We start from the raw sequence: 55,734 nt of genomic DNA on the forward strand, positions 1-55,734 counted from the left end.
GCCGTCGACCTCGGCCACCAGGGTCTTGAACAGCCGCCCGTGCGGGACGCCCAGGGCGTCGGCCGCCGCCTCCCCGTACGAGGCGCCGGAGTCCGGCGCCACCTCGTACGTGTGCAGGCTGAAATCGATCTTCGCCTTGGCCGCCGCCACCGTCGCGGGCGTGCCCTTGCCGCCGCTCTTGCTCGCGCCCTTGGCCTTCGCTGAGCTCATCCCGCCAGTCTGCCCACAGCGATCTTGCCCGCGCAGCCCCTTTAGTTCGGGTTGAACGAACCGTCGAGGAACTGCCCGGCGGGCACGGTGGGGAGCATCTCCAGCAGGCGGTTCTCGCGGTGGAGCAGGTCGCGCTCCATGCCCAGCCGGACCGCGGCGTCCTCGGCCTGCAGCAGCCGCTGCTTCTCGTGGCCGTCCAGGACCACCGCGGCGGCGATGAGGTAGGACAGCCGGACGGGGTCCATCGGCAGTTCGAGCGGCTCGGCCACCTCCGCGCCCGCGGCGGACAGGCGGTGCCGGTACATCTGGAACAGCAGGCGGACGCGGTGCGCCACCGGCTCGGGGTCGGTGCCCGCCTCCTCGGGCAGGAACTCGACCTCGCCCCGCAGATAGGGCCGGGAGCGGTCCAGCTCCTTGAGGCGGAAGCGGCGCCCGCCCACCGTCACGATGTCGAAGCGGCCGTCCTCGTGCGGGGTCACGGTGTGCAGCTCGGCCACGCAGCCCACCTCGGCCAGGCGCCGCGCCGAGTCCGCGCCGACCTCGTGGCCCAGCTCGATGCCGACGATCCCGAAGCGGCGCGGCTCCGGGCGGTCGAGGAGGTCGCGCACCAGCATCCGGTAGCGGTCCTCGAACAGGTGCAGGGGCAGGACCAGACCCGGGTAGAGCACTGTGCCCAACGGGAACAGCGGGAGCCGTTCGATCACGGTTTCCCCCAGACTCGCTTCGGGGGGCGCCACGGAGGATTCGCCCTCGGCGCCAGGCTACTTCCACTTTCAACGATCTCGATGTGCCGGATTTATCACAGTCTGAAGCGGCCTGGGCGCGAGGTGTCCCCGGTGTCCGGTGGCGGGCGGTGCGGCGGGCCACCCGAACGGGGCATGGGGCCTGGTCACGACGGATCAGATGTCACCGACCGCGGCACGTCGATCACCGTGCGCCGCTAGCGTCGGTTCACCCCCGGGAGGTGCGCCTTCCGGAAAGGATTTTGGAGACCGCCGAATGTGGCTCAATCTCTTCTTCATGTCCGTCGCGAGCCTGGTCGTGGGCTTCGTCGTCGGCTGGATCGTCGCCTGCCCACGCCGCTGGGACGCCCGCTTCTCCGAACCGCCCGCCCTTCCGCGCGAGGACCTGCCGTCCTTCAGCCGGATCACCGGCGGCGTCTGACCGGACGCCCGCGGGGCCCGCGGGATCGACCGGCTCCGACCGGCCCGCGGGCCCCTCAGCAGGCCAATCCCGGCGTATTGGCCGTTGGCCCGCCCAGGACTGCCGGATAGCGTCGAAGGCATGCGCATGCTCGTCGTGGACGCCTTCACCGACCATCCCTTCGCCGGGAACCCGGCGGGGGTCTGCCTGCTCGACCGGCCCGCCGACCCCGCCTGGATGCAGCGGGTCGCGGCCGAGATGAAACACTCCGAGACCGCGTTCGTCCGCCCGATCAAGGCGCCCGACGCCGATTTCGAACTGCGCTGGTTCACCCCGCTGGTCGAGGTCGCCCTGTGCGGCCACGCCACCCTGGCGAGCGCGCACGCCCTGTTCGAGACCGGGGTGGCCCCGGCGGGGCGGCCGATCCGGTTCCAGACGCTGCGTTCCGGCGTCCTGACCGTGACCCGCGCGGACGACGGCGGGCTGCTCATGGACTTCCCGGCCTGCCCGCCGGCCGAGATCGAGCCGCCGGACGACCTGGGCGACGCGCTCGGCACCACGCCGTTCTGGGTGGGCCGCAACTCCCAGAACGACCTGCTGGTGCAGGTCGCCGACGAGGAGGCGGTGCGCAAGCTCGCGCCCGACATCGACGTCCTGGCCCGCGTCGACGCCCGCGGTGTGATCGTCACGGCGGTCGCCGACGAGGGCCGGGAGTACCAGTTCGTCTCCCGCTTCTTCGGCGGCGCGGTGCTGCTCGGCGACGGCGAGGACCCGGTGACCGGCTCGGCCCACTGCGCGCTCGGCCCTTACTGGGGCGAGCGGTTCGGCCGCACCGAGCTGGTGGGCTTCCAGGCGTCCGCCCGCGGCGGGCTGGTCGGCGTCACGCTCCGGGACGGCCGGGTCGAGCTCGCCGGCCGGGCGGTCACCGTGCTGGACGGCGAGTTCCGCGCCTGAACGCCGATCATGGCGCCTGATCCGCCGCCGGGGTGGCGTCTCGGGAAGTGAGACATTGCGCGGCCGACAGCCGGTTCTCCGTAGACTGGACGGGTGATTTCCCGTATTGACCTGCGCGGGGCCCTCCCCGAGGACCCGCGCTCCGTGCTGCCCCGCGCCGAGCTCGACGTCGAGGCCGCCCTGGAGAAGGTGCGGCCGATCTGCGAGGACGTGCGCCATAGGGGAGCCGCGGCGGTACGGGAGCACACCAGGATCCTCGACGGGGTCGAGCTGGAGAGCACCCGGGTGCCCGTCGCCGAGATCGAGCGGGCCCTGGCCGCCCTCGACCCCGCCGTCCGCGACGCGCTCGAGGAGGCCATCCGCCGCACCCGCCTGGTCCACCGCGACCAGCGCCGCACCGACACCACCACGCAGGTCGTGCCCGGCGGCACGGTCACCGAGCGCTGGGTGCCGGTCGGCCGGGTCGGGCTGTACGTGCCGGGCGGCCGGGCCGTCTACCCGTCCAGCGTGGTCATGAACGTCGTCCCCGCCCAGGAGGCCGGGGTGCGCTCGCTCGCGGTCACCTCGCCCGCCCAGAAGGACTTCGGCGGCCTGCCGCACCCGACGATCCTGGCGGCCTGCGCGCTGCTGGGGGTCACCGAGGTGTACGCGGCGGGCGGCGCCCAGGCGGTCGCGATGTTCGCCTACGGCACCGAGGAGTGCCCGCGCGCCGACCTGGTCACCGGGCCCGGCAACATCTGGGTCGCCGCCGCCAAGCGGCTGCTCAAGGGCGTCATCGGGATCGACTCCGAGGCCGGGCCGACCGAGATCGCGGTGCTCGCCGACGCCACCGCCGACCCGGTGCACGTGGCCGCCGACCTGATCAGCCAGGCCGAGCACGACACGCTCGCCGCCGCCGTGCTGGTCACCGACTCGGCCGAGCTGGCCGCCGCGGTCGAGACCGAGCTGGCCGCCCAGGCCGCCCGCACCAAGCACGCCGAGCGCATCACCGAGGCGCTGGCCGGGCGCCAGTCGGGCATCGTGCTGGTCGACGACATCGAGGACGGCCTCAAGATCGTCGACGCGTACGCGGCCGAGCACCTGGAGATCCAGACCGCCGACGCCCGCGCGGTCGCCGCCCGGGTGCGCAACGCCGGGGCGATCTTCATCGGCGCGCACGCGCCGGTGTCGCTGGGCGACTACCTGGCCGGGTCCAACCACGTGCTGCCCACCGGCGGCTGCGCGTGCCACTCGTCCGGCCTGTCGGTCCAGTCGTTCCTGCGCGGCATCCACGTCGTGGAGTACGACGAGCCCGCCCTCGCCGAGGCGACGGCCCGCGTGGTCGCGCTGGCCGAGGCCGAGGACCTGCCCGCGCACGGCGCCGCCCTGAAGGCCCGCTTCGACTGGGAGATCCCTACGTGACCTCGCTCAACGATCTCCCGATCCGCGACGACCTCAGAGGCCGGGAGCCGTACGGGGCTCCCCAGCTGGACGTCCCGTACGCGCTCAACACCAACGAGAACCCCTACCCGCCGTCCGAGGCCCTGGTGAAGGCCGTCGGCGAAGCGGTCATGGACGTCGCCGGGTCGCTCAACCGCTACCCCGACCGCGACGCGACGGCCCTGCGCGCCGACCTGGCCGCGTTCCTCGACCGCGACACCCCCGGCGCCGGGCTCACGACGCGGCAGGTGTGGGCGGCGAACGGGTCCAACGAGATCATCCAGCAGATCCTCCAGGCGTTCGGCGGGTTCGGGCGCACCGCGCTGGGCTTCGAGCCCTCGTACTCGATGCACCCGATCATCACGAGCGTGTCCGGCACGCGGTGGGTCAACGCGCACCGCGACGAGGACTTCGGCCTGGAGCCCGAGCGCGCCGTCGCCGCCGTCCGGGAGCACCGGCCCGACGTGGTGTTCCTGACCTCGCCCAACAACCCGACCGGCACCGCGCTGCCCCTCGAGGCCATCGAGGCCGTGCTGGAGGTCGCGCCCGGGATGGTCGTGGTGGACGAGGCGTACGCCGAGTTCCGCCGGGAAGGGACCCCATCGGCGCTGACGCTCCTGCCGGGCAATCCGCGGCTGATCGTCACGCGCACGATGTCCAAGGCGTTCGCCATGGCGGGCACCCGCCTCGGTTACCTCGCCGCCGACCCGGCCGTGATCCACGCGCTGCTGCTGGTGCGCCTGCCGTACCACCTGTCGGCCGTCACCCAGGCCGTCGCCCGCACCGCGGTCGCGCACGAGACCGAGCTGCTCGGCACCGTCGACGCGCTGCGCCGCGAACGCGACGACCTGGTCGCCTGGCTGCGCGCCGAGGGGCATCAGGTGGCCGATTCCGATGCAAACTTCGTCCTGTTCGGCCGGTTCGCGGACCGGCGGGAGGTCTGGCAGAAGATGCTCGACCGGGGCGTGCTGATCCGTGAGGTGGGACCGCCGGAGTGGCTGCGCGTGAGCGTCGGCACACCCGAGGAGATGGCGGCCTTCCGAACCGCTTTGAAGGAGAGTCTGTGAGTCGCAAGGGCCGTGTTCAGCGCGGGACCAAGGAGACCGAGGTCCTCGTCGAGATCGACCTGGACGGGACCGGTGCGGTCGACGTCGCCACCGGCGTCGGCTTCTACGACCACATGCTGGCCCAGCTGGGCAAGCACGGGTCGTTCGACCTGACCGTCAAGACCGCCGGCGACCTCCACATCGACAGCCACCACACCATCGAGGACACCGCGATCGCGCTCGGCCAGGCGTTCCGCGAGGCGCTGGGCGACAAGGCGGGCATCCGCCGGTTCGCCAACGCCTCGGTGCCGCTGGACGAGTCGCTCGCCCAGGTCACGGTCGACATCGCCGGCCGTCCCTACCTGGTGCACTCCGAGCCCGAGGGCATGGCCCCGATGATCGGCCCGGAGTACGACACCACGATGACCCGGCACATCTTCGAGTCGTTCGTCTCCAACGCGCAGATCTGCCTGCACGTCCACGTCCCGTACGGGCGCAACGCGCACCACATCGTCGAGTGCCAGTTCAAGGCGCTCGCCCGCGCGCTGCGCGACGCGGTGGCGTTCGACCCCAAGGTGCACGGCATCCCCTCCACCAAGGGAGCGCTGTAGCGGTGGACGTCGGCGGCCTGCACTTCACCTACGCCAACGTGCTGCTGTTCGGCCTGGCGGTCTTCCTGCTGATGGGCGTGATCAGCTTCATCAAGCAGGGCCTCAAGGTCGCGGCCCTGATCGTCCTCGTCCTCGCCGGTCTCGCGTTCGCCGGGGGAGTGATGTGGTTGTGAGCAAGAACATCGTCATCCTCGACTACGGCTCGGGCAACCTGCGGTCGGCCGAGCGGGCCGTGGCGCGGCACGGCGTCGACGTCACCGTCACGCGCGACTGGGACGCCGCGGTCGACGCCGACGGCCTGATCGTGCCGGGCGTGGGCGCGTTCTCGGCGTGCATGTCCGGCCTCAGGTCGGTGCGCGGCGAGCAGATCATCGGACGCCGGCTGTCCGGCGGCCGCCCGGTCCTGGGCATCTGCGTGGGCATGCAGATCCTCTTCGCCAAGGGCGTCGAGCACGGCGTGACCACCGAGGGCTGCGCGGAATGGCCCGGCACCGTCGAACGCCTCGACGCGCCGGTCGTCCCGCACATGGGCTGGAACACCGTTGACGCTCCGGTCGCCATCGGGAGCGTAGCGAGTGATGGCGACCCTGCCCTTGCCGGGGGGTCTGGGGGGTCGTCCCCCCAGAAGGTGAACGAGACCGTCCTGTTCCAGGGGATGGACGCGGGCACCCGGTTCTACTTCGTGCACTCCTACGGGGTGCGGCGCTGGGAGCTGGAGCCCGACCCGGCGGGGTATCTCAAGCCGCCGCTGGTCACCTGGGCCGAGCACGGCGATCGCTTCGTCGCGGCCGTGGAGAACGGGCCGCTCTGCGCGACCCAGTTCCACCCGGAGAAGTCCGGTGACGCGGGAGCCCAGCTCCTCGCGAACTGGCTCTCCACGGTCGGCTGACGCGGTCGTGAGCAGGGAGCGGGCACGGAGGCGGGCCGAGCGCGAGGCCGCGGCGGCCAAGGCCGCCGCGGCGCACGCCGAACGGCAGGCCAAGGACGCCAGGCGCCGTGAACGCCGCAGGCGTCTCACCGCGCGGCTCCCGGCCCCGGTCCGCTACAGGCGGCAGGGCGGGGTGCTCGCCCGCAGGCGGCGTATCCAGAACCGCGTCGTCCTCGGGGTCTTCCTCGCCGTCCAGGTGGTCGGCTGGTTCCTGCTGGCCACCTGGGGCGCCCGGCTCGCGCTCCTGGCCCTGTCCGTCTTCCTCGTCCCGGTCTTCGTGACCCTCGCCTTCGACCGCCGCCGCTAGCCCGCAGACAGCCGGCCGATCGCCGGCCGACAACGCCTCAACAGCGCAGATAGGGTTTGCCCATGACTCTCGAGCTCCTTCCCGCCGTCGACGTCGCCGAGGGCCGGGCCGTACGCCTGGTGCAGGGCGAGGCCGGCACCGAGACCTCCTACGGCGCGCCCCTGGAGGCGGCGCTGGCATGGCAGAACGCGGGAGCGGAGTGGATCCATCTGGTCGACCTGGACGCCGCGTTCGGCCGCGGGTCCAACCGCGAGCTGCTCGCCGAGGTGACCGGCACGCTGGACGTCAAGGTGGAGCTGTCCGGCGGCATCCGCGACGACGACTCGCTCGCGGCGGCGCTGGCCACCGGCTGCACCCGGGTCAACATCGGCACCGCCGCCCTGGAGAACCCCGAATGGTGCCGCAAGATCATCTCTGAGTTCGGCGACAAGATCGCGGTCGGCCTCGACGTGCGCGGCACGACGCTGGCGGCACGCGGCTGGACGCGCGAGGGCGGTGACCTCTGGGAGGTGCTGGCCCGCCTGGAAGAGGACGGCTGCCCGCGCTACGTGGTGACCGACGTGACCAAGGACGGCACGCTGCGCGGCCCCAACACCGAGCTGCTGCGCGAGGTCTGCTCGCGCACCGACCAGCCGGTGATCGCCTCCGGCGGCGTCTCGTCGCTGGACGACCTGCGCGAGCTGGCCACGCTGGTGCCGGCCGGCGTCGAGGGCGCGATCGTCGGCAAGGCCCTGTACGCCCAGGCCTTCACCCTCGAAGAGGCCCTGGAGGCGGTGAGATGACGTGTTCATCGCCGCGCCGGCGCGCGGCGGGTCACGGGGCTTTCCTCTCCCGGCCTTCCCTCGTCACTCCGGTCGCTGCGCTCCCTGCGTTCCTCAGTCCAGGCCAGGAGGCCCCATGACCGTCGCGGTACGCGTGATCCCCTGCCTGGACGTCGACGCCGGGCGGGTGGTCAAGGGCGTCAACTTCCAGAACCTGCGCGACGCGGGCGACCCGGTGGAGCTGGCCCGGCGGTACGACGCCGAGGGCGCCGACGAGCTCACGTTCCTCGACATCACCGCGTCCAGCGGCGACCGCGAGACCACCTACGACGTGGTGCGCCGCACCGCCGAGCAGGTGTTCATCCCGCTGACGGTCGGCGGCGGCATCCGCGCCGTCGAGGACATCGACCGGCTGCTGCGCGCCGGGGCCGACAAGGTGTCGGTCAACACCGCCGCGATCGCCCGGCCGGAGTTCCTCGAGGAGGCCGCGCACCGGTTCGGCTCGCAGTGCGTCGTGTTGTCGGTCGACGCCCGGCGGGTGACCGGCGGGACGACGACGGAGTCCGGATACGAGGTGACCACGCACGGCGGCCGCAAGGGCACCGGCATCGACGCGATCGAATGGGCGCGGCGCGGCCAGGAGTTGGGCGTCGGCGAGATCCTGCTCAACTCGATGGACGCCGACGGCACCAAGAACGGCTTCGACCTGGAGATGCTCGGCCAGGTCAGGGCGGCCGTCACGGTCCCGGTGATCGCCAGTGGCGGCGCGGGCGCGCTGGAGCACTTCGCCCCGGCCGTCGACGCGGGCGCCGACGCGGTGCTGGCCGCCAGCGTCTTCCACTTCGGCGACCTGAAGATCTCCGACGTCAAGGACGCCCTCCGCGCCACCGGCCACCCCGTGCGGTGAGGGGTTCACCTCGATGACGGTCGCGCTCGCCACGTTCTCCGGCCTGCCCGGCGGCAACGCCGACGTCCGGGAGCTGACCGCCGCCCTCGCCGCCCTCGGCGTCGAGGCGGCGGCGGTCTCCTGGGACGACCCGTCGGCCGACTGGGACGCCTTCGACCTGGTCGTCGTCCGGTCGACGTGGGACTACACCGCGCGGCTCGGCGAGTTCCTGGCCTGGGCCGACCGGGTGCCGCGGCTGCTCAACCCGGCCGGGACCCTCCGCTGGAACACCGACAAGCGGTACCTGCGCGATCTCGACGAGGCCGGGGTCCCGGTCGTGCCGACCCGCTGGGACCCCGAGGACGTGCCCGCGGACTGGCCCGAGTACGTGATCAAGCCGTCGGTCTCGGCGGGCTCGCGCGACACCGCCCGCTGGCGGGCGGGCGAGGAGGACGCCGCCCGCGCCCACCTGCGCGCGCTGCGCGCCCAGGGCCGGACGGTCATGGTGCAGCCGTACCTGTCGGCCATCGACGCGGCGGGGGAGACGGCGCTGCTGTTCTGCGACCGCGAGTTCAGCCACGCCGCCCGCAAGGCCCCGATCCTCAAGGCCGGCGCCGGGCTGCTGGACGGGCCCCACGGCGGCGAGATCACGGCCGCGCGGGCCACGCCCGAGCAGCTCGCGGTGGCCCGCAAGGTGCTCGACGCGGTGCCGGGCGACCTGCTCTACGCCCGGGTCGACCTGGTGCCCGGCCCGGACGGGACGCCGGTCCTGCTGGAGCTGGAGCTCACCGAGCCCGCGCTCTTCCTGGAGCACGCGCCCGGCTCGGCCGGCCGGTTCGCGCGGGCGATCGCCGCCCGGATCAGCTGATCTCCCGCCGGGTCATGCCGTCGGCGTCCGCGTCGACGCCCCAGGCGAACACCAGCCGCGGGTGGATCCGGATGACCTCTCCGCTGAGCCACGGCTCCGGCGGCGCGATCCCGCTGATCGCCTCGGCCCGGCCGCGGATCTCCACGCCGCGCACCCGCCACGGGTCGGTCGAGGCGAGGTCGTCGACGACCAGCGCGACCTGGTCGTGCTTCTGGACGTTGCGGAACTTGCGGCTCCCGCCCATGTCGTGGCCGTAGATGTCGATCGTCCCCAGCTCGGCGTTGTAGCGGAAGCCGACGGGGTTGGCCTGCGGATCGCCCTTGGGACCGACGGTGGCCAGCCGGCCCAGCCGCTGGGTCTTCAGGTAGGCGCGTTCGCTCTCGGTAAGGCTCATACGCGCCAGCCTGTTTCCTCAACTCAGGTTGAGGTCAAGGACCCGGGCTCACACGCGCGGCCGGTCGACCCGGGGTTCGTGCCAGCGCGGCTCGGCCGACTCCAGCACCCGGCCGTCCCCCTGGAAGATCACGTAGCGGTCGAAGTCGGCGGCGAACCAGCGGTCGTGCGTCACCGCCAGGACCGTCCCGGCGAAGCCCGCGAGCCCCTCCTGGAGCGCCTCGGCGCTGGCCAGGTCGAGGTTGTCGGTCGGCTCGTCCAGGAGCAGCAGGGTGCAGCCCGACAGCTCCAGCAGCAGGATCTGCAGCCGTGCCTGCTGGCCGCCCGACAACGTCTGGAACGGCTGGTTGCGCGCCGGGGCCAGCTCGTAGCGGGCGAGGGCGCGCATCGCCTCGTTGAGGGTGAGCGCGTTCTCGGTCATGACGATCTCGTCGGCCGTGCGCCCGTGCAGGTCGGGACGGGTGTGCGTCTGGACGAAGTGGCCCGGCACGACGCGCGCGCCGAGCCTGGCCACGCCCTCGTGCACGACGGCCGTGCCGGCGAGCAGCTTGAGGAACTGCGACTTGCCCGACCCGTTGGAACCGAGCACCGCGATGCGCTCGCCGTACCAGACCTCCAGGTCGAACGGCCGCATCAGCCCGGTCAGCTCCAGGCCCTCGCAGACCACGGCGCGCTTGCCGGTGCGGCCGCCGCGCAGCCGCATCCGGATGTTCTGCTCCTTGGGCGGCGACTCGGGCGGCCCCGCCTCCTCGAAGCGGCTCAGCCGGGTCTGCGCCGCGTGGTAGGACGAGGCGAGCGCGTCGTTGGTGCTCGCCTTCTGCCGCAGCGTGGCGACCAGCCGCCGCAGCTTGGCGTGCTCCTCGTCCCAGCGCCGCCGCAGCTCCTCCAGGCGTTCCGCCCGGTCCTGCCGGGCCTGCGGGTAGGTGGCGAAGCCGCCGCCGTGCACCCACACCGTGCGGGCCTCCACCGTGACGATCCGGTCGGCGGCGTTGGCGAGCAGCTGCCGGTCGTGCGAGATCAGCATGACGGTCTTGGACGTGGCGCGGAGCTGCTCCTCCAGCCACTCCTTGCCCGGAACGTCCAGGTAGTTGTCGGGCTCGTCCAGCAGCAGCACCTGGTCGGGGCCGCGCAGCAGCGCCTCCAGCATCAGGCGCTTCTGCTCGCCGCCCGAGAGCGTGCCCGCCCTGCGATCGCGCACCGCGTCGTAGGGCAGGCCCAGCGCCGACGTGGCGCACGCGTCCCACACGACCTCGAGGTCGTAGCCGCCCGCGTCGGTGAAGTCGGTGATGGCCTGGGCGTAGGCGAGCTGGCCCGCCTCGTCCTCGCCCAGGGCGGCCTCGGCCCGGCTCAGCGCCGCGGCGGCCGTCCGCACGCGTTCGGGCGCGACGGCCAGGAGGAGCTCCCGCAACGTCCAGCCGCCCTCGACGAACTGCCGCAGGACGCCGAGCCCGCCGGAGGCGGCCACGCCGCCCTCGACCGGCTTGATCTCGCCCGCGACCAGGCGCAGCAGCGTGCTCTTGCCCGCGCCGTTCGGGCCGACCAGGGCGGCCTTGACGCCCTCGCCGACGCGGAACGACACCTCGTTGAGCAGCAGCCGCCCGTCCGGCAGGACGTAGGTGACGCCGCTGACCTCGATGTGGCCCATGTCCTCCCCCCAAAGGCTCCCGATGGTAGGCAGCCGGGCGCGGGGAGGTCATCTGGTTTTCCGGCGTCACACCCCCTCGGGCACGCCCTCCTCGGCCCCGGGATCGTGCACGGCCGCCTCGGGCGCCCGCTCGGCCACGGGCAGCAGGATCGCGGACGGATGATCGGGGTCGTGGAAGACCTCCTGCTCGGCCGGGAAGAGCTCGCCGACCGCGTCCAGGGCGCCGCCGGTGCCGGGGTTGACCGCGACCTTCGGGTAGGCGCCGCTGGTGACGTGCACCCGGATCCGGTGCCCGCGCCGGAACCGGTGCCCGGTCGGCCACAGGTCCACCGCGATCCGCCGCACCCCGTCCGTCCCCACCGGCTTGTCGGCGACCGGACGGGCGGGATCGAGCCGGATCCCTCCCTCGCACACGTTGCGGGAGGCCCCGTCGGGCGAGACGTCCAGCAGCCGCACGACGAAGTCGGTGTGCTCGCGGCTCGACCGGACGAACAGGTCGGCGCCCACCGGGCCGACCACGTCCACGTCGCCGGTCAGCTCGGGCGTGGTGAACACCAGCACGTCCTGGCGCCTCTCCAGCGGCCGGTTGTCGACCGGCCGGGAGCTGCCCAGCAACGTCGGCCCGCCGAGCGCGGGCGTCGGGTCGGCCGGATCGAAGCGGTAGGTGCTCGCCGCGCGCCGCTGCGGCCCGTCCTCGCCGAGCCCGCCGCCGGCCTGCAGGTGCCAGCGCCGCTGCACCATCCCGGGCGGCGGCCAGTCGCGGTAGTCGCGCCACTCCCGCGCCCCGGTCACGTACACCCGGACGGGGTCGGCGCGCAGCCTGGAGAAGTCGCCGCGCAGATGCGCGCGGAACCAGGCCAGAGACTCGCGGAACGCGACCAGGCCGTGCCGGGGGTCGGTGTGCCACCACGGGCCGATGGTGAGGTACGGGCGGTGGCCGCCCGCCCGCAGCGCCAGGTAGTCCTTGACCTCCCACGGCAGGAAGATGTCGTACCAGCCGCCCATCAGCGTGACCGGGGCGGTGACCTCGCCGACCGTGCCGCTGAAGTCGCGGCTGCGCCAGAAGTCCGAGCCCGGCGCGTCGCCGTGCCCGGCCAGCAGGTCCCGGTAGAAGCGCAGCGGCGAGCCGCCGGTCAGCACGTCCAGCTCGACCGGCGCGCGCCCGCTGCGCGCGGCCCGCAGCACCCGCCGCCGCGAGGTCAGCGGCGCGGTGAGCAGGCCGAGCGGCTCCTGCTGCCGGGCGGTCAGGTCGCTCCAGGTGAGCGCCGACTCCAGCGCGAACGAGCCGCCGACGTACGCCGCGTCCAGCATCGACGACGTGGTGATCTGCAGCGCCATCGCCTTCAGCTCGGGCCCAGCCCGCGCGGCCGTCGCCCACGCGGTGTAGCCGAGGTAGCTGGGGCCGTAGGTGGCGAACGAGCCGTTGAACCAGTCCTGCTCCTTCAGCCACCGGACGGTGGCCAGGCCGTCCTCCTGCTCGTGGGTCAGCGGGTCGAACTCGCCCTCCGACCCGAACGTGCCGCGCGCGCTCTGCACGACGAGCTGGAAGCCGAACGGCACCAGCGGCAGGCCGTTGACGATCGACGCCGGGCCGCGCCGCCCGTACGGCGTGCGGACCAGGATGGTGGGCGGCGGGCGCCGCACCCCGGTCGGCACGTACCTGTCGGCGAGCAGCGTCGCGCCGTCGGGCATCACGACGGGGACGTCGCGGTGGACGGTGTAGCGGGGGCGAGGACGGGGGAGTCGGATCGGCGGAGCGGGGAGGCGGTCCCTGAGGGCCATGCTGTCTCCAGTGCGCCGTACGAGCCCGGCGGGGGCGGGTACCGTCGGCCAGGTCGGGTGCTACTACCTGGTAACGGTAACCGGTGACGGGCCCGGAGGGCATCCCCGTGGAGCCGGAGTGACCGGTGCTACACATCGGGCGCGAAATCGGCCGCCCTGAGGCTTAGTCGCCGGTGATCCCGGTGACCAGCGTCCAGGGGTCGGCGTCCATCTCGCCGAGAACGCCCGCCCAGGCCGCCTCGCCGCCGAACTCCTCGCGCCACGACCACAGGCGCAGCGTGGCCCGGCGCAGCGAGTGCTCCTCGGTGACGCCGATCGCGCCGTGCACCTGGTGGGCGATCGCCGCGATCGGCCCGGCCGCGCGGGACGCGGCGGCCTTGGCGGCGGCGACGGCCACCGGGTCGTCCGGGGTGCGCACCGCCGCGCGGACCGCGACGTCGGCCACGGTCACCTCGCCGGCCAGTTCGGCGAGCTGCTGCTGGACCGCCTGGAAGCGGCCGATCGGGCGGCCGAACTGCTCGCGCTCGCCCGCGTACCGCACGCTGAGGTCCAGCGCCCGGCGGGCGGCCCCGGTCAGCTGCACCGCCCGCGCCAGCGCCCCGCGCCGCTCGAACGCGGCGGCGGTGATCTCGGTGGGCGCGGTGGCCTCCGGGCGCGCGGAGGCCAGGGCGACGTCGTCGCGCGGCTCGCCGGCGAGGTTGGCGCCCGGCGTGATCTCGACGGCGGCGAGGTCGTACACCGACACCCGCCCCTCCTCCAGGACGACCAGGCGTTCGGCGGAACGGGCGTACGGCACCCGGCGCGACCCCGCCGCCGCGCCGGCGGACGGGGAGGGCTCGGCGACGGCGGCGGTCAGCGCGCCGCCGGGGAAGGGCAGGCCGGCGCCGGCGAGCAGCATCCCGGCCAGCCACGCGGTCTCGGCCAGCGGGACCGGCGCCGCGTGGTAGGCGGCGATCCGCAGGACGGCCGCGGCGTCGGCGAGGTCGCCGCCGCTGCCGCCCGCCTCCTCCGCGACCCCGATGCCGGTGAGCCCGGCGGCCACGAGCGCGGGCCACGGGTCGGCGGCCGCGCAGATCTCGTGCGCCGTCTCGTCGAGGAGATCCATCAGCGCACTCCCAGCCCGCGGGCGACGATGCCGCGGAGGATCTCGTTCGTGCCGCCGCGCAGCGTGAAGCCGGGCGCCTGGACGACCGCCTCGGCCAGTGCCCGCGCGAGGGGGTCGGGCGAGGCGGCGTCGGGCTCCACGCCGGGCGTGTGCTCGCGGACGACCTCGATCACCTCGCGTTCGAACCGGGTGCCGAGGTCCTTCACCAGCGCCGCCTGGACGTCCGGCGCGCGGCCCCGCGCGAGCGCCCCCGCGACCGCGAGCGACGCCTGGCGCAGCGCCCACAGGCGGGCGGTGAGGCGTCCCACCGCGCGGCGGGCGGCCGGATCGGCGGCGCGTTCGCGCAGCAGCCGGACGAGCAGGAACGTGCTCAGCAGGCGTTCCGGGCCGGACCGCTCGTAGGCGAGCTCGGCCGTCACCTGCCGCCAGCCGTCGCCGATCCGGCCGAGGACCATGCCGTCGGGGACGAGGACGCCGTCGAGGACGACCTCGTTGAAGTGGTGGTCGCCCGAGAGCCCCCGGATCGGCCGGACCGTCACGCCCTCGGCGGGCAGCGTCACGATGAACTGGCTGAGGCCCGCGTGCCGGTCGCCGCCCTGGGGCGCGCTGCGCGCCAGGACGAGGATCGCGTGCGCGAGGTGGGCGCCGCTGGTCCACACCTTGGTGCCGTGCAGCCGCCAGCCGCCCTCGGCGCGCTCCGCCCGGGTGCGCACCGACGCCAGGTCCGACCCCGAGTCGGGCTCGCTCATCCCGATCGCGAAGAAGCACTCGCCGCGCGCGATCGCCGGCAGGAACCGCCGCCGCTGCTCCCCGGTCCCGTTGGCGAGGATGCTCGGGCCCATCTGCCGGTCGGCGATCCAGTGCGCGGCCACCGGGGCGCCCGCCGCGAGCAGCTCCTCGATCACCACGAAGCGGTCCAGCGGCGACCTGCCGTGACCGCCGTACTCGGGAGGCAGCGTCATGCCCAGCCAGCCGCGTTCGCCGAGCGCCCTGCTGAACGCCGGGTCGGCGCCCGTCAGCCAGCTGTCACAGCGCGGCGTGAAGTCCCGCGCGGCCAGGAACGCGCGGACCTCCTCGCGCAGCGCCGCGGTCCCGGGCGGGAGCACGCCCGGCTCCAGGTCGGTCGGTGTCGCCGTCGTCGCCATCCCGCGTGACATTACCGACCTCCGCCCACCGGGCCGTCAGTGACCCCTTACGGGGGTGTCCGATCCAGGTCGGAGCCACTATGGCGGGTGCGGGCTTTCTCTGACATCGTGGCGCTCAGAAGGACGGGACGGGGGAGCACGATGTGGGCTGGGCCGAACGCGCCGATGGTGCCGCCGCCGCACGGGCCGGTGGCGCAGCCGCGGGCGCGGATCCGCCCGCACGGGGCGTGGTACGCCTTCCCGCTGGTGCTGATCCTGGGGTCGCTGCTCGGGTTCGGCGCGGTGCTCGCGGTCTTCCTGGACGACAGCAACGTCGCGGCCGGGCCCAACGCCACCGGTGACCCGGTGGGCGGCCTCACCGTCCAGATGACCGAGGACCACGCGTACTTCGTCTACGTGCGCGGCAACGCCGCGGCCCCGACCTCCTGCACCCTCAGCGCGGCCGGCGGCGGCGGTGACCGGGTCCCGGTGTCCCTCACCAGGAAGAACTCCTGGAGTTCGACCGAATACCCGTCCTACCGCTACGTGGGCACCTTCGACGCCCCGCTGACCGGGCAGGCCCGGCTGACCTGCCGGGGCGCCACCGGCGAGCTGCTGGTGACGCCCGACGACACGGCCGACGCCTATCTCGGCCTCGCCCTGATCGCCGGGTTCTTCCTCGGCGGGCTCGGGGTCATCAGCGCGATCGTCATCGCGATGCGCCGCCACAACTCCCGGCGGGCCGCGGCGGTGCGGCAGCCGCCCAAGGCGCCGGCACCGGGCGGCGGCTATCCGCAGATGCCGCCGCCGGGCCCCTACGGCGGCTGAGGCTCGTCAAGACACGGCACGGCACGGCACGGCACGGCGGCCGGGGCGCGGCACCGCGGCGCCTACCTGCCGACGCCTTACTGCGGACGACCGTTCGAGGACGGCCCCGGCGCGGGAGCCCCTGACCCGGACGACGCCGACGACCCCGACGATGCCGGCGAGCCCGCCGCCGGCCCGGACGGGGCCGGGGCGGGCATGGCCGGTGCACCCGCGCCGATGGCGGCCGGGGCGGCGGCCGCCGGCTCGGCGGGCAGCTCGGGCATCGTGCGCCCGGCCTTCATGGCCGCCAGCCGCGCCTCGACCTCGGTCTTGGTCTCGACGTTGGCCAGGTTCTCGAACTGGGCGTCCAGCGACGACGCGGCCAGCTCCTGCTGACCGGCGACCTGGGCCTCCATCCGGCGGATCTTGTCCTCGTACCGGCCGAGGTCGCTGGTCGGGTCCAGCACGTTGATGTTCTTCACCGACTCCTGGACCTGGGCCTGCGCCTGCGCCGACTTGGCCCGCGCGACCAGCTCGTCCCGCTTGCCGCGGATCTCGGTCAGCCGGCCCTTCATCTGGTCGAGGCCGGTCTTGAGCTTGTCCACCACCTCGCGCTGCGACGCGATCATCGGCGCCGCGGCCCTGCCCGCGTTCTCCGCCTGGATCTGGCGCTCCAGCGCGACCTTGGCGAGGTTGTCGAACTTCTCGGCGTCGGCGGCGTTGCCGGCGGTCCGCAGCCGGTCGGCCTCCTGGCTGGCGGCGAGCGCCTTGCCGCCCCACTCCTGGGCCGCCTCGACGTCCTTGGCGTAGTCGGCCTCCTGGAGGCGCAGGTTGCCGATCGTCTGCGCGATCGACGACTCGGCCTCGGCGATGTTGTCGGTGTAGTCGCGGATCAGCTGGTCCAGCATCTTCTCCGGATCCTCGGCCTGGTCCAGCGCGGCGTTGACGTTCGCCCGCAGCAGCTGGGTCATGCGCCCGAAGATGCTCTGCTTCTCGCTCATACGGTGAAACCCCCTGTGGATGGTCGATCAGAAACGGCCGCCGGCGCCGCGCCGGCCGCGGGTCGCCGGGCCGCCGAAGCCGCCCGGACGCGGACTGCCGCCGCCGCGGCTCCTCCCGCCGCGGGAGGCGCCACCGCCACCGCCGCTGAGGATGGTGTCGATGAGGATGCCGCCGAGCACCGCGCCGCCCAGGCCGCCGCCGAAGCTCCCGGATCCGCCGCCGGGCGCCGCCCCGCCGCCGAACATGCCCCCGTACCCGTTGACGTCCTGGTTGGCGACCTGCGTCGCCTGCTGGGCGTGCGAAGCCGCCTGCTCCGCCGCCGCGAGCGCGGACAGCGGATCGGTGGCGGCCAGCCCGACGGCGCGTTCGAGCTGCCGCTGCGCCTCGGCCAGCCGGGTGCGGGCGGTGCTGCCCACGGCGCCGCGGCGGGTCGAGATGAAGTCCTGGGCCGCGGCGACCTCGCTGCGCGCCACCAGGACGGCCTGGTCCAGCTGGGCCCGCGCGCTGCGCTGCCGTTCCTGCTCGTCGCGGACCCCGGCCATCGCCTGGTCGAGCGCCCCGTGCGCCTCCTGGACCCGCTGCAACTCGGCGATCGGGTCGATGCGCCCGGCGGCGACGCTGGCGTGGACCTGCTGGAAGGCGCTCTCGGCCCGCGCCACGTGCGGCGCCAGCTCGTCCTTCCAGCGTGGGTCGTCCAGCAGCGCCCTGGCCGCGGCCAGGTCCTGCTCGGTGTCCTGCAGCGCGGCCTCCAGGCCCCGGTCGGCGTCGTCGAGCTCGCGGTCGCGGCGCTGGACGGCCTCCAGCAGCTGGGCGGCCTGGCCGACCGCCGATTCGGCGGCCTGCACCGCCAGCGCCGCCTGGCCGGTCTCGCCCCGGCCCAGCCCGTCCTTGGCCTGGCCGAGGGTCCGCGCCGCGAAGTCGAGCCGCGCCGCGGCCTCGTCGGGGTTGGCGGCGACCACCGCCACCGCCGACTCGGCGTGGTCCTGGGCCATCTGCGCCACCATCTGCCGGGCGGGCTCGATCCCCACCGCGAGCCTGCGCTGGTTCTCCTCGACCTCCTCCAGCACCGCGGGCGCGTTCTTCTCCAGGTCGCGGAGCCGGTCGAAGGCGGCCGACTCGGCGTCGAGCCGCCGGCCCGCCTCCTCGCAGCGGCCGACGATCTCGGTGAGCATGGCGTGCCGGGTGGCGTCGTCCTCGGGGACCTCGTCGTCGAGCTCCTGGCGGATCCGGAACGCGGCGTTCAGCTGCTCCTTGCCGAACGTGACCGCCGCCGCGAACGGGGCCGCGGCCTCGGCGCCGAACTGCGCCTGCGCGAAGCCGACCTCCTGCTCGCTGGTCCGTACCGCGTCGTCGGTCTGGACGAGCAGCAGCGAGGCGCGCTTGTCGAGGTCCGCCAGGCTCTCCCGGCCCGGCCCGCCGGGGCCGCCGGACGCCCCCGTTCCCCGGCCTCCCTGACCGCGGCGGCGGCTGCGGGCGTAGAGGAACGCGCCGCCGCCCACGAGCGCGACACCGCCCACGGGCACGAGCCAGACGAGCGGGCTGGTGCCCTCGTCACCGGCGGGCGAGGCCTCGCCGGGAGTGATCTGGGGCGTCGGGACCGGCTGCCCGGACAGCGCGGCGGCGTAGCCGTCGGCCGCGCCGACCGCCGCCCCCGCCCAGTCGTTCTGCTGGAGCGCGGGCTCGATCGCGACCGAGGCCACCTGGTCCAGCTGCGCGTCGGTGAGCGAGAAGTCCTGGTCGGCAGACACCGCGTACTGGCGGGCCCCGGTGGCCACCGCCATCAGCAGGTCACGCCGCCCGAGGCCGCTCTCCTGCGCGGTCCGGTCGGCCCAGGCGGCCGCGCTCATCCCGGAGAAGTCCTTCACGTACACCACGAAGAGCTGCACCCGCTGGTCGGCGTTGAGCCGCGCCAGCGCGACGCGCACGGCCTGCTCGCGGTCGCCGAGGGCGCCGACCCGGTCGGTGATCTGGCCGGACACCGAGAACGGCGCCTCGGCCGCCACCGGACGCCACGGCCCGAACAGCACGACGAACGTCAACAGCCCGATGAGCACGCCCGCGGCACGCCCGGCAATCCGCTTGGCCATCGTCCCCCCTGGAGCGGTCATTCCCGCCCTGACCTGCGCGATCACGCATATTTGGGAGAGATGGCCGGTCCATGGGGCCGGGATGGGCCGGGTATGGGCCGGCCGTGGAGATCGGCCGCCGCCCGCTACCGGGTGGCGTCGTTGGCCAGGTGGCGGCCGATGACCATGCGCTGGATCTGGTTGGTGCCTTCGAAGATCTGCATGACCTTGGCCTCCCGCATGTACCGCTCGACCGGGAAGTCGCGGGTGTAGCCGTAGCCGCCGAGCACCTGGACGGCGTCGATCGTCACCTTCATCGCCGCGTCGGTGGCGACGAGCTTGGCGATGGACGCCTGGCGGCCGAACGGGAGGCCGCGGTCCTTGCGGCGGGCCGCGTCCAGGTAGGTGGCGCGCGCGGACTCGACCGCGGCGGCCATGTCGGCCAGCAGGAACGCCAGCCCCTGGTTGGCGATGATCGGACGGCCGAACTGCTCGCGCTGGGTGGCATAGGTGACCGCGTGGTCCAGCGCGCCCTGGGCCAGCCCCACGGCGCAGGCGGCGATGCCGAGCCGGCCGGAGTCGAGCGCGGACAGCGCGACCGGGAACCCCTGCCCCTCCTCGCCCAGGCGCCACTCCGCCGGAACGCGGACGTTGTCGAAGTGCAGCTGCGCCGTCGTCGAGCCGGTGAGGCCCATCTTGCGCTCGGGCGGCCCGAAGGTGAGGCCCGGCATCTGCCCCTCGACGAGGAAGCAGCTGATGCCGCGGCCGCCCTCGTCGGACGTCCGGGCGAACAGTACGTAGAAGTCGGCCTCGCCGCCGTGCGTGATCCAGGTCTTGGTGCCGGAGACCAGGTAGTGGTCGTCGACCGCGAGCGCCCGGGTGCTGAGCGCGCCCGCGTCCGAGCCCGCGTGCGCCTCCGACAGCGCGTACCCGCCGAGCAGGTCGCCGCCGAGCAGCTCGGGCAGCTGCTTCTGCTGCTCCTCGGTGCCGTACCGGGCGAGCGGGAAGCAGGAGAGGCTGTGCACGCTGACGCCGACCGCGACCGAGGCCCAGACCGAGGCGATCTCTTCGAGCACCTGGAGGTACACCTCGTACGGCTGCCCGCCGCCGCCCTGCTCCTCGGGGTAGGGCAGGCCGAGCAGCCCGCTCCGGCCGAGCAGCCGGAAGACGTCGCGCGGGAAGGCGCCGGTCTCCTCGGCGGGAGCCGCGCGCGGCGCGAGCTCCTTGCGGACGAGCTCGCGGGTCAGCGCGATGAGATCTTCGGCCTCGGGGGTGGGGAGCATACGTTCAGCGGGCATGGTGCCCATCTTCCCGGATCGAGGCGACCGCAGCGAAGCGAGGATCGCCTTGAGACCGGATTGCGGGGGTCTGGGGGTCGTCCCCCAGAAGGCGGGGTGCGAGGCGACCGCAGCGAAGCGAGGATCGCCTCGAGACCGGATTGCGGGGGTCTGGGGCGCCCCCACGACCTCAGGAGGTCAGTTCGCGTTCCAGGGGGGTGCGGAAGCGGGGGGTGGCGCGGACGTCGCCGTACCAGGCGGGCAGCCGGGCGGCCTCGGCCTCGATGGCGGCCTCGGCGTCGGCTCCGACGTCCTCCAGCAGCCGGGTGGCGATCTCGCCGTCCTTGCGCTGGGCCCAGCCGCCGACGATGCGGCCGTCCCACCAGATGGTCGGGCCGACGTTGCCGTTCTTGTCGAAGAGCGCCGGGCCGTGGTCGCCGAGGTACCAGGACCTTGCCTGCCAGCCCATCGGGGTGGGGTCGAGCGCGGGCAGCAGCGCGGCCCAGGGCTCGGGCGCGGGCACCGGTTCGAGGTCGTCGGACAGCAGCAGCCCGGTGGTGCCGCCGAGGTCGACCTCGGTGACGTCCAGGCGGGCGAGCCCCTTCTTGACGTCGCCCAGCGTCCAGCCCGTCCACCACTTCAGGTCGGAGACCGGCGCCGGGCCGAACGAGCGGAGCCACGCGCGCAGCAGCTCGGCGCGGGCCTCGTCGGCGGGGAGTACAGGAACGCCGCCGGGCAGCCACGCCTCGATCGGCGCCCATCGGTACTGGCTGCTGATCCACGAGCCGTTGGGCCGGCCGCGCACGATGCGGCCTTCGGCGCCGAGGGTGACGAGCACCCAGGTGGTGATGCTGGTCGGCTTGGAGTAGGCCTTGCCGGGCGCGGCGTCGATCCGCGTGCGCAGCCGCGGCTCGTCCGCGCTGAGCTGCGCGCCGGTGGCCTCGCCGCGCGCCACCAGCGCGTCGTGCGTGGCCCGCTCGACGTCGCGCCACCAGCCCTCGACGTCGTCCTCGATCACGCCGGCCTGCTCCAGGAACCTGGCGTAGGTGCGGCGCTGCTTGGCCGCGAGGGCGTCGGCGCAGGAGGCCTGGAGCACGGGCACCAGCTCGACCGGCACCACGAACATGGTCCGCCGCATCGCCAGCATGCGCAGCAGCGCGCGGTCGTCGTAGAGCGCCTTCTCGACGAGCGCGGGGGTGGCGGCCGTGCTCCGGGCCGCCACCGACAGGAACACCGTGGCCGGGTCGGTGGCGTGCAGCGCCACCAGCGAGCGGGCGATCTCGACGACGTCGTCGCGGCGGGCCGGTGGCGCCAGCCGGTGCCGCATCGCCAGCCGTGCCCGCCGTTCCTGCTCACTGATCGAACGCATGGGCGAATCCTATGCCGTCCGGCCGCGGGCCCGGCCACCCGCGGGCAGGGACCTAGCCGCCGTTGGAGATCCGTACGACGACGTTCTCCTTGGTGACCGACTGGACCTGCACGTTGAAGCCCTCGGACTGCTCGCTCTCGCCGACCGGCACGGTGACCTGCTGCCCGCCGATCTTGAGGGTGACGTTGTTGCCCTGGACCGCCACCAGCTCGGCCTTGATGCCGAGGATCGACGCGCTGGCGTCGACACCGCGGTCGAAGGTCACGGTGCAGGCGTTCAGGTTGCAGTCGGTCTTGGTGTTCTCGCCGCCGCAGGCGGCCACCGCCGCGAACGGCAGCAGGACGAAGGGGAGGACGGCGAGTCTGCGTCTGACAGGGGAGATCATGGCTGTGAGTCTATGAGGTGCCCACCCGGTGTCACGCCGTTCCCAGGGAGGAATCGGAGGATCCGGAAGTAGTACCCGGCGGTGACTCCTCAGGGTGTGAGGCGGGCCGGCACGGCGTCGATGGCGGCGATGCCCTCCCCGGCCTCCGCGCCGGTGATGGTGCAGGGCGGCGTGACGTGCGGCCGGTATCGCCGGGTGGCGCGCCGCCAGCTCGCGCAGGCCGGGCCCGAGCACCTCGCCGCGCACGTCGTCGGCGCCGTGCGGGCTGAGGGCGACCCGCGGGATCAGGTGCCGTGGTGCTGGCGGCCGTTGACGATGTCGCCGCCCACCTGGTGGCGCAGCGTCTCCAGGATGGGCGCCGTGGCGACGATGATCCAGCGCTTGCCGACCAGGTAGGAGCCGCCCCACGGCTTGGCCTCCTCCAGCCACGCCTTCTGGCCCTGGTCGGTGGTGAAGCCCACGACGGTGTAGCGGCCGGTGCCGGTCTGGCAGGCGCCCTGGCGGAGCTCGTCGGCGTTGCGGCGGCCCGAGAGCGTGCAGCCCGTCTGCTGGGCCAGCTGCTCGATCGTGGCGGCCTTGGCCTGGGGGGCGTCGTGCCCGGCGTGCGATCCGCCGTTCAGCTTGCTGCAGCCCGCCAGCAGTGCCAGGGCGGGGGCGGCCAGTAGGGCGGCCTTGACGTAGTGCGGAATGCCCATGGTGCGTCCTCCCGGGAAGGTGAGATTCCGGGGGGTGGTACGCGTCACGGAGGGCGGAGGTTCAGGAGATGTGGAGGGTTCGGCCGCGGAGGGCCGGGGCGCGCGGAGTTCGCAGGGAGCGCGGGGTTCATTCGCGGGGTGCGCGGGGTTCAGATGAGGCGTCCGGCGGCGGCTGCGCGGACCTCCGCCTCCTCGGCGGGGTCGTGATGGAGCCGCTGGAGGCGGATGCGGGTCTCGCCGGTCAGCGGGACGGCCTGCGCGGCGATCTCGCGGACGCCCTCCTCGCAGTCCCACAGGCCCTCGACGGTGTAGGCCTCGGCGGTGTGCGGCGCGGTGCGGGTCAGGGCGGTCAGCACGCGCGGGCGCAGATAGGCGTAGGTGGACTCGGTCCACGCCGTCTTGAGCAGCGGGACGGCCTCGCCCGCGCGGAGCCTGCCCAGGCCCTCGATCGGCCCGGCGGCGTCGCTCCAGTCGCGTCTGTACAGGGCGTCGCGCAGCTCGCTCATCAGCAGCGGGATGTCCTGCCGGGTGCCGTGGCGGGCCAGGATCCGCAGTGCCATGTCCTCGCAGCCGTTGTGGGCGGCGGCCCAGGCGCGTGCCCGGGGGAGCGCGTCCGGCCCGTACTCGCGCAGGGCCCGGCACACCGCGCCGCCCCATCTGCTCGGCCGTTGCGGGAGAAGCTCCTCGGCCAGGTCGAGGAGGCCGGGCGCCCGGCGCCGGCCGAGCTCGAAGATGGCGGCCACCGCGCCGTCGTCGCGGCGCCGGGCCAGATCGAGCAGCTCGGACTCGGTGCGCTGGGAACGTCCCGCACCGGCACCGCCGGGCCGGCGCGCCGGGTGCGCCGCCCCCCGGCGCCGGGCCACGGCGGCCGCGACGCGCGGCTCCGCCGCGGCCCAGTTGTCGATCACCGGATTGGGCGGACGGTTGACCAGCTCGTCCAGGGTGTCGTCGTCGCACCGCGCGGCGACCAGGCCGGTCATTCCCGTCGTCAGGGACGGGTCGCGCAGCTCGATCAGCTCTTCGAGGGCGTCGAACCAGTGGGTGCCCTCGTCGGCGTACCGCCGCAGCACCAGCGCCGCCTCCCGGCGGCTGAGCCGGACGAGGTCGCCCAGCACCTGGAGCCCGAGCCACACCCGGCTCTCGTCCTCGTCGCCCTGGTCGGCCGGGTCGAACAGGTGGTCGGCGACCGGGCCCACGGGCATCTCGAGATCGACCATCAGCCGGGCGTAATACAGCCCCCGGGTTTCGCACTGCTGATCCCAGCGTGGATCACGCCTGACACAGTCGTAGACGTACTCGCCCGCGCCCGGTGTGTCGGCCGCCCTGCGCGCGGCCCGGCCCAGGCCCCGCTGCAGTTGCCCGTGCAGCGTGCCCGCTGATTCCAAGACGACCTCGTTGTTCACCACAGAAGAATGCGCACCGGAGTAGATATCGGGCAAGTGCTTTACTCCGAATGTACGGCCTCCCGGCGCCCGGCGGGCCGGTGACCCCGGTGCCCGCGCGGGTGACCACCCGGCCGCCGAACGGGCTGGTCAGCTCCGATCGGGCCGCCGACCGGCGGGGGAGCGTGCCGCGCGGCCGGGCGCGGGATTCCGGACGGCCCGAATCCGGGGTGATGAGGGCTGTCTCCGTGTCCGAAGATGAGGGGCCCGCTCCGCGGAATGCGGGCCGGCTCACAACCGGCTCACAACCGGCTCACAACCGGCGCTGCGCGATCCAGCTGGAGTGCAGATCGGCGTACACGCCCGGCTCGGCCACCAGCCGGTCGTGCGGGCCGCGCTGGACGATCCGGCCGGCGTCGAACACGATCACCTCGTCGGCCGCCTCGGCCGTGGACAGCCGGTGCGCGATGGAGATGGCGGTCCGGCCGCGGGTCACGCCGTCCAGGGCACGCTGGAGGCGCACCTCGGTCGCCGGGTCGACGGCCGACGTCGCCTCGTCCAGCACCAGCAGGTCGGGGTCGGCGACGTAGGCGCGCGCCAGCGCGACCAGCTGGCGTTCACCGGCCGACAACGACTCGCCGCGCTGGCCCACCGGGGTGGCCAGGCCGCGCGGCAGGCCCTCCAGCCAGTCGGCCAGCCCCAGCTCGGTCAGGGCGAGCACCAGGTCCTCGTCGGTCGCGTCCTCCCTGCCGTAGCGGACGTTGTCGGCGAGCGAGGCGTCGAACAGGAACCCGTCCTGCGGGACCATCACGATCCGCTCCCGCAGCGAGGAGAACCGCACCTCGCCGAGCGGCACCCCGTCCACCCGCACCTGGCCGGCCGTGGGGTCCATGAGCCGGGTCAGCAGCTTGGCGAACGTGGTCTTGCCCGACCCCGTCTCACCCACGATCGCGACCCGGCTGCGCGGCTGGATGACCACGTCGACGTCGTGCAGCACGGGCGGCCCGCCGGGGTAGGCGAACCCGACGCCGTCGAACGACACCTGGATCGGGCCGCGCGGCAGGACGGCGCCGTCCTCGCCCGGGTCGGCGACGTCCGGGACGGTGTCCAGGACGCCGAGCACCCGGCGCCAGCCGGCGATGGCGTTCTGCGCCTCGTTGAGGGTCTCGGTGGCGGCCTGCATCGGGCTCACGAACAACGTCACCAGGAAGAGGAACGCGATCAGCTCGCCCGCGGTCAGGTGCCCGCCGATGCCGAGCAGCACGCCGGCGACCACGACCCCGGCGGTCGCCGTGGCGGCGACCAGCTCGCTGGTGGGGAAGGTGAGCGCGACCAGGCCCTGGGCCCGGGTCTGCGCCTTCCGCGCCGCGTCGACCGTCTCCTCGACCTTGCCGCCGGTGCGCTCCTCCGAGCCGTACGCGCGGATCACCGACGCGCCGACCACGGACTCGCTGACGGCGGCCAGCAGGTCGCCCATGCGCTCGCGGACCCGCGTGTAGGCACCGGCGATCAACCGCTGGAACCGGCGCAGCGCGAAGGCCAGCGGCACGAACGACACCCAGACCAGCAGCGCCAGCGGCCACGAGTAGACCGCCATCAGCACGCTGGCCACCAGCAGCTGGCCCACCGAGATGATGATGATCAGCCCGCCCCACTGCATGAACTGGCTGATCTGGTCGACGTCGCCGGTCACCCGCGAGACCAGGGCGCCGCGCCGCTCGGTGCTCTGGGTGAGCATCGACAGGTCGTGCACGTGCCGGAAGGCCTTGACCCGGAGGGAGGCCAGCCCGGTCTCGGTGGTCCGGTAGAGCCGCACGTTCATCGCGTACGCGCTGACCGCGGTGAGCAGCACGGCCACCGCGCACAGCAGGACGGCGGTGCGCACGAAGCCGACGTCCGGCTGCCCGCCCGCGCCGCCCAGGCCCTTGTCGATCGTCTGCTGCACCGCGATCGGCACGACGACGCGGCCCGCCGTCGCGACCAGCGCGAGCGCCAGCGTCCCGCCGAGCCCCGCGCGGAACTCCGGGCTCAGCCGCAGCCCGCGTTTGAGCGTGCTGACCGCGCCCTCCCGTGCGGCGACCTCGTTCAACGCCGTCATGCCAGGGCCTCCCTGCCGCCGGAGACCGTCTCGTCACCGGTGTCGTCGCCGTCGTCGATGGCGTCCTGCTCGGCCTCGGCCCGTTCGTAGGCGTTGACCAGGTTGCGGTAGCCCTCCGACCGTTCGATCAGTTCGAGGTGGGCGCCGCGGTCGAGGACGCGGCCGTGCTCGATGTAGACGACCTCGTCGGCGAGCGCGATGGTGGCCTTGCGGTAGGCGACCACGACGACGGTCGCGCCCCGGCCGTCCTCGGCCTCCTGCGCCTCGCGCAGCCCCTGCAGGATGCGCGCCTCGACCTGCGGGTCGACGCTGGAGGTGGCGTCGTCGAGCACGAGCAGCCGGGGCCGCCGCACCAGCGCCCGCGCCAGGGCGAGCCGCTGCCGCTGCCCGCCCGACAGCGTGGCGCCGCGTTCGCCGACCTTGGTGTCGAGGCCGTCGGCCAGCGCCGCCACGAACCCGTCGGCCTGCGCCAGGCGCAGCGCCTCCCAGACGCGCTCGTCCGGCACGTCGAGCCCGAGCGTCACGTTGCCGCGCACGGTGTCGTCGAACAGGAACGTCTGCTGCGGGACGAGCGCGGCCGTCGCGGCCACCCCGCCCTGGCGCACGTCGCGCAGGTCCATGCCGTCGAGGAGGACCGCCCCGTCGGCGGGGTCGACCAGCCGGACGAGCAGCGAGGTGAGCGTGGACTTGCCGGACCCGGTGGGACCGACCACGGCGACCGTGCGGCCGGGCTCGGCCGCGAACGAGACGTCGTGCAGGATGTGCCGCACCTCGCCGCCCGCGCCGGGCTCACCGGTCTGGCCCGGCACACCGGCCTTCCCGGGCCCTTCGGCCTCCGCGGGCACGCCTAGGTCCTCGTCGGCCGCCGTCTCGTAGGCGAAGCGGATCTCGCGGACCTCCAGGGTGGCGGCGCCGCCACCGGCCAGGCCGCCGGCGCCGTAAGGGAGGGAGCCGCTCGCGTCGAGCACCGACCGGACGCGCTCCCAGCCGACGACGCTGCGCGGCACCTCGGCGAGCACCCAGCCCAGCGCCCGGATCGGGAACGCGAGCAGCGTGAACAGGTAGGCCACGTTGACCAGGTCGCCGGCCGTCATGGCCCCGGCCTGCAGCCGGACCGTGCCGACCAGCAGGACGGCGAGCACGCCCAGGTTGGGCAGCGCCTCCAGGATCGGGTCGAACAGGCCGCGGATCCGGCCGACCGCCACGTTGGCGTCCCGCAGCGCGTTCGCGCGCTCGGCGAACCGCTCGGTCTCGGTGTGCTCGCGGCCGAGGGTCTTGACCACCAGGCCGCCCTCGAAGCTCTCGTGCGCGACCTCGCTGACCTCGGCCCGCAGCTGCTGCGCCCGGGTGGCGATCGGGGCCAGCCGCCGCTGGTAGAGCACGTTCAGCAGGGCGATCGCCGGGAAGACCAGGAAGCCGACGATCGCCACCATCAGATCGGTGACCAGGATCGACACCGCCGCGATGATCAGCATGAACACCACGCCGACCGCCATCGGCAGCGGCGCGATCGGCGCCCACGCCGCCTCCACGTCGGCGTTGGCGTTGGACAACAGCTGGCCGGTCGGGTGCCGGTGGTGCCAGGCGAGCGGCAGCCGGAGGTACTGCCTGGTCACGGCCCGCCGGTAACGGGCCTGCATGCGGTACTGCATCAGGCCCGCGTAGAAGCGCCGTCCCGCGACGCCGAGCGCCTTGAAGAGCGCCACCCCGATGATCGCGCCGGCCGCCGCCGCCAGCGCGCCGGCCGTGGTGTCGCCGGAGCGGAACGCCGGCAGCATGACCTCCTCGGTCACCCAGCCCAGCACCCGGGCCGTGGCCACGGTCATCAGCGCGTAGAGGGCGCTCGCGAGCACCGAGACGGTGAACACCCGCGGCTCGGCGCGGATCGCGACCCCCAGCACCCGCATCCCGTCGCGCAGGATGTGACGGCTGACACGTGGGGGCGGTGCTGCTGGCACGGTGCGACTCCGGGCGGTGGGGGATCTGGGCCTGCACATCCCTACCATCCGCGTCCGTCACTTATTCCCGGGCGAGCGGCGCGACGCTTACCGTGCGTCGGCATGACGGGGTCTTCCGGAAGTGTGCACACTAAGTCAAGAATTAGCCGTTTTGTACCAAAGAATTTGCGTCGACAAGTGTGTGCGCGGTCTCCTCGCGACGCCGGGAAGCGGACGGGGCGGGGGTGCGGCAGCCCCGGCGGGGCAGGGGCGCGCGGGGGTTCTCTACCGCGCCCTCACCGTCCCTGTGCAAGGTTGTCAAGACCCTGGCCGAGACAAGTTGGAGCCTTTAACGGGTCGGTAACGCGGTCGTTCACGATGAGGTGAATCGCGGTGGTTGGAGCTCCTCCGCTTTACGCGGAACCGGTGATACGGTGGGGTCGTCGGTTGCAGTCGTGGTTCTCGATCGTTTGTACGGACGCCCGCGGACTGATGGCAGCGGGCGTTTTGGCTTTTCCGGGACGAGCCGGGGGCGAGAGCGTTCCGCAGTGACCGCGCTGGGCCCGCGAGGTGTGGGCCCATGTTTTGCCGCAAGGAGAAAGACATGCCCCAGCAGGGCACCGTAAAGTGGTTCAATGCCGAAAAGGGCTTCGGCTTCATCGCCGTCGACGGCGGAGGGCCGGACGTTTTCGTGCACTACTCGGCGATCCAGTCCTCCGGGTACCGCACCCTCGACGAGAACCAGCGCGTCCAGTTCGAGGTGACTCAGGGTAACCGGGGCCCGCAGGCCGACCAGGTCGTCCCCCTGTAACACCTGTTAGACGTACGGCAGGGCCCGCATCCCGCTCCGGGATGCGGGCCTCGTTGTGTCCGGGGTCTTCGCAGGCGGCACAATGGATCCCATGTCCGCTCGCCCGTCCAATCTGGACCCCAAGATCGCAGACCGTCTCAAGCGCACCGAGGACGGACTCGTCCCGGCCATCGCCCAGCAGTACGACACCGGTGAGGTGCTCATGCTGGCGTGGATGGACGACGAGGCCCTGCACCGCACGCTCACCACCGGCCGCGCCACCTACTGGTCGCGCAGCCGCGGCGAATACTGGGTGAAGGGCGAGAGCTCCGGCCACCAGCAGTGGGTCAAGTCGGTCGCGCTCGACTGCGACAAGGACGTCATCCTGGTGAAGGTCGACCAGGTCGGCGCCGCCTGCCACACCGGTGACCGCACCTGCTTCGACACCGACGTGCTCGACGCCGTGATCGGGGAGCGTCCCGGCGCATGACGGCCGGGCGTGAGCGAGGGCTGGCCGCGCTGCTGTGCGCGGCCGGTGCCGGGCTCGTGCTGCTCGCCGCCGGCCGGACGTGGGCGGCGGTGCGTCCCGGCGACGCCGTCACCCCGTTCGTCCAGGAGCTGACCGGACGCGACCTGACCGGAGCGGCGAGCGCGCTCGGCTGGGCCGGGCTCGCCGGCCTGGCCGCGCTGTTCGCCACCGGCGGCAGGGTCCGCGCCGGGGTCGGGCTGCTGCTGGTGCTCTTCGGCGCCGGCATCGGCTACGCCTCCGTCACCGCCGTCGGCCGGTCGCACGTGATCGACGCGGCCGGCGACAAGCGGGCGCTGCTCGCCCTCACCGCCGACCCCGCCGTGGACGTGAGCGCGTGGTGGACGGTGTCGGTCGCCGGCGCCGTGCTGCTCGCCGCGGCCGGCGTGATCACGCTGCTGCGCGGCGCCCGCTGGCCCGGCATGTCAGCGCGCTACGAACGCGGGAGCGGCGCCCCCGGGTCCGGGGCCGCCGCCGCGGCGCCGCGCCGCGCCGGATCCGGTGCGTCCGATGAGAAGGGCACCGCCGCACCGGCCGACGCGGCCGACCTGTGGAAGTCCCTGGACCGCGGCGAGGACCCCACCGCGGACACCGCCGAAGCCACCGACGACACCGCCGAAGCCACCGGCGACACCGCCGAAGCCACCGCCGACACCGCCGACACCGCCGCGGACACCGCCGAAGAGCGGCGGCCGTGACCACCGAGGGCGGCGGGCGCGTCCTGATCGTCGAGCACGAACCCGCCGTCGCCGAGCTGGAACGCCGCTACCTGGTCCGGGAGGGCTTCGAGGTCGAGGTCGAGACCGACCCGGCGCGCGCCCCGGCCGCCGCCGCCCTGATGCGGCCGGATGTGGTCGTGCTCGACGTGTCCACCGCCGCCCGCCCCGCCGAGCTCTACCGGCGGGTGGCCGAGGCGGTGCGCCCGGCACCGGTGATCGCGGTGACCGGCCCGCTCGACCAGGCGGCCGGGCCCGGCCTGGGCGAGCATCGCGTCACCCGCCCGTTCGGCCCCCGCCTGCTGGTCGGCGCGGTCGCCGAGGCACTGCGCCGCGGCGAGACGCCCGAGGCGCCCGGGGTCCTGCACGCCGGGCCGGTGATGCTCGACCCGCACGGGCGGGCGGTGGCCGTCGGCGAACGGGGCGTCGCGCTCACGGTGACCGAGTTCGACCTGCTGGAGTTCCTGATGGGCAACCCCGGCCGGGTCTTCACCCGCGAGCAGCTGCTGGACGCGGCGTGGGGGCCGGGCGCGGGCGCGGGCAACCGCACCGTCGACGTGCACATCGCCCAGCTCCGCGCCAAGCTCGGCGAGGAGAGCCCGATCAGGACCGTACGGGGCGTCGGTTACGTGCTGGACGCCTGACCAGGCCTACCCTGGTGGCATGACCCGAGTGAACGCCCGGGCACGGGGCTCGCTGCGCGCCCCGCTCGGCGTCCTGGCCGCGGCCGCGGCGGGCGTGGCGCTGGTCGCCGTGCGCGACCCGCACGAGGCGGGCAACTACCCGAGCTGCCCGCTCTTCGCCCTGACGGGCACCTACTGCCCGGGCTGCGGCGCGATGCGCATGGTCAACTCGCTCGCGCACGGCGACGTCGGCGCCGCGTTCGGCCTCAACCCGCTGCTCTTCCTGCTGCTGCCGGTGTTCGGCTACCTGTGGGTCAGGTGGACGGTGGCCACCGCGCGGGGCGAGCCGATGCGGTCCGTCCTCTTCCGGCCACCGGTCGTGGTCGGGTTCATGGTGGTCCTCGTGGCGTACTGGGTGGTCCGCAACCTGCCCTTCGCGCACTTCCTGGCCCCGTAGGGGGTGTCGCGGGCGTCCCCCGGGCGGGGCCGGGTTCGTGGGCGCCGCCCGCCTCCGGCTACGATCGGTGCACGGATCGACCGGAAACAGGGGGCCCAGCGCGTGAGTGTTCTCGACGAGATCATCGATGGCGTCCGGGCCGATCTCGCCGAACGGCAGCGAGAGGTGTCGCTCGACGACCTCAAGGCGAAGGCCGACCAGGCGCCCGCGCCGCGCGACGCGTACGCGGCGCTCCGCGGGCCCGGTGTCGGGGTGATCGCCGAGGTCAAGCGCAGCAGCCCGTCCAAGGGCGCGCTGGCCGCGATCGCCGACCCGGCGGCGCTGGCCCGCGACTACGAGGCCGGCGGCGCCAAGGTGATCAGTGTCCTGACCGAGCGGCGCCGGTTCGGCGGCAGCCTCGACGACCTGGCCGCCGTCCGCGAGAACGTCGACATCTCCGTTCTCCGCAAGGACTTCATCGTCACCTCCTACCAGCTGTGGGAGGCGCGCGCGTACGGCGCCGACGTCGCCCTGCTGATCGTCGCCGCGCTGGAGCAGGACGCCCTGGTGTCCCTGGTCGAGCGGGCCGGGTCGATCGGGCTGCTGCCGCTGGTCGAGGTGCACACCGAGGAGGAGGTGACCCGCGCGGTCGACGCGGGCGCCAAGGTCATCGGGATCAACGCCCGCGACCTCAAGACCCTCAAGGTCGACCGGGACACCTTCTCCCGGCTCGCGCCGCTCATCCCCAAGGACATCGTCAAGATCGCCGAGTCCGGCGTGCGCGGCCCGCACGACCTGCTGGCCTACGCCTCGTCCGGCGCCGACGCCGTGCTGGTGGGGGAGAGCCTGGTGACCGGCAAGGACCCGCGTTCGGCCGTCGCCGACCTCGTCGCGGCCGGCGCGCACCCCGCCCTTCGTCAGGGTGGCTGAGCGGATCCGGTAGGTTACGGTCATGCGCATGGAGCCGCTGCACGAACGATGGCGCGCTTATCTGACATCTCACTAGAAGCAGATAAGCCCTTCTCGACGTACGACAGGACGAGATTTCAGATGACCATCGACGCCGTGCGCGGCGCTGAATCACCCGTGCCCGATGCGACCGGCCACTTCGGGGTCTTCGGCGGGCGGTTCGCGCCCGAGGCCCTCATGGCCGCGCTCGACGAGCTCGACCGCGAGTTCCAGGCGGCCAAGGCCGACCCGGAGTTCGTCGCCGAGCTCGACGACCTCCTCAACAACTACGCCGGGCGCCCCAGCCTGATCACCGAGGCCAGGCGCTTCGGCGCCGAGGCGGGCGGCGCGCGGATCCTCCTCAAGCGCGAGGACCTCAACCACACCGGCTCGCACAAGATCAACAACGTGCTGGGCCAGGCGCTCCTCACCAGGCGCATGGGCAAGAAGCGGGTCATCGCCGAGACCGGCGCCGGCCAGCACGGCGTGGCCACCGCCACCGCCGCCGCCCTGCTCGGCCTGGAGTGCACCGTCTACATGGGCGAGGTCGACACCGAGCGGCAGGCGCTCAACGTGGCGCGGATGCGGATGCTCGGCGCCGAGGTGATCCCGGTCAAGACCGGCAGCCGCACGCTCAAGGACGCCTGCAACGAGGCGTTCCGCGACTGGGTCGCCTCCGTCGACCACACCCACTACTGCATCGGCTCGGTCATGGGCCCGCACCCGTTCCCGATGATGGTCCGCGACTTCCAGCGGATCATCGGCGTCGAGGCGCGCGAGCAGGTCATCGAGCTGACCGGCGCGCTGCCGGACGCCGTGATCGCCTGCGTCGGCGGCGGCTCCAACGCCATCGGCGCCTTCCACGCGTTCATCCCCGACGAGGGCGTCCGGCTGTACGGCTTCGAGGCGGGCGGCGACGGCGTCAAGACCGGCAAGCACGCCGCGACGCTGGTCGGCGGCTCGCTCGGCGTCATCCACGGCATGCGCACCTACCTGCTCCAGGACGACGACGGCCAGACGCTGGAGACCCACTCGATCTCCGCCGGGCTCGACTATCCGGGCGTCGGCCCCGAGCACTCCTGGCTGCACGACAGCGGCCGGGCCGAGTACCGTGAGATCACCGACGCCGAGGCGATGGACGCGTTCTCCCTGCTCTGCCGCACCGAGGGCATCATCCCGGCGATCGAGTCGGCGCACGCGCTCGCCGGCGCGCTCAAGGTCGGCCCCGAGCTGGAGCGGACGCTCGGCCGTCAGCCGGTCATCGTGGTCTGCCTGTCGGGCCGCGGCGACAAGGACATGCACACCGCGGCCGGCTTCTTCGGCCTCATGCCCGAAGGTGAGGAGGCCAAGTGAGCGCCCAGGTCGCCTACGACAAGGCCAAGGCCGAGGGGCGCGCCGCGCTCGTCGGCTACCTGCCCGCCGGGTTCCCCTCGTTCGAGGGCTCGATCGACGCCCTCAAGGCCATGGTCGAGGCGGGCTGCGACGTCATCGAGATCGGGCTGCCCTACACCGACCCGATGATGGACGGGCCGACCATCCAGGACGCCGTCCACCAGGCGCTGGTCGGCGGCATCAAGGTCGCCGACGTGTTCCGCACGGTCGAGGCCGTCGCCGCCACCGGCGTGCCCACTCTCGTGATGACCTACTGGAACCCGGTCGACCACTACGGCGTCGAGGCGTTCGCCCGCGACCTGAAGTCGGCGGGCGGCGCCGGCCTGATCACGCCCGACCTCACGCCCGAAGAGGCCGGCCCCTGGCTCGAGGCGGCCGACGCGCACGACCTCGACAAGGTCTTCCTGGTCGCGCTCAGCTCCACCGACGAGCGCATCGAAAAGATCACCCAGGCCTGCCGCGGCTTCGTCTACGCCGCCTCGCTGATGGGCGTCACCGGCGCCCGCACGGCCGTCGACACCGGCGCGCCCCGGCTCGTCCGGCGCACTCGCGAGACCATCGAGCGGCGGGGCCTCTCCCTGCCGGTCGGCCTCGGCCTCGGCGTCGGCAACGGCGCGCAGGCGGCCGAGGTCGCGGGATTCGCCGACGGCGTCATCGTCGGCTCGGCGTTCATCCGCCGGCTCCTGGACGCCCCGGACCCGGCCGCGGGCCTGGCCGGCGTGCGCGCGCTGGCCGCCGAACTGGCCGAAGGCGTCCGCAAGGGCGGCTGACAGGCCGAGCGGACCCGCGCCGTTTCCTACGGCGAGCTTACGCGCGGTCCCCTAAGGTGTTCCTCAGCCCGGGAGCGGCGGTCTGCGCCGGCCCGGGCTGAGGGCTGTTCGGCAGGCGCCGGAGCGGAAGGAACACGATGGCTCAGCAGGTCGGGACGCGGGACGCGGACGCGGCGAGGACGCCCGCCCGCCCGCTGTGGTTCATGATCTCGGCGTGGGCGCTCACGCTCGCCGGGCTCGGGATCTCGGTCTACCTGACGATCAGCCACTACGACGAGAAGGCACTGGTCTGCTCGGCCAGCGGCAAGGTCGACTGCCACGCCGTCACCACCAGCAAGTACTCCGACCTGCTCGGCATCCCGCTGCCGCTGCTCGGGCTCGGCTTCTTCGTGACCTTCGCGGTGCTGATCCTGCCGTTCGCGCTGCGGTCGGACAACCCGGTGTTCCGCTGGGGCCGGCTCGCCGCCACCGGGATCGGGCTCATCTTCGTGGTCTACCTGGTGACGGTCGAGCTGGCCCTGCTGCACAAGATCTGCCTGTGGTGCACCGGCGTCCACGTCATCACTATCCTGCTTTTCGCCCTTGTCCTGTTCGATGAGTTCCGGCGGATCGGCGAGGTCGACTAGACCCGGCACCGACCGCCACCTCCGCGCGGCCCCCGTCGCGCGGCCCTCCGAAGGAGACCACCATGAGCAAGGCCGCACGCGAGCGGTCCGCACGGGAGAAGCTCGCCGCTGAGCGCAAGCGGCAGGCGGCGCGTGACAAGCAGCGCAAGCTGCTCACGATCGTCCTCGGCGCGGTGGTCGCCATCGCTGCGGTCGTGGTCGTCACGGTGATCGTTCTCGACCAGAAGGGCAAGAGCGACCAGAAGGCCACCGCCTACACCGGCCCGCAGGCCCCGCTCACCCGCGAGGCCGACGGGTCGATCACGATGGCCAAGGCGGGCGTCACCAAGCCCGTCCTGGAGGTCTTCGAGGACTTCCAGTGCCCGGCCTGCAAGTCGTTCGAGGAGAGCACCGGCGAGACCGTCAAGCAGCTGGCGTCCGAGGGCAAGGTGAAGGTCGTCTACCGGCCGTTCCACCTCTTCGGCCAGTCGCAGGACCCGGTCAAGTCCAACTCGCTGCGCTCCGCCGCGGCGGCGCTCTGCGTCCCGGCCGACAAGTGGCTCTCGTACCACGACGCGCTCTTCGAGTTCCAGCCCGAGGAGGGCTCCGAGGGCTTCGCCGACAAGGAGCTGGTCAACTGGGGCAAGGACGTCGGGGTCACCGACGCCGGCTTCGAGAAGTGCGTGACCGACCAGCAGAAGAAGCCGCAGGTCGACACCATGACCACGTACGCCCTGCAGAACCGCCAGGTCACCGGCACGCCCACCCTCTTCATCGACGGGCGCAAGATGGAGAACAACGAGTACGGCAGCCCCTCCGGCCTTCAGCAGGCCGTCGCCAACGCGGGCAAGGCCGGCCAGTAAGGCGTTCCCAGGCACCGAGCCGCGGCCCTGGATAGGGCCACGGCTCGGTGTTTTCTTGTCCTCCCCGGGCCCGTCGGGCGGCCGGAACGGCTCGCCGCCCCTACTGTCGGCCCTCGGTAGTGGCACGTTCACGCGGGGGATCGGATGAGCAAGGCGGACAGGGAACGCTCGGCGCGGCAGAAGCTGGCCGAGGAGCGCGCCAAGCAGGCGGCCCGGCAGAAGCAGCAGCGGCTGCTCCTCATCGTGCTCGGGGCCCTGGCCGCGGTGGCGGTCGTGGTGGTCGCCGTCGTCCTGGTGACCAATTCCGGCGGCGGGGACAAGGACGGCTCGGACTACACCGGCGCGCTGGCCCCGACGACCCGCAACGCCGACGGCTCGGTGGCCATGGCCAAGGCCGGGGTGACCAAGCCCGTCCTGGAGGTCTACGAGGACTTCCAGTGCCCCGCCTGCAAGAACCTCGAAGAGACCCTGGGCGCCACCATGAAGGAGCAGGCCGCCGCGGGCAAGGTGCAGGTCGTCTACCGCCCGTTCCGGCTCTTCCAGCAGGAGCCGCTGAAGTCCAACTCGCAGCGCGCCGCCAACGCCGCCCTGTGCGCGCCCGCCGACAAGTGGATCCAGTTCCATGACCGGCTGTACGCCGAGCAGCCCGAGGAGGGCCAGGTCGGCTTCGAGAACGACGACCTGGTCACCTGGGGCGGCGAGGTCGGCATCACCGGCGAGGCCTTCGCCGGGTGCGTGACCGGCGGCGAGAAGAACGCGCAGGTCGACCAGGCCACCGCCAAGGCCGCCCAGGCGGGCGTCCAGGCCACCCCGACGCTCATGCTCGACGGCACGAAGGTCAGCGACGACGCGCTCACTCCGGAGGGCCTCGAGAAGGCGATCGCGGCGGCCGCCTGATCTTGTCCTGAGGAGGGCGCGGGAGGTGGTCCCGAGGCGGTAACGTCCATGCTCATGCAGCCGGTCGCGTTCATCCCGAGCCCCTCCGAAGGTGTCTGGCACCTCGGGCCCGTCCCCATCCGCGCCTACGCGCTGATGATCATCATCGGCATCGTCGTGGCCGTGTGGCTGGGCGAGCGCCGCTGGGCGGCCAAGGGGGGCACTCCCGGCGTCGTCATCGACGTCGCGGTCTGGGCGGTGCCGTTCGGCCTCGTCGGCGGCCGGCTCTACCACGTGATCACCGACTACCAGCGCTACTTCGGCGACGGCCGCGACCCCGTCGACGCCCTGAAGATCTGGGAGGGCGGCCTGGGCATCTGGGGCGCCGTCGTCCTGGGCGCGGTCGGCGCGGTCATCGGCTGCCGCCGCCACGGCGTCTCGGTGCTGGCCCTGGGCGACGCGATCGCGCCCGGGATCGCACTGGCCCAGGCGATCGGCCGCTGGGGCAACTGGTGGAACCAGGAGCTGTACGGCAAGCCCCTCGACACCTTCTGGGCCCTCAAGATCGACTACGGCAACCGGCCCAAGCTCTCGGACGGCAGCGTCGACCCCAAGTACGCCGACATCGCCACCTACCACCCCACGTTCCTGTACGAGTCCCTCTGGTGCGTGGGCGTCGCGATCCTGGTCATCTGGGCCGACAGGCGCTTCAAGCTCACCCACGGCCGCGCCTTCGCCCTCTACGTGGCCGCCTACACCGTCGGCCGCTTCTGGATCGAGGCCCTGCGCATCGACGACGCCCACCACATCCTGGGCCTCCGCCTCAACGACTGGACCTCCCTGATCGTCTTCGCCGGCGCCGTCGCCTACCTCTACTGGGCCCGCGACAAGACCGGCCCCGAAAACGTCGTCGCCACCGGAGCCGAACCCCCCACCCCCGACGCCGTCACCGAAGAGCCCGAGCCCGACCCGACCTCCGAGGCCGACGACTCACCCGAAGCGACGAACGAGCCCAAGGCACCCTCCAAGCCTGCCGTCACGCCCGCCCCCGACGCCGACGAGTCGCCCGAGGCCGACGCAGCGCCGCTCGCGGCCGATGGGGCGCAGGAGACCGAGGAAACCTCTGGGATCGGCGAGACGCGCGACGCGGACGGGACGCCCGAGCCTGAGGCGACCTCTGAGGCCGAGGCGAAGCTTGAAGCCGACGCCCCGACCGCGGCCGACCAGACCTCCGGCGCCGACGAGCCCCCCGCTGCTGACACGACACCCGAGCCCGAAGCGACCTCTGAGGCTGACACGACGTCCGAGGCCGACACGGCGTCCGAGGCTGAAGGCACGCCTAAGCCCGACACGGCGTCTGCGGCCGATGAGACGGGCGAGGCCGACGGGACATCCGGGGCTGAAGGCGCGCTTGATGCCGACGCGGTGTCCGTGGCGGATGGGACGCGCGAGGCGGACGGGACGTCTGAGGCTGATGCGGCGCCTGAGACTGGTGAGACTTCGGAGGGTGAGGTGATCGCGCCGGAGTCAGAGGTTGCGACCGAGCCGACGCCCGCACCCGGGACGGCCGACGAGCCCTCCGGCGAAGGCGTGGCCTCCGACGAGAACGGGGCGAAGAAGCCCGCCGCCGAGAAGGGCGAGGACGAGCCCGTCAAGGACGCGAAGTAGGGCTCACGGCAGAGCCGTGGTCGCGTTTTGTCGGTTGAAAGCCGAGTCATGGCCTGGGTGGCCGTGAGCGAGGTCGTCTTCTGAGGCTGACCTGTCGCTCAGATGCTCTGGACTGAGGGGCCTCCCCGGAACGGCGCTGTGCCCGATGCAGGCGGCCGGCGCTTGTCGCGCTGATCGGTGATCGTGCCGTGGGCGGGGCAGAGCCCCGGCCTGGGCGGTGGGTCTGTGGTCGCGCCGTGGGTGGGCGGTCGGCGGGTTCTGGGCCTTGGAGCCGGTGGGCTGGGGTGGGGTGGTTCGGCGGGCTGGGGAAGAATCGGGGTGGAATCGGGGTGGAGAGGCCGGGTGGGGGTGGTGGGCATCGACGGGGAATCGGCTGAGGTTCATCATCGGCATCGGGATGTCACCGGAGGGTGGCTGCGGCCGGCGGTGTTCGGGGCCATGGACGGGCTGGTCTCCAACTTCGCGCTGATCGCGGGGGTGGCGGGCGGGCAGGCGTCGCAGAAGGTGGTGCTGCTGGCGGGGCTCGCGGGCCTGGCGGCCGGGGCGTTCTCGATGGCGGCGGGGGAGTACGTGTCGGTGGCCTCGCAGTCGGAGCTGGCCGAGGCCGAGATCGAGGTCGAACGGCTGGAGCTGGCGCGGCATCCCAAGGCGGAGATGCGGGAGCTGGCGCAGGTCTTCGAGGCCCGCGGCGTGGACCCCGAGGTGGCGGCGGAGGTGGCGCGGCAGCTGTCGCGCGACCCGGAGGAGGCCCTGGAGGTGCACGCCCGCGAGGAGCTGGGGGTGGCGCCCGGGGAGCTGCCCTCGCCGGTGCTGGCGGCGGGGTCGTCGTTCCTGGCGTTCGGGGCCGGGGCGCTGCTCCCGGTGCTGCCGTACCTGCTGGGGGCGTCCAGCCTGTGGCCGGCCGCAATGATCGCCGCGGTGGGGTTGTTCCTGGCGGGGGCGGTGGTGTCGCGGGTGACGACGCGCACCTGGTGGTTCGGCGGGCTGCGGCAGCTGGCGCTGGGCAGCGCGGCGGCGGTGCTCACGTACGGGCTGGGAGCGCTCATCGGAACGAACGGACTCTGACGCAAAAGGGGATGAAACATCCTTTTGGGCCCGCGCGAGTCGTGGGGGCCGATAGAGTCCCGAACTGTGATCGAGGCTCGTGACACCCAGGCTGAGGGCGGGACGGGCGGGCGCGACTTCTGGCCCGACGACAAGCCCCGCCGCTCCGGAAAACCCAAGTCGAAGCTGCTGCTCGGCGTCGCGGCCGTGCTCGTCGCGGTCGTCCTGGCGGCGGTGGCGTTCGTCGTGCTGAGCGGTGGCGACGACGGGGACAAGAAGGACGCCGCGGGCACCTCCAACGGTCCCGGCGTGCTCCCGTCCGCCTACACGCCGCAGATGGCCGACAAGGCCATGGTCAAGCTGGCGCAGCGCACCGCCGACCCGCGCCCGGTCACGCAGGGCGAGGCCTTCCCGGCCGACGCCAGGAACGTCAAGTACCGCACCTACGCGTTCACCCTGGCGGCCTCGGAGGTGGCGGGCGACTGCAAGGCGGTCACCTGGGGCCAGCGGCTGCACGGCGACCTGGCCAAGCACGGCTGCACGCAGGTGGTGCGCGGCTCGTACGTGAGCCAGGACCAGCGCAGCCTGGGCCAGGTGGCGGTGTTCAACATGGCGGACCAGGACGGCGCCGAGCAGATCGTCCGGCTGATCGACCCCAGCACCAACGCCGGCTTCGTGCTGCCGCTGAACGCCAAGGGCCGGCCCGCGTTCGGCAAGGGCTTCAGCGCGGCCTACGCGCAGGTGTACGGGCACTACGTGGTGCTGACCTGGGTGCAGCGGGCCGGCGGCGGGCAGCCCGCCTCGCTCAACGAGATGATCGACACCAGCCTCGCGATCGAGAAGCCCGCGGACTTCGTGTGGGGCCGGGTGGACATGGTCCCCACCAGGAAACAGCAGTGATCGGCCGGGGAACGGCCGCGTCACTCCGCCACGGCCAGTAGTCTGCGCCCTCGTGGACCACGAAGAGCACGGCCGTCCCGGCCGCACCCGGCCCGGCTCGCCGCCGGCCCGCGGCGGCGCGCGGCAGCAGCCGTCGCGGCGGTCGGGCGGCCCGCGCCGGCTCGGCCCGGGGCGCGGCGCGGCCGCGCGTCCGGCCCGGCCTCCCCAGCGTCCACCGGCCGCGCCGTACGACGACTTCGCGCCGTACGAGGACCCGCCGGTCACCGGCAGGCCGTCCGCGCGGGGCGGCCCGCGGCCGTCCGCGCAGCGGCGGCCCTCGAAGCAGCAGCGGCGCCCGGCGAAGCCGAAGCGGCCGGCGACCCGGCGTTCTCCCAGGGCGTTCTTCGCCGCGGCGGGCGTGCTGGGCGTGATCCTGGTGGTCGCGGCCGTCGCGGTGGTGCTGAACGGCGGACGGGACGAGGCGCCGGCCAGGGAGCCCGCCGCGGCCGGGCTGGGGCCCGTGGCCGCGAGCGGACAGGCCCCCTCGTCGTACTCCAGTTCGCCGTCGTCCGACGCGTACGCGGGGATCGCCGAGCGCACGGCCGACCGGGCCCCGCTGACGGAGGCCGAGTCGTTCCCCAAGTCGGCCGCGGTGATCACGCTCCCGGAGGCCAAGGCCAAACTGGCGCTGAAGGCCAAGCGGCTGGACGGTGACTGCGCGGCGGCGATCTGGGGGCGCGGCCTCGCCGACGCCCTCGGCCAGGGCGGCTGCACGCAGGCGGGCCGGGCGTTGTACGCCGACACCAGGAAGGGCTACGCGCTGGCCGTCACGGTGTTCAACCTGGCGGGCGCGGAGCACGCCGACCGGGTGGTCGAACGGCTGGGGGAGGGGCGCGGCGGTGGATTCGTCCGTCCGCTCACCGCTTCGGCTCCGCTCGACTCGTTCGGGCAGGGTTTCAGTGCCGCCCGCGGGCTGGCGATGGGCCACTACGTCGTGGTGGCGTGGGCGCAGCGGCTCGACGGCCGCGGCGACGAGCAGGACGAGGCCCTGTTGTCACTGGTCATCGAGGGCGGCAAGGCCCCCGCGGTGCTCGGCCGGGCGGCCCGCGCCGCTTGATCGTCGAGGCCGGTCCAGGCCGTGCCGGAGCCCGCGGGGTTACCGGCGAGTTTCCGGGGTAACCGAATAAACATCCCTGCTCGGTGAGGATCATCACCGAGGTCAGGGCGATTTGGTAGGAAAGTTGCCCGGTATCCTGGTCTAAACCACTCACGGGTGGCTACAGGCGATCGGTGCGGAGAAGTTTCGCGATCCGGTCGAGTCGGGCATGATCCCGGCAGTGATGTAATGTCATCACACCGCAGCAGGGCCAGCGTCGTCCCCGACTGCACTGACATCGAAGCCAGTGACACGACGAAGACGACGGGAGGGTTGATGGCTGCTGCTGCCCTCACACCGGGACAGCCCACGAACCAGGGGCTGTACGACCGGGCCAACGAGCACGACGCGTGTGGCGTCGGCATGGTGGCCGACCTGCACGGTCGCAAGAGCCACGACATCGTCCAGAACGCCCTGACCGTCCTGAAGAACCTTGATCACCGGGGTGCCGTCGGCGCCGAGCCCGACGACGGCGACGGCGTGGGCATCCTGGTCCAGATCCCGGACTCCTTCTTCCGCGAGGTCTGCGACTTCGCGCTTCCCGAGGCCGGCTCGTACGCCGCCGGCCTGGCCTTCCTGCCCGTGGACGGCGACGAGCGCGCCGCCGCCGTGGCCCATGTCGAGACCCTCTGCGTCGAGGAGGGCCTGACGGTCCTCGGCTGGCGCGAGCTCCCGCACGACCCCAACTTCGCCGGCCCGGCCGCCCGCCGGGCCATGCCGCACTTCGCCCAGCTCTTCGTGACCCCGGCCGCGCGCGGCCCGCACGCCGGCAAGACCGGCCTGGAGCTGGACCGTGCGGTGTTCTGCATGCGCGAACGCGCCGAGCAGGACGTCCGCGTCTACTTCCCCAGCCTGTCCAGCCGGACCCTGGTCTACAAGGGCATGCTGACGACCCCGCAGCTGGAGCCGTTCTTCCCCGACCTGTCGGACCGCCGCTTCAGCAGCGCGATCGCCCTGGTGCACTCGCGCTTCTCGACCAACACCTTCCCGGCGTGGGAGCTGGCGCACCCGTACCGGTTCATCGCGCACAACGGCGAGATCAACACCGTCAAGGGCAACCGGAACTGGATGCGCGCCCGCGAGGCGCTGCTGAAGTCCGACCTGATCCCCGGCGACCTGTCCCGCATCTACCCGGTGATCGACATCGAGGCCAGCGACACCGCCTCGTTCGACGAGTGCCTGGAGCTGCTGCACCTGGGCGGCCGGTCGCTGCCGCACGCGGTGCTGATGATGATCCCCGAGGCGTGGGAGAACCACACCGAGATGGACCCGGCCCGCCGGGCCTTCTACGAGTTCCACTCCACGCTGATGGAGGCCTGGGACGGCCCCGCGTCGGTCACGTTCACCGACGGCACGGTCGTCGGCGCGGTCCTGGACCGCAACGGCCTGCGTCCCGGCCGCTACTGGGTCACCGACGAGGGCTTCGTCGTGCTGGCCTCCGAGGCCGGCGTCCTGGACATCCCGGCCGACAAGGTCGTCCGCAAGGGCCGCCTGCAGCCCGGCAAGATCTTCGTGGTCGACACCGAGGCCGGCCGGATCGTCGAGGACGACGAGGTCAAGGCCGAGCTGGCCGCGCAGCACCCGTACGGCGAGTGGCTGCACGAGGGCCTCGTACGGTTCGAGGAGCTGCCGCAGCGCGAGCGCGAGATCCCGACCCACGAGACCCTCGTCAAGCGCCAGCAGACGTTCGGCTACACCCTCGAAGAGCAGCGCATCATCCTGACTCCCATGGTCAGGACGGGCGCCGAGCCGATCGGCTCGATGGGCACCGACACTCCGATCGCCGTGCTGTCGGAGCGTCCGCGGATGTTGTTCGACTACTTCAAGCAGCTCTTCGCGCAGGTGACCAACCCGCCGCTGGACGCCATCCGCGAGGAAATGATCACCTCGCTGCAGTCCACGCTCGGCCCGGAGGGCAACCTCCTGGAGCCCGGGCCCGAGTCCTGCCGCCGGCTGGTGCTGCCCACCCCGATCCTGGACAACGACGAGCTGTCCAAGATCATTCACATCGACGACGAGGGCTCGCTGCCGCATCTGCAGGCCCACGTCGTGCACGGCCTGTACGACGTCAACGGCGGTGGCGAGGCCCTGGAGCACCGGCTCGAGGAGATCTGCTCCGAGGTGACCCGGTCCATCGCGGCGGGCGCGCGGATCATCGTGCTGTCCGACCGCGGCGCCGACCACCAGAAGGCCGCGATCCCGTCGCTGCTGCTGACCGGCGCGGTGCACCACCACCTGATCCGGGAGAAGACCCGCACCCAGGTCGGCCTGGTCATCGAGACCGGCGAGGCGCGCGAGTGCCACCACATGGCGCTTCTCATCGGCTACGGTGCCTCCGCGATCAACCCGTACCTGGCGATCGAGACCGTCGAGGACCTCATCCGCGGCGGCGTCATCGAGGGCGTCGACCCGCAGAAGGGCGTCCGCAACCTGGTCAAGGCGTACGGTAAGGGCGTCCTCAAGGTCATGTCGAAGATCGGCGTGTCCACGGTGGCCTCGTACACCGGCGCGCAGATCTTCGAGGCGATCGGCCTCGGCCGCGAGGTCATCGACCGCGCGTTCACCGGCACCACCTCGCGCCTGGGCGGCGTCGGCTTCGACGTCCTGGCCCGCGAGGTCGCCGAGCGCCACAAGAAGGCCTACCCGCCCGGCGGCAACGAGGCGGCGCACCGCACCCTCGACGTCGGCGGCGAGTACCAGTGGCGCCGCGAGGGCGAGCTGCACCTGTTCAACCCGGACACGGTGTTCAAGCTGCAGCACGCCACCCGGACCCGCCGGTACGAGATCTTCAAGGAGTACACCTCCAAGGTCGACATCCAGTCCGAGGAGCTGATGACCCTCCGCGGGCTGTTCACGCTCAAGGAGGGTGAGCGCCCGCCGGTGCCGATCGACGAGGTCGAGCCGGTCGAGTCGATCGTCAAGCGCTTCTCCACCGGCGCCATGTCGTACGGCTCCATCTCGGCGGAGGCGCACGAGACCCTCGCCATCGCGATGAACCGCCTCGGCGGCAAGTCCAACACCGGCGAGGGCGGCGAGGACCCGCGGCGCTTCACCCCGGACGCCAACGGCGACCTGCGGCGCAGTGCCATCAAGCAGGTGGCCTCCGGCCGCTTCGGCGTGACCTCGGAGTACCTCACCAACGCCGACGACATCCAGATCAAGATGGCGCAGGGCGCCAAGCCCGGCGAGGGCGGGCAGCTGCCCGGCCACAAGGTCTACCCGTGGATCGCCAAGACCCGGCACTCCACCCCGGGCGTGGGCCTGATCTCGCCGCCGCCGCACCACGACATCTACTCGATCGAAGACCTGGCGCAGCTCATCCACGACCTGAAGAACGCCAACCCGGCGGCGCGCGTGCACGTCAAGCTCGTCGCCGAGGTCGGGGTCGGCACGGTCGCGGCGGGCGTGTCCAAGGCGCACGCCGACGTGGTGCTCATCTCCGGGCACGACGGCGGCACCGGCGCCTCGCCGCTGACCTCGCTCAAGCACGCCGGCGCGCCCTGGGAGCTCGGCCTGGCCGAGACCCAGCAGACGCTGCTGCTCAACGGCCTGCGCGACCGCATCGTCGTGCAGACCGACGGGCAGATGAAGACCGGCCGCGACGTGCTCATCGCCGCGCTGCTGGGCGCCGAGGAGTACGGCTTCGCCACCGCGCCGCTGGTGGTGTCGGGTTGCATCATGATGCGGGTCTGCCACCTGGACACCTGCCCGGTCGGCGTCGCCACGCAGAACCCGGTGCTGCGGGAGCGGTTCAGCGGCAAGCCCGAGTTCGTGGTCAACTTCTTCGAGTTCGTGGCCCAGGAGGTACGCGAGTACCTGGCCGCGCTGGGCTTCCGTTCGCTGGACGAGGCCATCGGCCGGGTCGAGCTGCTCGACACCCGCCGGGCCGTCGACCACTGGAAGGCCGCGGGCCTGGACCTGGCGCCGATCCTGCACCGGCCGGAGCTGCGCGACGGCGCCGCGCTGCGCCAGGTGACCGGCCAGGACCACGGCCTGGAGAAGGCGCTGGACAACACGCTGATCCAGCTCGCCGAGGGCGCCATCGCGTTCGGCGACAAGGTGAAGCTGGACCTGCCGATCCGCAACGTCAACCGCACGGTCGGCACCATGCTCGGCCACGAGGTGACCAAGAAGTGGGGCGGCGAGGGCCTGCCCGACGACACCGTCGACGTCACCTTCACCGGCTCGGCCGGCAACTCGTTCGGCGCGTTCGTGCCGCGCGGCATCACGCTGCGCCTCGTCGGCGACGCCAACGACTACGTCGGCAAGGGCCTGTCCGGCGGCCGCCTCACGGTGCGCCCGCCGGTGGACGCCACGTTCGCGGCGGAGACCCAGATCATCGGCGGCAACGTGATCCTCTACGGCGCCACCTCGGGCGAGCTGTTCGCCCGGGGCGTGGTCGGCGAGCGGTTCTGCGTCCGCAACTCCGGCGCGACCGCGGTCGTCGAGGGCGTCGGCGACCACGCGCTGGAGTACATGACCGGCGGCCGCGCGGTGATCCTCGGCGGGACCGGCCGCAACCTGGCGGCGGGCATGTCCGGCGGCATCGCCTACGTGCTCGACCTGGTGACCGAACGGGTCAACCCGGAGATGGTCGAGCTGGAGGCGCTCACCGGCGACGACCGCGCGTTCCTGCGCGATCTCGTCGAACGCCACCGCGCCGAGACCGGCTCCACGGTCGCCGAAGGCCTGCTGGCCGACTGGGACGGCGCGCTCGCGCGCTTCACCAAGATCATGCCGCGTGACTACAAGCGGGTCCTGAAGGCGGCCGAGGAAGCGCGCCAGCAGGGCAAGGACGTCGACGAGGCCATCATGGCCGCGGCGCAGAGCTGAGAGGGGGACTCCTCCATGGCTGACCCGAAGGGTTTTCTGACCGTACGGCGGGAGCTCCCCGAGCGCCGCCCGGTCGACGTGCGCATCAAGAGCTGGTCCGAGGTGTACGAGAACTTCGGCAACGACAAGCTCGAGAAGCAGGCGAGCCGCTGCATGGACTGCGGCATCCCGTTCTGCCACCAGGGCTGCCCGCTCGGCAACCTCATCCCCGAGTGGAACGACCTGGTCTACCGCCGGGACTGGCAGGAGGCGATCGAGCGCCTGCACGCCACCAACAACTTCCCCGAGTTCACCGGGAAGCTCTGCCCCGCCCCGTGCGAGGCGGCGTGCGTGCTCGGCATCAACCAGGACCCGGTGGCCATCAAGCGGGTCGAGGCCGAGATCATCGACCGGGCCTGGGCCGAGGGCTGGGTGCGCCCGCAGCCGCCCACGGTCAAGACCGGCAAGAAGGTCGCGGTCGTCGGCTCCGGCCCGGCGGGACTCGCCGCCGCGCAGCAGCTCACCCGCGCCGGCCACGACGTCAAGGTGTACGAGCGCGCGGACCGCGTCGGCGGCCTGCTGCGCTACGGCATCCCCGAGTTCAAGATGGAGAAGCGGCACGTCGACCGGCGCGTCGCGCAGATGCGCGCGGAGGGCACCGACTTCAAGACCTCGGTGAACGTGGGCGTGGACGTCACGGCCGACGAGCTGCGCGGCCGGTACGACGCGGTCGTGCTGGCGGGCGGCGCCACCGCGTGGCGCGACCTGCCCGTCCCGGGCCGCGACCTCAAGGGCGTCTACCAGGCCATGGAGTACCTGCCCCCGGCCAACAAGGTGCAGGAGGGCGACTACGAGGTGTCGCCGATCTCCGCCAAGGGCAAGCACGTGGTCGTGATCGGCGGCGGTGACACCGGCGCCGACTGCATCGGCACCGCGATCCGGCAGGAGGCCGCCTCGGTCACCCAGCTGGAGATCATGCCGCAGCCGCCCGCGGCCCGGCCTGACAACCAGCCGTGGCCCACCTACCCGATGCTCTTCAAGATGGAGAGCGCGCACGAGGAGCTGGCCGACACCGGCGGCGACCGGGTCTACGCGGTCTCCACGACCGAGTTCGTCGGCGACGAGGACGGCAACGTCCGCGCGCTGCGCCTGGTCGAGGTCGAGGGCCCGCAGGCCGGCTTCAAGCCGATCCCGGGCACCGAGCGCGAGATCCCGGCCGAGCTGGTCACCCTCGCGATGGGCTTCCTCGGCCCGCAGAAGGAGGGCCTGCTCGACCAGCTGGGCGTCGACCTGGACCAGCGCGGCAACGTGGTCCGCGACAATGACTACAAGACCAGCGTCGACGGCGTCTTCGCCGCCGGTGACATGGGCCGCGGGCAGTCGCTCATCGTCTGGGCGATCGCCGAGGGACGCGCCGCCGCACACGGTGTGGACAAGTACCTTTCGGGTGAAACCTCGCTCCCTTACCCGATCGTGCCCACCGCGCGTCCGATAGCCTGATCCGACAACAAACCGCCGTGACCCGGCGTCCTGGAGGACGCCGGGGCACGGCGGAGTCGTGTGCAGGGGGGAGACTCATGCCGAGCCGCCAGATGGACGTGACCACGTGGTACCTGGAGCAGACCGCTCCTGACGAGCTGCGCCCCGGGCGCGTGCCCGACAGCCCGCTGGAGATCGTCCGGGCGGAGGTGCCCAGTCCCGAGCTGAGCCGGTTCCTCTACACCGCCGTCGGCGGCGACTGGTACTGGACCGACCGGCTGACCTGGTCGTACGAGCAGTGGCAGAACTGGCTCGAACGGCCGGGCGTGGAGACCTGGGTCGCCTACGTGCGCGGCACCCCGGCCGGCTACGTCGAGCTCGACCCCCAGCCCGAGGGCCAGGTCGAGATCACCAGTTTCGGCCTGCTGGGCGCGTTCACCGGCCGGGGCCTCGGCGGGCACCTCCTCACCGTCGGTGCCTCCCGCGCCTGGGACCTGGTCCAGCGCTGGCCGGACCGCAAGGCGACCGAGCGGGTGTGGCTGCACACCTGCTCCAACGACGGCCCCGCCGCGCTGCCCAACTACCAGGCCCGCGGGTTCCGCGTCTTCGACGTGCGCTCGTCCACCGAGACCCGCGACCACACCCCGCCCGGCCCCTGGCCCGGCGCCCGCTGAGCCCTCGCCCCCGCCCCACCGCGGGCAGGGCCGGGATGGCACCATCGGGTCATGGACACCGACCAGCTGCGGCAGGTCAGGCTGGCCAAGGACGCGATGGACCGCGACTGGGCCGAGCCGCTCGACCTCGCCCGGGTGGCGGCGGAGGCGGGCTACTCGCGCTACCACTTCGTCCGGCTCTTCCGCGAGGCGTACGGGGAGACGCCGGGCCGCTACCTCGGCAGGCGGCGCATCGAGCGCGCCCAGGAGCTGCTGCGCTCGGCCAACCTCACGGTCACCGAGATCTGCATGCTGGTCGGCTTCACGAGCGTCGGCACGTTCTGCACCAGGTTCAAGGAGCAGACGGGGCTGACGCCGACCGAGTTCCGGGACAGGTCCGCCGGGCCGGCGGCGATCCCCGGGTGCTTCGTCCTCTTCTGGGCGGGCGGCTTCCGCCGGGACTGACCGGCCGGCCGGGGACGGCAATTTTCGAGAAGGCCGGGGTGGCGCCGCCGTCCTAGCGTGGAAGGGCGAACCACGGAAAGGACCGACATCATGATCAAAGGATTGGGCCTGGCCACCGTCTGGGTGCTCGACCAGGACTCCGCCAAGGCGTTCTTCACCGAGAAGCTCGGGCTCGAGGAGCGCACCGACATGACCCTCGGCGAGGGCGGCATGCGCTGGGTCACGGTCGGCGCCAAGGACCAGCCCGAGCTCCAGCTCACCCTGATGGTCCCCGGGCCGCCGTCGCTGGACCCGGAGTCGGCCGAGCAGCTCAGGGCCCTGGTCGCCAAGGGCGTGCTGGGCGCGGGAGCGTTCACCACCGACGACTGCCAGGCCGAGTACGAGCGCCTGTCGGCCGACGGCGTCACGTTCATCCAGAAGCCGGAGAAGCGCCCCTACGGCGTCGAGGCGATCTTCCGCGACGACTCAGGCAACTGGTACAGCCTCACCCAGCCCTCCGAGCGCCTCGACGACAGCGCCGACTGGCGCTGAGCACCGCCGCGATCATGCCGGGCCCAGGCGGGCGGCGAGATCGTGGAGGACCTCGACCAGGTGGTCGGCCTCGCGGGTGGTGATGCGCCAGTTGACCAGGGCCGGGCGGAAGACGGTCATGCCGCGGTAGGTGCTCGTCCCGGCGTACACCCGGCCGTCGGCGAGCAGGGCCTCGCCCAGGCGGGCGTTGAGCGCGTCCAGGTCCTCCTCGGGGACGCCGGGCGGGCGGTAGCGGAAGCAGACGATGCACATCTGGACCGGCGCGAGGAGCTCCAGGTCGGGGGCGTCCTCGACGAGCCGGCCGAGGTGGGCGGCCACGTCCAGGTGGCGTTCGACCATCTCGCGGTGGCCCTGCCTGCCGTACGCGCGGAGCGTGGCCCAGATCGGGAGCGCGCGGGCGCGCCGGGACGACTCGGGGCCGAGCATGTTGAAGTTGACGCGGCCGTCGCCGGCGTCCGGGAGGTAGGCCGCGCCCCAGGCGCCGAACGCCCTGGCGAGCCAGGCCGGGTCGCGCACGAAGGAGAAGCCGCTCTCGTACGGCACGTTCAGCCACTTGTGCCCGTCGGCGGTGATGGAGTCGGCCCGCTCCGCCCCGGCCGCCAGGTGGGCGGTGCGCGGCGACAGCGCGGTGAACATGCCGAACGCGCCGTCGACGTGGAGCCAGGCGCCATGGCGTCCGGCGAGGTCGGCCAGGTCGTCCAGCGGGTCGGAGTCGCCGGCGTTGACGTCGCCGAGGTTGGCGACGATGACGGCGGGGGCGCCGTCGAGGGCGGCGAGCGCCTCCTCCATCGCGGCCAGGTCGACGCGGCCGGCGTCGTCGCGGGAGAACGTGCGGAGGGTGTCGCGCCCGCAGCCCAGGATCTGCAGGGCCTTGCGGGTGCTGACGTGCACCAGGCCGCTGCTGAGGACCGGCATCTGGGGAAGGCCGGCCAGGCCGTGCGCGGCGACGTCGGCGCCGTGCCGTTCGGCCCACCAGGAACGGGCCGCGGCCAGCCCGGTGACGTGGGCGAACGTCGCGCTCGGCGTGAGCACGCCGCCGAACGAGGCGGGCAGCCCGAAGAGGTCCTTCAGCCAGTCGAGGACGACCGCCTCGGCGCGGGCGGCGAACGGTGAGGCGATCCAGATGCCGCAGGCCTGGTCGAGCAGCGAGGTGATCCAGTCGCCGGCCATGGCGGCGGGGGTGGAGCCGCCGGTCACCAGATGGAAGAACCGCGGGCCGGAGACGTGCGTGGCCGCCTCGGTGCCGACGCGCAGCAGCCGTTCGACGGCCGCCGGACCGCCGTCGCCGTGCTCGGGGAGGGGCCCGCCGAGCTCGTCGAGGAGCATGTCGCGGGTGCGGTCGTGGACGGGCCGCGCGTCGAGGCTCCGCAGGTACGGTTCGGCGGCCTGGGCGACGATGTCGAGACCGGCCGCCGCCTTCTCGCGTTCGTGGATCGGGTCGCTCATGTGATCACCGGGACGGGCATCTGGAACATGTCATCAGTGAAGCAGGCCAGGGCTCCTGCCATGGCCACACCTTGCCATCCGGGCCGGCCGGCGGTTGTGCTCGGTGCCGGGGTCGGCTACTTTCGCGCTGGTCCGCCGAGACGCCCGCCTCCCCGCCAGCGGGACCGGGGCCCGGTCATCCACCGCTGGGGTGACCGGGCCGCCCCGCCGCCCGCGTGTCCGTTTCCTGCAAGACCGGGCCGGCGCCGGTCCGTACGGTGATCGGCATGAAGACCATCGACTCCGGCGGGCTGGCCCGCGCCGAGGACTTCGTGCTGCGGAACGCACGGCTCATCGACCGGCACCGGTTCGCCCACCTGTTCCGGGGCGGCCCGGCCGCGGCGATCATCACGGCGCTGCGCCCGTACGAGAACCCCGACGGCGGCTACGGCAACGCGCTCGAACCGGACCTGCGCGGCGCGGCGAGCCAGCCGGTGCCGGCCCAGCACGCGCTGGAGTTCCTGCACGAGGCGGGCGCCGGCGACGACCCGGCGGTGGACCGCGTCACCGGCCACCTGGCGTCGATCGCGCGGCCGGACGGGGGAGTGCCGTTCGTGCTGCCGTCGGTGCGGGAGGCGCCGAGCGCGCCCTGGTGGCAGACGGCGGACGACCCGCCCGGCCACATCGTCCCGACCGGCACGCTCGCCGGGCAGCTGCACCGGATCGGCTCCGCGCACCCCTGGACGGCCGCGGCGACCGCCTTCTGCTGGGCGTGGCTGGACAAGGCGGCCGACCCGCCGCCGTACGAGACGCACGCGATCCTGACCTTCCTCGACCACGTGCCCGACCGGGAACGGGCGGAGGCGGCCTTCGCGCGGCTCCGCGAGCCGATGCGCGGCCATGTCGAGCTCGACCCGTACGCCGGGGGCGAGGCGCACTTCCCGCTCGACTTCGCGGCGGCCCCGGACGGATTCGGCCGCCGGATGTTCGACGACGCGACCATCGAGGCCCATCTGGACGCGCTCGTCGAGACGCAGGGCGAGGACGGCGGCTGGCAGGTCAACTTCCTGCGCTGGACGCCGGCCACCGGGCCCGAGTGGGCCGGCCACCTCACCGTGGAGCGCCTCAAGACCCTGCGGGCGTACGGGAGACTGAGCCCATGAGGAGAAGGAACGCATGAACGGTCTCACCCCCGACGACGTCACCCGGCACTGCCTCGGGCTGGACGAGACGACCGAGGACTTCCCCTTCGGCCTCCAGCCCGCGGTCTACCGGGTCGGCGGGAAGATCTTCGCACTGCTGTCCGAGGAGGCCGATCCGCCGAGGGTGAGCCTGAAACTGCCGCCGGACGAGGTGACGGCGCTCAAAGCGGAGTATCCCGGCACCGTCCTGCCCGGATACCACCTCAACAAGCGGCACTGGGTGACCGTGCTGCTCGAGAGCGAGGAGCTGGACCCGGGCGAGATGCGGGCGCTGGTGGACCAGGCGTACGACACGGTCGTGGCCACCCTGCCGCGCCGGTTGCGGCCCGGGTACGTCGCACCCGTGCCCGAGGCCCCCGCACGCCGTCACCGGGCCTGAGCCGGCCGGACCGGCTCTGATCAGGGGGCCGGCCCCGATCAGGCCTGGCCGGGCCGCAGGAGCGTGGTGAGGGGCGCCCCGGCCAGCTCGCGCACGTCGTGGGCCAGGTGGGCCTGGTCGGAATAGCCCGCCGCGTACGCCACGTCGGCGAGCGGCACGCCCCCGTACGCCAGCGAGAGCGCCCTCTGGAAGCGCAGCACGCGCTGCACGGTCTTGGGGCCATATCCGAAGGCGGCCAGCACGCGCCGGCGCAGCTGGCGTTCGCCGATCCCGAGGGCGTCGGCGGCGGCGCCGACCGGGAGGCCGCTCAGCCCGTCCAGCAGCGGGGCGACGATCGGGTCGGGCGGCCCCGCGGCGGCGCCGCGGTCGAGCGCCGCCCTGGCCAGCACCCGCTGCGGGTCGGCGGCCCCGGCCAGCGCCTCGCCCAGGCGGTCGGCCTCGTCCCCCCAGAGCTCCCGGAGCGGGAGGCGCCCGTCGCGGACGGCGTCGGCCGGCACCCCCAGCGCGGGCGGCGCCGCACCGGGGCCGAACCGCACGCCGATCAGGCGGTCGCCGGGCTCGAGCCGGGCCGGGACCGGCCCGGTGTCGGGCCCCGCGACCTGGATGCGGGCGTCCCTGCTCCACCAGATCAGGTCGACGCACCCGTCCGGGACGACGCGCTGCTCGAACGGGCCGCCGGCGTCGGCCGCCAGCTCGTGGCTCCACAGGCATGCCAGCCCCGACCCGGGCGGCGCCGGGCGCTCGGAATATCGGGCCGCGTTCATCCCTCCTGCATACCACTCCCCGAGATGGGCAGGTCAGGGCAGAGAGGGATATGCGGATCACCGAGGAACGCCGGGCCGCCCGGCGTTCCCCTTCAGTTGGACAAAGGAGTCGACCATGGCCACCGACCTTCAGGGCAGGACCATCGCCTTCCTCGTCGCGCCGGAGGGCGTCGAGCAGGTCGAGCTGACCGAGCCCTGGCAGGCCGTCGAGCAGGCGGGCGGGCGCCCGCGGCTGGTCTCCACGCAGTCCGGCCTCATCCAGGGCTTCGAGCACCTCGACAAGGGCGACACGTTCGAGGCGGACACCACCGTCGACGTCTCGCCGCCGGAGGAGTTCGACGGCCTGGTGCTGCCGGGCGGCGTCGCCAACCCCGACTACCTGCGCACGCAGCCCAACGCGGTGGCCTTCGTGCGCGGGTTCTTCGACACCGGCAAGCCGGTCGCCGCGATCTGCCACGCGCCGTGGACCATGATCGAGGCGGACGTGGTGCGCGGGCGCACGCTGACCTCGTGGCCGAGCCTGCGGACGGATCTGCGCAACGCCGGGGCGACGTGGGTGGACGAGGACGTCCGGATCTGCGAGGCCGGCCCGAACGTGCTCGTCACCAGCCGCAAGCCCGACGACCTCAAGGCGTTCTGCCAGGCCGCCGTCGAGGTCTTCAAGCGGTAGGCACGGGGGCGGCGCCGGAGTGATCCAGGTCACATGTCCACGTGTGGTCTAGACCTCTGACCTAGACCATTGCGTGAATCCTCGGCGACCACATCCTGCACGAATATCCGTACTAGCGGGTAACTAAGTAGCGTTGTGCGGGTGACCCGTCGAGCGAAGATTGTCAGCACCATCGGTCCCGCCTGTTCGAGCCAGGAGCAGATCCACGCCCTCGTCGAGGCCGGCGTCGACGTCGCCCGGCTCAACATGAGCCACGGCGAGCATGCCGTGCACGAGCAGGTCTACCACCGGCTGCGCGCCGCCGCCGACGCCACCGGGCGCGGCGTCGGCATCCTGGCCGACCTGCAGGGCCCCAAGATCCGCATCGGCAGGTTCCCGGACGGCCCGGTACGGCTGACGCTCGGCGACGAGTTCACCATCACCACCGAGGACGTCCCGGGCACGCGGCGCGAGGTGTCCACCACCTACCAGGGCCTGCCCGGCGACGTGAGTCCCGGCGACACCGTGCTGATCGACGACGGCCGGGTGGCGCTGGAGGTCGTCGACGTCGACGGCCCGCGGGTGCGCACCACGGTGACCGTCGGCGGCATGGTCTCCGACAACAAGGGCCTCAACCTGCCCGGCGTGCCGGTGAGCGTGCCCGCCCTCACCGACAAGGACGAGGAGGACCTGCGCTGGGCGCTGCGCCTCGGCGTCGACATGGTCGCGCTGTCGTTCGTCCGCTCGCCCGAGGACGCCGAGATCTGCTACCGGATCATGGAGGAGGAGGGCGTTCGCGTCCCCCTCATCGGCAAGATCGAAAAGCCGCAGGCGGTGGACGCGCTGCCCGAGATCGTGGCCGCGTTCGACGGCATCATGGTCGCCCGCGGCGACCTCGGCGTCGAGCTGCCGCTCGAGCAGGTGCCGATCGTGCAGAAGCGCGCCATCGAGCTGTGCCGCGAGAAGGCCCGCCCGGTCATCGTCGCCACCCAGATGCTCGAGTCGATGATCTCGGCGCCGCGGCCCACCCGCGCCGAGACCTCCGACGTCGCCAACGCCGTCTTCGAGGGCGCCGACGCGGTCATGCTGTCCGGCGAGACCAGCGTCGGGCAGTACCCGATCGAGTCGGTCGAGACCATGAGCCGCATCGTCACCACCGCCGAGAAGGCCTCGCTGCAGGCCACCCACGCGCTCGACCGCAAGCCCGAGACGGTCGGCGGCGCCATCGCCCGCGCCGCCGCCGAGGTCGGCGCGCTGGTCGGCGCCGAGGCGCTGGTCGCCTTCACCATGTCCGGCGAGACCGCGCGCCGCCTGTCGCGCTACCGGTCGCCGATCCCGCTGCTGGCGTTCACCTCGGTGTCGGCGGTGCGCGGCAAGCTCGCGCACGTCTGGGGCGTCGAGACGTTCATCGTCCCGCACGCCCACCACACCGACGACATGGTGCGCCAGGTCGAGCAGGGCCTGCTGGAGACCCGCCAGGTCCAGAAGGGCGACCGCGTCGTCATCGTGGCGGGTTCGCCCCCCGGCACCGCGGGCTCCACCAACGCCCTGCGCGTGCACCGCATCGGCGACGCCATCGCCGTCCGCGACTGACCGCCCGTCCGGGCCGGGCGGGCGCGGCGGTGACGAGGCCGCCGCGGCGGCCTTGCGGGTGACCGCTTCCGGCCACCCGGCGCATTGATCTGGTCACCTGCCGTGTTCGCTGCGTGCCCCCTGGTTGTCGCGCTGCGTGCATGGACTGGACGAGCGGGGGAACGCAAGGTGGGCTCTGTCCCGCCCCGGACGTGTGCCACCGTGGAGTTCCCGTGCCGAAGTCTGCCGTCCTGCCCGAAGTTCTCGACCCCGATCTCGATCTCGACCGGTTCGTCCGTACCGTCACCGCC

55 protein-coding genes (2 of these 55 running past the window's edge) are annotated in these 55,734 nt (G+C 73.1%); 37 read left to right on the forward strand and 18 right to left on the reverse strand.

From position 1 onward, the window contains the following. Both ybaK and ABZ810_RS19280 read right to left on the reverse strand, forming a co-directional pair. Positions 1–210 carry the 5' portion of a Cys-tRNA(Pro) deacylase gene (gene ybaK, locus ABZ810_RS19275; protein ID WP_358404659.1) on the reverse strand. The gene continues 306 nt to the left of window position 1, outside the view, so the window shows 210 of its 516 coding nt (coding positions 1–210); the start codon lies at positions 208–210; its stop codon lies off the left edge, out of view. A gap of 41 nt (positions 211–251) precedes the next feature. After that, entirely contained in the window at positions 252–914 is a 663-nt protein-coding gene (locus ABZ810_RS19280; RefSeq protein WP_358404661.1) for an LON peptidase substrate-binding domain-containing protein, read from the reverse strand. Between the two features lie 316 nt (positions 915–1,230). On the opposite strand from ABZ810_RS19280, the gene ABZ810_RS19285 reads away from it, so the two are divergent. The 11 genes from ABZ810_RS19285 (at position 1,231) to ABZ810_RS19335 (ending at position 9,133) form a co-directional block, all read left to right on the forward strand. Then, on the forward strand, positions 1,231–1,374 hold the full coding sequence (locus ABZ810_RS19285; protein ID WP_358404662.1) for a hypothetical protein: 144 nt from the start codon (positions 1,231–1,233) through the stop codon (positions 1,372–1,374). A gap of 120 nt (positions 1,375–1,494) precedes the next feature. Beyond that, on the forward strand, positions 1,495–2,307 hold the full coding sequence (locus ABZ810_RS19290; RefSeq protein WP_358404663.1) for a PhzF family phenazine biosynthesis isomerase: 813 nt from the start codon (positions 1,495–1,497) through the stop codon (positions 2,305–2,307). Positions 2,308–2,400: 93 nt separating this feature from the next. Continuing rightward, a complete protein-coding gene (gene hisD / locus ABZ810_RS19295; protein ID WP_358404664.1) occupies positions 2,401–3,708 on the forward strand; it encodes a histidinol dehydrogenase in 1,308 nt (435 codons plus the stop codon). Then, entirely contained in the window at positions 3,705–4,793 is a 1,089-nt protein-coding gene (locus ABZ810_RS19300; RefSeq protein WP_358404667.1) for a histidinol-phosphate transaminase, read from the forward strand. Before hisD ends, ABZ810_RS19300 begins: the two co-directional genes overlap by 4 nt. Beyond that, positions 4,790–5,383, forward strand: coding sequence for an imidazoleglycerol-phosphate dehydratase HisB (gene hisB / locus ABZ810_RS19305; protein WP_358404669.1), 594 nt, complete (start codon positions 4,790–4,792; stop codon positions 5,381–5,383). The genes ABZ810_RS19300 and hisB overlap by 4 nt, the downstream gene beginning before the upstream one ends. A gap of 2 nt (positions 5,384–5,385) precedes the next feature. Then, the gene (locus tag ABZ810_RS19310; RefSeq protein WP_358404671.1) at positions 5,386–5,556 is read left to right on the forward strand and encodes a hypothetical protein; all 171 of its coding nucleotides are present in this window, start codon (positions 5,386–5,388) and stop codon (positions 5,554–5,556) included. Continuing rightward, on the forward strand, positions 5,553–6,272 hold the full coding sequence (gene hisH / locus ABZ810_RS19315; protein ID WP_358404672.1) for an imidazole glycerol phosphate synthase subunit HisH: 720 nt from the start codon (positions 5,553–5,555) through the stop codon (positions 6,270–6,272). The genes ABZ810_RS19310 and hisH overlap by 4 nt, the downstream gene beginning before the upstream one ends. Positions 6,273–6,279: 7 nt before the next feature. Then, the gene (locus ABZ810_RS19320; protein WP_358404674.1) at positions 6,280–6,618 is read left to right on the forward strand and encodes a hypothetical protein; all 339 of its coding nucleotides are present in this window, start codon (positions 6,280–6,282) and stop codon (positions 6,616–6,618) included. Positions 6,619–6,674: 56 nt separating this feature from the next. After that, on the forward strand, positions 6,675–7,400 hold the full coding sequence (gene priA, locus ABZ810_RS19325; protein ID WP_358404676.1) for a bifunctional 1-(5-phosphoribosyl)-5-((5-phosphoribosylamino)methylideneamino)imidazole-4-carboxamide isomerase/phosphoribosylanthranilate isomerase PriA: 726 nt from the start codon (positions 6,675–6,677) through the stop codon (positions 7,398–7,400). Between the two features lie 115 nt (positions 7,401–7,515). Beyond that, positions 7,516–8,286 (forward strand): imidazole glycerol phosphate synthase subunit HisF, encoded by a 771-nt coding sequence (gene hisF, locus ABZ810_RS19330; RefSeq protein ID WP_358404677.1) that lies wholly within the window; start codon positions 7,516–7,518, stop codon positions 8,284–8,286. Positions 8,287–8,299: 13 nt separating this feature from the next. Continuing rightward, the gene (locus tag ABZ810_RS19335; RefSeq protein ID WP_358404678.1) at positions 8,300–9,133 is read left to right on the forward strand and encodes a hypothetical protein; all 834 of its coding nucleotides are present in this window, start codon (positions 8,300–8,302) and stop codon (positions 9,131–9,133) included. Here ABZ810_RS19335 and ABZ810_RS19340 read toward each other — a convergent pair. From ABZ810_RS19340 to ABZ810_RS19360, 5 genes are all read right to left on the reverse strand, one after another. Beyond that, entirely contained in the window at positions 9,126–9,527 is a 402-nt protein-coding gene (locus tag ABZ810_RS19340) for a PPOX class F420-dependent oxidoreductase (RefSeq protein WP_358404680.1), read from the reverse strand. The genes ABZ810_RS19335 and ABZ810_RS19340 overlap by 8 nt on opposite strands. Positions 9,528–9,575: 48 nt before the next feature. Next, a complete protein-coding gene (locus tag ABZ810_RS19345; RefSeq protein ID WP_358404681.1) occupies positions 9,576–11,171 on the reverse strand; it encodes an ATP-binding cassette domain-containing protein in 1,596 nt (531 codons plus the stop codon). Positions 11,172–11,237: 66 nt separating this feature from the next. Continuing rightward, complete coding sequence (locus ABZ810_RS19350) at positions 11,238–12,953, reverse strand: CocE/NonD family hydrolase (RefSeq protein ID WP_358404682.1); 1,716 nt, start codon at positions 12,951–12,953, stop codon at positions 11,238–11,240. A 163-nt stretch (positions 12,954–13,116) separates the two neighbouring features. Beyond that, a complete protein-coding gene (locus tag ABZ810_RS19355; RefSeq protein ID WP_358404684.1) occupies positions 13,117–14,058 on the reverse strand; it encodes an acyl-CoA dehydrogenase in 942 nt (313 codons plus the stop codon). Next, entirely contained in the window at positions 14,058–15,203 is a 1,146-nt protein-coding gene (locus ABZ810_RS19360; protein WP_358404686.1) for an acyl-CoA dehydrogenase family protein, read from the reverse strand. The genes ABZ810_RS19355 and ABZ810_RS19360 overlap by 1 nt, the downstream gene beginning before the upstream one ends. A 141-nt stretch (positions 15,204–15,344) precedes the next feature. On the opposite strand from ABZ810_RS19360, the gene ABZ810_RS19365 reads away from it, so the two are divergent. Beyond that, positions 15,345–16,010: a hypothetical protein gene (locus ABZ810_RS19365; RefSeq protein WP_358404688.1), complete on the forward strand. Its 666-nt coding sequence runs from the start codon at positions 15,345–15,347 to the stop codon at positions 16,008–16,010. Between the two features lie 77 nt (positions 16,011–16,087). On the opposite strand, the gene ABZ810_RS19370 is transcribed toward ABZ810_RS19365, so the two are convergent. The 9 genes from ABZ810_RS19370 to ABZ810_RS19410 form a co-directional block, all read right to left on the reverse strand. After that, entirely contained in the window at positions 16,088–16,990 is a 903-nt protein-coding gene (locus ABZ810_RS19370; RefSeq protein WP_358404689.1) for a PspA/IM30 family protein, read from the reverse strand. Between the two features lie 27 nt (positions 16,991–17,017). Further along, a complete protein-coding gene (locus ABZ810_RS19375) occupies positions 17,018–19,078 on the reverse strand; it encodes a TPM domain-containing protein (RefSeq protein ID WP_358404690.1) in 2,061 nt (686 codons plus the stop codon). Positions 19,079–19,203: 125 nt separating this feature from the next. Beyond that, a complete protein-coding gene (locus ABZ810_RS19380; protein ID WP_358404691.1) occupies positions 19,204–20,355 on the reverse strand; it encodes an acyl-CoA dehydrogenase family protein in 1,152 nt (383 codons plus the stop codon). A gap of 169 nt (positions 20,356–20,524) precedes the next feature. After that, entirely contained in the window at positions 20,525–21,703 is a 1,179-nt protein-coding gene (locus tag ABZ810_RS19385; RefSeq protein WP_358404693.1) for a winged helix DNA-binding domain-containing protein, read from the reverse strand. Between the two features lie 52 nt (positions 21,704–21,755). Further along, positions 21,756–22,088: a hypothetical protein gene (locus ABZ810_RS19390; RefSeq protein ID WP_358404696.1), complete on the reverse strand. Its 333-nt coding sequence runs from the start codon at positions 22,086–22,088 to the stop codon at positions 21,756–21,758. Positions 22,089–22,372: 284 nt separating this feature from the next. Next, entirely contained in the window at positions 22,373–22,783 is a 411-nt protein-coding gene (locus ABZ810_RS19395; RefSeq protein ID WP_358404698.1) for a hypothetical protein, read from the reverse strand. A 149-nt stretch (positions 22,784–22,932) separates the two neighbouring features. Continuing rightward, positions 22,933–24,186, reverse strand: coding sequence for a hypothetical protein (locus ABZ810_RS19400; protein ID WP_358404701.1), 1,254 nt, complete (start codon positions 24,184–24,186; stop codon positions 22,933–22,935). A gap of 292 nt (positions 24,187–24,478) precedes the next feature. Beyond that, positions 24,479–26,263: an ABC transporter ATP-binding protein gene (locus ABZ810_RS19405; RefSeq protein ID WP_358404703.1), complete on the reverse strand. Its 1,785-nt coding sequence runs from the start codon at positions 26,261–26,263 to the stop codon at positions 24,479–24,481. Further along, positions 26,260–28,170, reverse strand: a complete 1,911-nt coding sequence (locus tag ABZ810_RS19410; protein ID WP_358405503.1) for an ABC transporter ATP-binding protein — start codon at positions 28,168–28,170, stop codon at positions 26,260–26,262. Before ABZ810_RS19410 ends, ABZ810_RS19405 begins: the two co-directional genes overlap by 4 nt. Before the next feature lie 634 nt (positions 28,171–28,804). Here ABZ810_RS19410 and ABZ810_RS19415 point away from each other — a divergent pair. The 20 genes from ABZ810_RS19415 (at position 28,805) to ABZ810_RS19510 (ending at position 49,432) form a co-directional block, all read left to right on the forward strand. Beyond that, positions 28,805–29,011: a cold-shock protein gene (locus ABZ810_RS19415; RefSeq protein WP_018657218.1), complete on the forward strand. Its 207-nt coding sequence runs from the start codon at positions 28,805–28,807 to the stop codon at positions 29,009–29,011. A 91-nt stretch (positions 29,012–29,102) separates the two neighbouring features. Next, a complete protein-coding gene (hisI, locus tag ABZ810_RS19420; protein WP_358404707.1) occupies positions 29,103–29,480 on the forward strand; it encodes a phosphoribosyl-AMP cyclohydrolase in 378 nt (125 codons plus the stop codon). Continuing rightward, positions 29,477–30,214: a Trp biosynthesis-associated membrane protein gene (locus ABZ810_RS19425; protein ID WP_358404709.1), complete on the forward strand. Its 738-nt coding sequence runs from the start codon at positions 29,477–29,479 to the stop codon at positions 30,212–30,214. Before hisI ends, ABZ810_RS19425 begins: the two co-directional genes overlap by 4 nt. Continuing rightward, on the forward strand, positions 30,211–30,876 hold the full coding sequence (locus ABZ810_RS19430; RefSeq protein ID WP_358404710.1) for a response regulator transcription factor: 666 nt from the start codon (positions 30,211–30,213) through the stop codon (positions 30,874–30,876). The genes ABZ810_RS19425 and ABZ810_RS19430 overlap by 4 nt, the downstream gene beginning before the upstream one ends. A 19-nt stretch (positions 30,877–30,895) precedes the next feature. Then, positions 30,896–31,312, forward strand: coding sequence for a DUF2752 domain-containing protein (locus ABZ810_RS19435; RefSeq protein ID WP_358404713.1), 417 nt, complete (start codon positions 30,896–30,898; stop codon positions 31,310–31,312). A 102-nt stretch (positions 31,313–31,414) separates the two neighbouring features. Then, entirely contained in the window at positions 31,415–32,221 is an 807-nt protein-coding gene (trpC, locus tag ABZ810_RS19440; protein WP_358404714.1) for an indole-3-glycerol phosphate synthase TrpC, read from the forward strand. 120 nt (positions 32,222–32,341) lie between these two features. Beyond that, positions 32,342–33,592, forward strand: coding sequence for a tryptophan synthase subunit beta (trpB, locus tag ABZ810_RS19445; protein ID WP_358404716.1), 1,251 nt, complete (start codon positions 32,342–32,344; stop codon positions 33,590–33,592). Beyond that, positions 33,589–34,401 carry a tryptophan synthase subunit alpha gene (gene trpA / locus ABZ810_RS19450; protein ID WP_358404719.1) on the forward strand — a complete coding sequence of 271 codons (813 nt, stop codon included), beginning with the start codon at positions 33,589–33,591 and terminating at the stop codon, positions 34,399–34,401. The genes trpB and trpA overlap by 4 nt, the downstream gene beginning before the upstream one ends. A 137-nt stretch (positions 34,402–34,538) precedes the next feature. Next, a complete protein-coding gene (locus ABZ810_RS19455; RefSeq protein ID WP_358404722.1) occupies positions 34,539–35,027 on the forward strand; it encodes a vitamin K epoxide reductase family protein in 489 nt (162 codons plus the stop codon). Positions 35,028–35,089: 62 nt separating this feature from the next. After that, positions 35,090–35,869: a thioredoxin domain-containing protein gene (locus tag ABZ810_RS19460; protein ID WP_358404724.1), complete on the forward strand. Its 780-nt coding sequence runs from the start codon at positions 35,090–35,092 to the stop codon at positions 35,867–35,869. A 144-nt stretch (positions 35,870–36,013) separates the two neighbouring features. Continuing rightward, complete coding sequence (locus tag ABZ810_RS19465) at positions 36,014–36,766, forward strand: thioredoxin domain-containing protein (RefSeq protein WP_358404727.1); 753 nt, start codon at positions 36,014–36,016, stop codon at positions 36,764–36,766. 48 nt (positions 36,767–36,814) lie between these two features. Then, a complete protein-coding gene (gene lgt, locus ABZ810_RS19470; protein ID WP_358404730.1) occupies positions 36,815–38,413 on the forward strand; it encodes a prolipoprotein diacylglyceryl transferase in 1,599 nt (532 codons plus the stop codon). A gap of 351 nt (positions 38,414–38,764) precedes the next feature. Next, entirely contained in the window at positions 38,765–39,478 is a 714-nt protein-coding gene (locus ABZ810_RS19475; RefSeq protein ID WP_358405505.1) for a VIT1/CCC1 transporter family protein, read from the forward strand. Between the two features lie 66 nt (positions 39,479–39,544). Further along, complete coding sequence (locus tag ABZ810_RS19480) at positions 39,545–40,357, forward strand: hypothetical protein (protein ID WP_358404733.1); 813 nt, start codon at positions 39,545–39,547, stop codon at positions 40,355–40,357. A gap of 52 nt (positions 40,358–40,409) precedes the next feature. Further along, entirely contained in the window at positions 40,410–41,453 is a 1,044-nt protein-coding gene (locus ABZ810_RS19485; protein ID WP_358404736.1) for a hypothetical protein, read from the forward strand. 315 nt (positions 41,454–41,768) lie between these two features. Next, positions 41,769–46,325: a glutamate synthase large subunit gene (gene gltB, locus ABZ810_RS19490; protein WP_358404738.1), complete on the forward strand. Its 4,557-nt coding sequence runs from the start codon at positions 41,769–41,771 to the stop codon at positions 46,323–46,325. A 15-nt stretch (positions 46,326–46,340) separates the two neighbouring features. After that, positions 46,341–47,804: a glutamate synthase subunit beta gene (locus ABZ810_RS19495; protein WP_358404739.1), complete on the forward strand. Its 1,464-nt coding sequence runs from the start codon at positions 46,341–46,343 to the stop codon at positions 47,802–47,804. A gap of 77 nt (positions 47,805–47,881) precedes the next feature. Next, positions 47,882–48,457: a GNAT family N-acetyltransferase gene (locus ABZ810_RS19500; protein WP_358404741.1), complete on the forward strand. Its 576-nt coding sequence runs from the start codon at positions 47,882–47,884 to the stop codon at positions 48,455–48,457. A 51-nt stretch (positions 48,458–48,508) separates the two neighbouring features. Further along, a complete protein-coding gene (locus ABZ810_RS19505; protein ID WP_358404743.1) occupies positions 48,509–48,901 on the forward strand; it encodes a helix-turn-helix transcriptional regulator in 393 nt (130 codons plus the stop codon). A 90-nt stretch (positions 48,902–48,991) separates the two neighbouring features. Next, positions 48,992–49,432, forward strand: coding sequence for a VOC family protein (locus ABZ810_RS19510; protein ID WP_358404745.1), 441 nt, complete (start codon positions 48,992–48,994; stop codon positions 49,430–49,432). A 12-nt stretch (positions 49,433–49,444) separates the two neighbouring features. On the opposite strand, the gene ABZ810_RS19515 is transcribed toward ABZ810_RS19510, so the two are convergent. Beyond that, positions 49,445–50,878, reverse strand: coding sequence for a pyridoxal-dependent decarboxylase (locus tag ABZ810_RS19515; protein WP_358404747.1), 1,434 nt, complete (start codon positions 50,876–50,878; stop codon positions 49,445–49,447). A gap of 266 nt (positions 50,879–51,144) precedes the next feature. On the opposite strand from ABZ810_RS19515, the gene ABZ810_RS19520 reads away from it, so the two are divergent. Beyond that, complete coding sequence (locus tag ABZ810_RS19520) at positions 51,145–52,020, forward strand: hypothetical protein (protein ID WP_358404749.1); 876 nt, start codon at positions 51,145–51,147, stop codon at positions 52,018–52,020. Positions 52,021–52,033: 13 nt separating this feature from the next. After that, positions 52,034–52,438: an MmcQ/YjbR family DNA-binding protein gene (locus tag ABZ810_RS19525; RefSeq protein ID WP_358404751.1), complete on the forward strand. Its 405-nt coding sequence runs from the start codon at positions 52,034–52,036 to the stop codon at positions 52,436–52,438. Between the two features lie 38 nt (positions 52,439–52,476). Here ABZ810_RS19525 and ABZ810_RS19530 read toward each other — a convergent pair whose 3' ends face one another. After that, positions 52,477–53,202 (reverse strand): helix-turn-helix domain-containing protein, encoded by a 726-nt coding sequence (locus ABZ810_RS19530; RefSeq protein WP_358404753.1) that lies wholly within the window; start codon positions 53,200–53,202, stop codon positions 52,477–52,479. A gap of 115 nt (positions 53,203–53,317) precedes the next feature. Here ABZ810_RS19530 and ABZ810_RS19535 point away from each other — a divergent pair, with 115 nt between their 5' ends. The 3 genes from ABZ810_RS19535 to ABZ810_RS19545 form a co-directional block, all read left to right on the forward strand. Then, entirely contained in the window at positions 53,318–53,872 is a 555-nt protein-coding gene (locus ABZ810_RS19535; protein ID WP_358404754.1) for a type 1 glutamine amidotransferase domain-containing protein, read from the forward strand. Positions 53,873–54,013: 141 nt separating this feature from the next. Further along, positions 54,014–55,444 carry a pyruvate kinase gene (gene pyk, locus ABZ810_RS19540; protein WP_358404756.1) on the forward strand — a complete coding sequence of 477 codons (1,431 nt, stop codon included), beginning with the start codon at positions 54,014–54,016 and terminating at the stop codon, positions 55,442–55,444. 212 nt (positions 55,445–55,656) lie between these two features. Continuing rightward, positions 55,657–55,734, forward strand: partial view of a helix-turn-helix domain-containing protein gene (locus ABZ810_RS19545; protein WP_358404759.1) — the 5' portion only. The gene runs 1,188 nt beyond the window's last position; 78 of the gene's 1,266 nt are visible here — the first part of the coding sequence; its start codon is at positions 55,657–55,659; the stop codon falls past the right edge of the window.

The sequence above is a fragment of the Spirillospora sp. NPDC047279 genome, from assembly GCF_040643285.1.
In the GTDB taxonomy this organism is placed as follows: Bacteria; Actinomycetota; Actinomycetes; order Streptosporangiales; family Streptosporangiaceae; genus Spirillospora.

What these genes read in the sequence shown, in the direction of transcription:
- ABZ810_RS19285 (WP_358404662.1), top strand. Translation starts at nt 1,231, where the DNA reads ATGTCCGTCGCGAGCCTGGTCGTGGGCTTCGTCGTCGGCTGGATCGTC.
- ABZ810_RS19290 (WP_358404663.1), top strand. Translation starts at nt 1,495, where the DNA reads ATGCGCATGCTCGTCGTGGACGCCTTCACCGACCATCCCTTCGCCGGG.
- hisF (WP_358404677.1), top strand. Translation starts at nt 7,516, where the DNA reads ATGACCGTCGCGGTACGCGTGATCCCCTGCCTGGACGTCGACGCCGGG.
- ABZ810_RS19335 (WP_358404678.1), top strand. Translation starts at nt 8,300, where the DNA reads ATGACGGTCGCGCTCGCCACGTTCTCCGGCCTGCCCGGCGGCAACGCC.
- ABZ810_RS19340 (WP_358404680.1), bottom strand. Translation starts at nt 9,527, where the DNA reads ATGAGCCTTACCGAGAGCGAACGCGCCTACCTGAAGACCCAGCGGCTG.
- ABZ810_RS19345 (WP_358404681.1), bottom strand. Translation starts at nt 11,171, where the DNA reads ATGGGCCACATCGAGGTCAGCGGCGTCACCTACGTCCTGCCGGACGGG.
- ABZ810_RS19350 (WP_358404682.1), bottom strand. Translation starts at nt 12,953, where the DNA reads ATGGCCCTCAGGGACCGCCTCCCCGCTCCGCCGATCCGACTCCCCCGT.
- ABZ810_RS19355 (WP_358404684.1), bottom strand. Translation starts at nt 14,058, where the DNA reads ATGGATCTCCTCGACGAGACGGCGCACGAGATCTGCGCGGCCGCCGAC.
- ABZ810_RS19360 (WP_358404686.1), bottom strand. Translation starts at nt 15,203, where the DNA reads ATGGCGACGACGGCGACACCGACCGACCTGGAGCCGGGCGTGCTCCCG.
- ABZ810_RS19365 (WP_358404688.1), top strand. Translation starts at nt 15,345, where the DNA reads ATGTGGGCTGGGCCGAACGCGCCGATGGTGCCGCCGCCGCACGGGCCG.
- ABZ810_RS19370 (WP_358404689.1), bottom strand. Translation starts at nt 16,990, where the DNA reads ATGAGCGAGAAGCAGAGCATCTTCGGGCGCATGACCCAGCTGCTGCGG.
- ABZ810_RS19375 (WP_358404690.1), bottom strand. Translation starts at nt 19,078, where the DNA reads ATGGCCAAGCGGATTGCCGGGCGTGCCGCGGGCGTGCTCATCGGGCTG.
- ABZ810_RS19380 (WP_358404691.1), bottom strand. Translation starts at nt 20,355, where the DNA reads ATGCCCGCTGAACGTATGCTCCCCACCCCCGAGGCCGAAGATCTCATC.
- ABZ810_RS19385 (WP_358404693.1), bottom strand. Translation starts at nt 21,703, where the DNA reads ATGCGTTCGATCAGTGAGCAGGAACGGCGGGCACGGCTGGCGATGCGG.
- ABZ810_RS19390 (WP_358404696.1), bottom strand. Translation starts at nt 22,088, where the DNA reads ATGATCTCCCCTGTCAGACGCAGACTCGCCGTCCTCCCCTTCGTCCTG.
- ABZ810_RS19395 (WP_358404698.1), bottom strand. Translation starts at nt 22,783, where the DNA reads ATGGGCATTCCGCACTACGTCAAGGCCGCCCTACTGGCCGCCCCCGCC.
- ABZ810_RS19405 (WP_358404703.1), bottom strand. Translation starts at nt 26,263, where the DNA reads ATGACGGCGTTGAACGAGGTCGCCGCACGGGAGGGCGCGGTCAGCACG.
- ABZ810_RS19410 (WP_358405503.1), bottom strand. Translation starts at nt 28,170, where the DNA reads ATGCGGGTGCTGGGGGTCGCGATCCGCGCCGAGCCGCGGGTGTTCACC.
- ABZ810_RS19415 (WP_018657218.1), top strand. Translation starts at nt 28,805, where the DNA reads ATGCCCCAGCAGGGCACCGTAAAGTGGTTCAATGCCGAAAAGGGCTTC.
- hisI (WP_358404707.1), top strand. Translation starts at nt 29,103, where the DNA reads ATGTCCGCTCGCCCGTCCAATCTGGACCCCAAGATCGCAGACCGTCTC.
- ABZ810_RS19425 (WP_358404709.1), top strand. Translation starts at nt 29,477, where the DNA reads ATGACGGCCGGGCGTGAGCGAGGGCTGGCCGCGCTGCTGTGCGCGGCC.
- ABZ810_RS19435 (WP_358404713.1), top strand. Translation starts at nt 30,896, where the DNA reads ATGACCCGAGTGAACGCCCGGGCACGGGGCTCGCTGCGCGCCCCGCTC.
- trpB (WP_358404716.1), top strand. Translation starts at nt 32,342, where the DNA reads ATGACCATCGACGCCGTGCGCGGCGCTGAATCACCCGTGCCCGATGCG.
- ABZ810_RS19455 (WP_358404722.1), top strand. Translation starts at nt 34,539, where the DNA reads ATGGCTCAGCAGGTCGGGACGCGGGACGCGGACGCGGCGAGGACGCCC.
- ABZ810_RS19460 (WP_358404724.1), top strand. Translation starts at nt 35,090, where the DNA reads ATGAGCAAGGCCGCACGCGAGCGGTCCGCACGGGAGAAGCTCGCCGCT.
- ABZ810_RS19465 (WP_358404727.1), top strand. Translation starts at nt 36,014, where the DNA reads ATGAGCAAGGCGGACAGGGAACGCTCGGCGCGGCAGAAGCTGGCCGAG.
- lgt (WP_358404730.1), top strand. Translation starts at nt 36,815, where the DNA reads ATGCTCATGCAGCCGGTCGCGTTCATCCCGAGCCCCTCCGAAGGTGTC.
- gltB (WP_358404738.1), top strand. Translation starts at nt 41,769, where the DNA reads ATGGCTGCTGCTGCCCTCACACCGGGACAGCCCACGAACCAGGGGCTG.
- ABZ810_RS19495 (WP_358404739.1), top strand. Translation starts at nt 46,341, where the DNA reads ATGGCTGACCCGAAGGGTTTTCTGACCGTACGGCGGGAGCTCCCCGAG.
- ABZ810_RS19500 (WP_358404741.1), top strand. Translation starts at nt 47,882, where the DNA reads ATGCCGAGCCGCCAGATGGACGTGACCACGTGGTACCTGGAGCAGACC.
- ABZ810_RS19505 (WP_358404743.1), top strand. Translation starts at nt 48,509, where the DNA reads ATGGACACCGACCAGCTGCGGCAGGTCAGGCTGGCCAAGGACGCGATG.
- ABZ810_RS19510 (WP_358404745.1), top strand. Translation starts at nt 48,992, where the DNA reads ATGATCAAAGGATTGGGCCTGGCCACCGTCTGGGTGCTCGACCAGGAC.
- ABZ810_RS19515 (WP_358404747.1), bottom strand. Translation starts at nt 50,878, where the DNA reads ATGAGCGACCCGATCCACGAACGCGAGAAGGCGGCGGCCGGTCTCGAC.
- ABZ810_RS19520 (WP_358404749.1), top strand. Translation starts at nt 51,145, where the DNA reads ATGAAGACCATCGACTCCGGCGGGCTGGCCCGCGCCGAGGACTTCGTG.
- ABZ810_RS19525 (WP_358404751.1), top strand. Translation starts at nt 52,034, where the DNA reads ATGAACGGTCTCACCCCCGACGACGTCACCCGGCACTGCCTCGGGCTG.
- ABZ810_RS19530 (WP_358404753.1), bottom strand. Translation starts at nt 53,202, where the DNA reads ATGAACGCGGCCCGATATTCCGAGCGCCCGGCGCCGCCCGGGTCGGGG.
- ABZ810_RS19535 (WP_358404754.1), top strand. Translation starts at nt 53,318, where the DNA reads ATGGCCACCGACCTTCAGGGCAGGACCATCGCCTTCCTCGTCGCGCCG.